This window comes from Enterococcus sp. AAFC-DPL-6103 (assembly GCF_058216595.1).
The window spans coordinates 57,672-114,424 of sequence record NZ_CM177102.1; the positions used below are offsets into that span (position 1 = coordinate 57,672).

Here is a 56,753-nt window from a genome sequence, read left to right on the forward strand (position 1 = left end):
AATCAGCGGATAAAATTGTAGAAACTGCAAAAAGAACTGGAGCTAGTGTATCTGGTCCAATTCCATTACCAACAGAACGTAGTCTTTACACTGTTATTCGTGCGACTCATAAATACAAAGATTCTCGCGAACAATTCGAAATGCGTACTCACAAACGTCTAATTGACATTGTGAACCCAACACCAAAAACTGTTGATGCTTTGATGAAGCTAGACTTACCATCTGGTGTAAACATCGAAATCAAACTATAAAAAATTAAATTAATGGAGGTGTACTCATGACCAAAGGAATCTTAGGGAAAAAAGTGGGAATGACACAAATCTTCACTGAATCTGGTGAATTAATTCCAGTAACTGTTGTAGAAGCTACTCCAAACGTAGTACTACAAGTGAAAACAATGGAAACTGATGGCTACGAAGCTATTCAAGTTGGTTACCAAGATATGCGTGAAGTTTTATCAAACAAACCTGCGAAAGGTCATGTTGCAAAAGCAAACACGGCTCCTAAGCGCTTCATTCGTGAATTCAAAAATGTTGAGCTAGGAGAATATGAAGTAGGAAAAGAAGTTACAGTAGATGTTTTCCAAGCAGGAGACATTATTGATGTAACAGGTACTACGAAAGGTAAAGGATTCCAAGGGGTTATCAAACGTCACGGCCAAAGCCGCGGACCAATGGCTCACGGTTCTCGTTACCATCGTCGTCCTGGGTCAATGGGTCCAGTTGCACCTAACCGTGTATTCAAAAATAAACGTCTTGCTGGCCGTATGGGTGGCAACCGCGTGACAATCCAAAACTTGGAAGTTGTTCGCGTTGACGCAGAAAGAAACGTAATCTTAATTAAAGGTAACGTTCCTGGAGCTAAGAAATCATTAATCACTATCAAATCAGCTGTGAAAGCTAAATAATAGTAGGAAGAAAGGAGGAACTAAGGAATGCCGAATGTAGCATTATTCAAACAAGATGGTAGCCAAAACGGTGAAATCACACTTAACGAAGAAATTTTCGGAATCGAACCTAATGAAAGTGTTGTTTACGATGCAATCGTTATGCAACGTGCTTCATTAAGACAAGGAACACATGCGGTTAAAAATCGTAGCGCTGTTCGCGGCGGTGGACGTAAACCATGGCGTCAAAAAGGAACAGGTCGTGCTCGTCAAGGATCTATCCGCTCACCACAATGGCGTGGAGGTGGCGTAGTTTTCGGACCAACACCACGTTCTTACAGCTACAAACTTCCTAAAAAAGTTCGTCGTTTAGCAATGAAATCTGTTTTATCAGAAAAAGTTGCTTCAAATAACTTGGTTGTTGTTGATGCATTAAGCTTTGACGCACCAAAAACAAAAGAATTTAAAGAAGTTCTTGCTAACTTATCTGTAGACGCTAAAGTATTAGTAGTTTTAGAAACTGGCAATGAGTTCGCTGCTTTATCTGCACGTAACTTATCAAACGTTTCTGTAGTAACTTCTGATAATGTTAGTGTTCTAGACGTTGTTTCTAACGTGAAAGTGTTAGCAACACAAACTGCTCTTACTCAAATTGAGGAGGTGCTTGCATAATGAACTTACTAGACGTAATCAAACGCCCAGTGATCACTGAAAAATCTATGCTTGCTATGGATGATAAAAAGTATACTTTCGAAGTTGACACTCGCGTAAACAAAACTTTAGTAAAACAAGCGGTAGAAGCTGCTTTTGACGTTAAAGTCAAAAACGTGAACATCGTGAATGTTCGTGCGAAATTCAAGCGTATGGGCAAACATGCGGGATACACTAAAAAACGTCGCAAAGCGATTGTTACATTAACAGAAGATTCAAAAGAAATTCAATTATTCGAAGCTGCTGAATAAGCACTATCTTGAAAACTTATTATAAATAGGAGGGAAAAACGTGGCGATTAAAAAGTACAAACCTACCTCAAATGGTCGTCGTAACATGACAGGTTCTGATTTTGCTGAAATCACAACATCAACACCTGAAAAATCATTGTTACAACCATTGAAAAACCATGCTGGTCGTAATAACAACGGTCGCATCACTGTACGTCATCAAGGCGGCGGACACAAACGTCAATACCGCGTAATCGACTTCAAACGTAACAAAGATAACGTTGTTGCTACTGTTCAAACGATCGAATATGATCCAAACCGTTCAGCAAACATCGCGTTAGTACACTACGAAGATGGAGTGAAAGCTTACATCTTAGCACCAAAAGGACTACAAGTTGGAATGAAACTTGTTTCAGGTCCAGATGCAGATATCAAAGTTGGTAATGCTCTTCCTTTGGAAAACATTCCAGTTGGTACTGTTATCCATAACATCGAAATGAAACCTGGTAAAGGTGGACAATTAATTCGTTCTGCTGGTACAAGTGCTCAAGTACTTGGTAAAGAAGGCAAATATGTATTGATCCGCTTAAACTCTGGTGAAGTTCGTATGATTTTAGCTGCATGCCGTGCAACTATCGGTTCTGTAGGTAATGAACAACATGAACTTATTAACATCGGTAAAGCTGGACGCTCTCGTTGGATGCGCAAACGCCCAACAGTACGTGGTAGCGTAATGAACCCTAACGATCACCCACACGGTGGTGGTGAAGGTAAAGCTCCGATCGGACGTAAAGCACCAGTTTCTCCTTGGGGTCAACCAGCTCTTGGTTACAAAACTCGTAACAAGAAAGCCCAATCAGACAAACTTATCGTACGTCGTCGCAAGACTAAATAATTTCTTTGACCATGTGTCGCACATTTTGAGAGGAGGTTCACCATGGGTCGTAGTTTAAAGAAAGGACCTTTCGTCGATGAGCATTTAATGAAAAAAGTTGAAGCTCAAGCGGGGGTTGAAAAGAAAAAAGTTATCAAAACTTGGTCACGTAGATCAACAGTATTCCCAAGTTTTGTTGGATATACCATCGCAGTTTATGATGGACGTAAACATGTACCAGTTTACATCCAAGAAGACATGGTAGGACACAAATTAGGTGAATTTGCACCAACAAGAACTTATCGTGGCCACGCTGCAGACGATAAGAAAACTAAACGCTAATTTGAGGGGAGGATAAATCCAAATGGCAGAACAAATCACATCAGCTAAAGCAACTGCAAAAACAGTTCGCACTTCACCTCGAAAAGCCCGTTTAGTAATTGACCTTATCAGAGGTAAAAGTGTTGCGGATGCAATTTCAATTTTGAAATTCACACCGAACAAATCTGCTGGAATCATCGAGAAAGTCTTGATGTCAGCAGTTGCAAATGCAGAAAATAATTTTGACTTAGACGTTGAAAATTTAGTAGTATCTGAAGCTTTTATTAACGAAGGACCAACAATGAAACGTTTCCGTCCACGCGCAAAAGGTTCAGCTTCTCCAATCAATAAACGTACAAGTCATATTACAGTAGTCGTATCAGAAAAATAAGGAGGGATAATCAGTGGGTCAAAAAGTACATCCAATTGGAATGCGTGTAGGCATCATCCGCGACTGGGATGCTAAATGGTATGCTGAAAAAGAGTATGCTGAATTCTTACACGAAGATCTAAGAATCCGTAAATTTATTTCAACTAAACTTGCTGATGCCGCTGTGTCAACTGTTGAAATCGAACGTGCTGCAAATCGCGTAAACATTTCAATCCACACAGCTAAACCAGGTATGGTTATTGGTAAAGGCGGTTCTGAAGTTGAAAGCCTAAGAAAAGAATTAAATAAATTAACTGGTAAAAGAATTCACATCAACATCGTGGAAATCAAAAAACCAGATTTAGATGCTAAATTAGTGGGCGAAGGAATTGCACGTCAATTAGAAAACCGTGTAGCTTTCCGTCGTGCGCAAAAACAAGCTATCCAACGTTCAATGCGTGCAGGCGCTAAAGGGATCAAAACTCAAGTATCTGGACGCTTAAATGGTGCTGATATTGCACGTTCAGAAGGATACTCAGAAGGAACTGTTCCTCTTCATACATTACGTGCGGATATCGATTATGCATGGGAAGAAGCAGATACAACATACGGAAAACTAGGAGTTAAAGTGTGGATCTATCGTGGAGAAATTCTTCCAACTAAAAAAAACACTGAGAAAGGAGGGAAATAATCATGTTAGTACCTAAACGTGTAAAACACCGTCGTGAATTCCGCGGAAAAATGCGTGGTGAAGCTAAAGGTGGTAAAGAAATCGCATTTGGTGAATATGGCTTACAAGCTGTTGATTCACACTGGATTACAAACCGACAAATCGAAGCTTCTCGTATCGCAATGACTCGTTACATGAAACGTGGTGGGAAAGTATGGATTAAAATTTTCCCTCACAAATCTTATACTGCCAAAGCAATTGGGGTACGTATGGGTTCTGGTAAAGGGGCACCTGAAGGATGGGTTGCACCAGTAAAACGTGGTAAAATCATGTTTGAAATTGCAGGCGTTCCTGAAGAGGTAGCTCGTGAAGCGTTACGTCTAGCTTCTCACAAATTACCAATGAAAACTAAGATCGTAAAACGTGAGGAAATGGGTGGTGAATCGAATGAAGGTTAAAGAAATCAGAGAATTAACCACTGCCGAAATGCTTGATCAAGAAAAACAATTAAAAGAAGAATTGTTTAATCTTAGATTCCAATTAGCAACAGGTCAATTAGAAAACACTGCACGTATTAAAGAAGTACGTAAATCGATTGCACGCATCAAAACTGTATTGCGTGAACAAGCTAAGTAATTATGGAAGGAGGCCATTAAGCGTATGACTGAAGAAAGAAATCAACGCAAGGTTTATCAAGGTCGTGTAGTTTCAGACAAAATGGATAAAACAATCACCGTTGCTGTCGAAACTAAGAAAAATCACCCTATCTATGGCAAACGCATGAACTATTCTAAGAAATACAAAGTGCATGATGAAAACAACACTGCCAAAGTGGGAGATATCGTGAGAATTATGGAAACTCGTCCATTATCAGCTACAAAACGTTTCCGTTTACTAGAAGTAGTCGAAGAAGCAGTTATTATCTAATAACACGAGATTTTCCTATATAGATTGAATGCAAAATCTGAAAGGAGGATACACAACGTGATCCAAGCAGAAAGTCGTTTAAAAGTCGCTGACAATTCAGGCGCACGTGAAATTTTGACGATCAAAGTCCTTGGTGGATCTGGTCGTAAAACTGCTAATATCGGTGATGTTATCGTTGCTACGGTTAAACAAGCAACGCCAGGTGGGGTTGTCAAAAAAGGTGACGTCGTTAAAGCCGTTATCGTTCGAACAAAATCAGGAGCTCGTCGTACAGACGGTTCATACATTAAGTTTGATGAAAATGCTGCAGTGATTATTCGTGATGATAAAAGCCCTCGTGGAACACGTATCTTTGGGCCAGTTGCACGTGAACTACGTGAAAACAACTTCATGAAGATCGTTTCACTAGCACCAGAAGTTTTATAATCTTGAGACACTTATCAAAGGAGGTGCGAAACAGTTATGTTTGTTAAAAAAGGCGATAAAGTTAAAGTTATCACTGGAAAAGACAAAAATAAAGAAGGCGTTGTATTAGCAGCGTTTCCTAAAAAAGATAAAGTCATTGTCGAAGGTGTGAATATTGTCAAAAAACACCAAAAACCTTCTCAGGCTGCTCCTCAAGGTGGTATTGTTGAGATGGAAGCTCCAGTTCATGTTTCTAACGTGATGGTGATCGACTCTACTGGTGTAGCTGGCCGAGTTGGCTACAAAGAAGTAGATGGCAAAAAAGTCCGTGTTTCTAAAAAAACCGGTGAAGTTCTAGATAAATAATAATTTTAAGGAAGGAGGGTCTTACTGAATGAACCGCCTAAAAGAAAAATATCTTAAAGAAATTACTCCATCATTGATGGAAAAATTCGACTATAGCTCTGTTATGCAAACACCTAAAGTTGAAAAAATCGTCATCAACATGGGTGTTGGTGATGCGGTATCAAACGCTAAAAACTTAGACAAAGCAGTTGAAGAATTAACTTTAATCACTGGACAAAAACCAATGATTACTAAAGCAAAAAAATCAATCGCTGGATTCCGTTTACGTGAAGGAATGCCAATTGGTGCAAAAGTTACTTTGCGCGGAGAAAGAATGTATGAATTCTTAGACAAATTGGTTTCAGTTTCACTACCACGTGTACGTGATTTCCATGGTGTAAGTAAAAAAGCCTTTGACGGTCGTGGAAACTATACTTTAGGTATTAAAGAACAATTGATCTTCCCAGAAGTAGATTATGATTTAGTAGATAAAGTACGCGGTATGGACATCGTTATTGTAACAACAGCTAACTCAGATGAAGAATCTCGTGAGTTGTTAACACAATTAGGTATGCCATTCCAAAAATAATTAAAGGAGGCGAACTACGTGGCTAAAAAATCAATGATTGCTAAAAACAAACGTCCTGCAAAACATTCAACACAAGCTTATACTCGTTGCGAACGTTGCGGACGTCCACATTCAGTTTATCGTAAGTTCCATCTTTGCCGTATTTGCTTCCGCGAACTTGCCTATAAAGGTCAAATTCCCGGCGTGAAGAAAGCTAGCTGGTAAAAAGTAAATTCGCATAAGAAGGAGGTAATTAGTTCAATGGTCATGACAGATCCAATTGCAGATTTTCTAACTCGTATCCGTAATGCAAACATGGTTAAACATGAGTCTTTAGAAGTACCTGCATCAAAAATCAAACGTGACATCGCTGAAATCTTGAAACGTGAAGGTTTCGTCCGTGATGTTGAATATATCGAAGATGACAAACAAGGCGTAATCCGTGTTTTCCTAAAATTTGGTAAAAACGGTGAACGTGTTATCACAAACTTAAAACGTATTTCTAAACCAGGATTGCGTGCTTATGTCAAAGCTGACGAAGTACCAAAAGTATTAAATGGTTTAGGTATCGCAATTATTTCGACTTCTGACGGTGTTATCACTGACAAAGAAGCTCGTGAAAAAAATGTCGGCGGCGAAGTTATCGCTTACGTATGGTAATTAAGTAGAATCTACAAGGAGGTGTCTTTAAGTGAGCCGTATCGGAAATAAAATCGTAGTCATTCCTGCAGGAGTAACTGTTACTCAAGATGGAAATGATATTACAGTTAAAGGACCTAAAGGTGAATTAACACGTACTTTTTCTTCAGATATTACTATGAATATTGAAGGAAATGAAGTTACTTTCACTCGTCCAAACGACAGTAAAGAAATGAAAACAATCCATGGAACAACTCGTGCTAACTTCAACAACATGGTTGTCGGTGTTAGTGAAGGTTTCCAAAAAGCATTAGAACTTATTGGGGTTGGATACCGTGCACAATTACAAGGTTCAAAACTTGTATTGAACGTTGGTTATTCTCATCCAGTAGAAATTACACCACCAGCTGGTGTTACAGTTGAAGTTCCTGCCAATACACAAGTAATTGTTAAAGGTGCGAACAAAGAAGCAGTTGGCGAATTAGCTGCGAACATTCGTGGTACTCGTCCTCCAGAACCTTATAAAGGTAAAGGTATTCGCTATGTTGGTGAATATGTACGCCGTAAAGAAGGTAAAACTGGTAAATAATCGTAATTTGTTCAAATTACGATTCGCGGCCTAACGGCTAGCATTATTAAAGAGGTGACAATTGTGATTACAAAACCAGATAAGAATAAAACACGTCAAAAGAGACATCGTCGTGTACGTAATAATATCTCTGGTACTGCTGAGCGCCCACGCTTGAACGTTTTCCGTTCTAATAAAAACATCTACGCGCAATTAATTGATGACGTAGCGGGTGTAACGCTAGCAAGTGCCTCTACCTTGGATAAAGAAATTTCAGGTGGAACAAAAACAGAAACAGCTACTGCTGTGGGTAAATTAGTTGCTGAACGCGCAGCTGAAAAAGGCATTAAAGTAGTAGTCTTTGACCGTGGTGGATACCTTTACCATGGCCGTGTGCAAGCTTTAGCTGAAGCTGCTCGCGAAAATGGACTAGAATTTTAGAAGAAGGAGGAATACCATTCATGGTTTACATTGATCCAAAACATTTGGAATTAGAAGACCGCGTTGTTGCAATCAACCGTGTAACAAAAGTTGTTAAAGGTGGACGTCGTCTACGCTTTGCTGCTTTAGTTGTTGTCGGTGATAAAAACGGACACGTAGGTTTCGGTACTGGTAAAGCTCAAGAAGTACCAGAAGCAATCCGTAAAGCAATTGAAGATGCGAAGAAAAACTTAGTTGAAGTACCAATGGTCGGTTCAACAATCCCACACGAAGTTATCGGTACTTTTAGTGGTGGTAGAATCCTAATGAAACCTGCTGTAGAAGGTTCTGGGGTTGCTGCTGGTGGACCAGTTCGTGCCGTATTAGAATTAGCAGGGGTAGCTGATATCACTTCTAAATCATTAGGCTCAAATACACCAATCAACGTTGTTCGTGCAACTGTTGAAGGTTTGAAACAATTGAAACGTGCTGAAGAAGTTGCAGAACTTCGTGGCAAATCAGTTGAAGAAATTATCGGATAAGGAGGACAAAAATAATGGCTGAATTAAAAGTTACTTTAAAACGCAGTATTATCGGACGTCCTCAAAACCAACGTGACACTGTTAAAGCGTTGGGTCTTACAAAGATTAACAGTTCAGTGGTTAAGCCTTCTAATGAAGCTATTAAAGGTATGATCAATACTGTTTCTCACCTAGTGGACGTTGAAGAAGTCTAATAATTAAGAACTAGATTATTTAAGGAGGTGCCAAACCTATGAAACTTCATGAATTAAAACCTGCAGAGGGTTCACGCCAAGTACGCAATCGCGTTGGTCGTGGTACTTCATCTGGTAACGGAAAAACTTCTGGACGCGGTCAAAAAGGTCAAAAAGCTCGTTCAGGCGGTGGTGTACGTTTAGGATTCGAAGGTGGACAAACTCCATTATTCCGTCGTTTACCAAAACGCGGATTTACTAACGTAAATCGTAAAGAATATGCTGTCATCAACTTAGATATTTTGAACCGTTTTGAAGATGGTGCAGAAGTAACACCTGTTGCTTTAGTTGAAGCTGGAATCGTTAAAAACGAAAAAGCTGGGATTAAAGTATTAGCTAACGGTGAATTAACTAAAAAATTAACTGTTAAAGCAGCTAAATTCTCGAAAGCAGCTCAAGACGCTATTGAAGCGGCTGGTGGTTCAATCGAGGTGATCTAATGTTTAAACTATTAAAAGATGCTTTTAAAGTAAGAGACATTCGATCTAAAATTTTCTTTACTGTATTTGTACTATTTGTTTTCCGTCTGGGTGCCCATATTACGGTACCAGGCGTGAATGCTAGTACATTACAAAATCTTTCTTCTTTACCATTTTTCAACATGTTGAACTTGGTAAGTGGTAGTGCAATGCAAAACTTTTCTATTTTCTCAATGGGGGTCTCGCCATACATTACTGCTTCAATCGTCATTCAATTATTACAAATGGACATTGTTCCTCGTTTTGTTGAATGGTCGAAGCAAGGAGAAGTTGGACGTAAGAAATTAAATCAAGCTACTCGCTATTTAACATTAGTTTTGGCTTTTGTTCAATCAGTAGGGATTACTGCTGGATTTAATCAATACGCTCAATTAGGCTTTGTAAGCAATCCAAACGTGTCTACATATGTAACGATAGGTTTAATTTTAACTGCCGGTACAATGTTTGTTACATGGTTAGGAGAGCAAATTACAGAAAAGGGAATCGGAAACGGTGTATCAATGATTATTTTCGCAGGTATCATTTCTCGATTACCTGATAGTATCAAAGAAATTTACGAAGATTACTTTGTAAATATTGATTCTTCTGATATTTGGAAATCTGCAATTTTTATTGCCGTTTTACTTATCGCGGTTTTATTGATCGTGACATTTGTAACATTTTTCCAACAAGCTGAACGCAAGATTCCAATTCAATATACGAAGCGTGTAGCAGGTGCACCAACAAGTAGTTATTTACCATTAAAAGTAAATGCTGCTGGTGTTATTCCGGTTATTTTCGCTAGTTCGTTTATTGCTACTCCTAATGCTGTTTTACAAGCATTAAGTGGTAGATTTGGGTCTGAAAATTGGTATAAAATCATGATGCAAATTTTCAATTATAATACGGTGCCTGGTGCAACGATTTATACTGTTTTGATTATTGCATTTACATTTTTCTACGCTTTTGTCCAAGTTAACCCTGAGAAATTAGCGGAGAACTTACAAAAACAAGGAAGTTATATACCTAGCGTGCGCCCTGGTAAGGGGACTGAGGAGTATGTCTCAAGCTTATTAATGAGATTGAGTACAGTTGGTGCAATCTTCCTTGGACTTGTGGCTTTATTACCAATTATCGCTCAGATGATTTGGGATTTACCACAATCGATTGGGTTAGGTGGTACAAGCTTACTGATTGTTATTGGTGTAGCTTTAGAAACTGCAAAACAGTTAGAAGGCTTAATGCTGAAACGCAAGTATGTTGGCTTTATCGAATAAGTAAGAAAGCGTGTTGAGGTTCTTTCCTCAACACACGTTCTCACATTTATTAGGAGGGAAAGCAATGAACCTCATTTTAATGGGGCTGCCAGGTGCGGGAAAAGGAACACAAGCTGAAAAAATCATTGATGCTTATGGTATTCCTCATATCTCAACTGGAGACATGTTTCGTGCGGCTATCCAAAATGAAACAGCTCTAGGCTTGGAAGCAAAGTCTTATATGGATAAAGGTGCATTAGTTCCTGATGAAGTAACAAATGGAATCGTGAAAGAGCGCCTAGTAGAACCTGATACAGAGAAAGGCTTTTTATTAGATGGCTTTCCTCGTACAATCGAGCAGGCTGAAGCTCTAGACGTAATGCTAAAAGATTTAAATAAAAAAATTGATGCTGTCATTGATATCCATGTTGGTGAAGAAGTTTTGGTTGAGCGATTAGCTGGCCGTTTCATCTGCAGCAATTGTGGAGCAACTTATCACAAAATTTTCAATCCTACAAAAATTGAAGATACATGTGATCGTTGTGGGGGGCATGAATTCTATCAAAGAGAAGATGATAAACCTGAGACGGTTAAAAATCGTCTGGCTATCAACATCAAAAATAGTGAACCAATCCTTGCTTTTTATAAAGATCACGGTTTGCTTCATACTATTGATGGTGATCGTGAAATCGATGCTGTGTTTACTGATGTACAAAAAATCATTGAAAAATAGCATGATTGCCCGTAGCCAACTTGCTTTATGCAGTTACTCTTGTAAAGTTCAATAAATTATGATAGAATATGTCAGTCCGACTTCTAGAGATTCCTCTAGATGATCCATTTTGAGAATTTTGAGGTGGGAACTGCAGTTTCCGCCATTTTATCGTGTGAAAATGCGAAACAAGTACAAGGAGGTACTGTGCGTGGCAAAAGAAGATATGATTGAAGTCGAAGGTACAGTCGTCGAAACTTTGCCGAATGCAATGTTTAAAGTTGAACTAGAAAACGGACACCAAGTTCTTGCTACTGTTTCAGGTAAAATTCGTATGCATTATATCCGTATCTTACCTGGTGACAAAGTAACGGTTGAATTGTCTCCATACGATTTAAGCCGTGGCCGTATCACTTATCGCTTTAAATAATTGTACTCCGTAAAACTACAGGAGGTATTATCATGAAAGTAAGACCATCAGTAAAACCAATGTGTGAACATTGTAAAGTAATTCGTCGTAAAGGACGCGTTATGGTGATTTGCCCAGCAAATCCAAAACATAAACAACGTCAAGGATAATTGGAGGTGTAACAAGTATGGCTCGTATTGCAGGAGTAGATATTCCTCGTGATAAACGTGTAGTAGTTTCACTTACTTATATCTATGGTATTGGTAACACTACTGCTCAAAAAATCTTGGCTGATGCTGGTGTATCTGAAGATGTTCGTGTTCGTGATTTAACGAATGAACAAACAGATGCTATCCGTGCTGAAGTTGACAAATTAAAAGTTGAAGGTGACCTTCGTCGTGAAGTGAACTTAAACATCAAACGTTTGATGGAAATCGGTTCATACCGTGGTATCCGTCACCGTCGTGGTTTGCCAGTTCGTGGACAAAACACAAAAAACAATGCACGTACTCGTAAAGGTCCAGCTCGTTCTATCGCTGGCAAGAAAAAATAATTCTTAAGTGAAGGAGGTTAGAACTTCATGGCAGCAAAAAAAGTGAATCGTAAACGCCGTGTGAAAAAGAATGTAGAAGCAGGGATTGCACATATCCACTCTACTTTCAACAACACAATCATCATGATCACTGATACTCACGGAAATGCATTAGCGTGGTCATCAGCTGGTTCATTAGGTTTCAAAGGAAGCAAAAAATCAACTCCTTTTGCCGCTCAAATGGCAGCAGAAACTGCTACTAAAGCAGCAATGGAACACGGATTAAAAACTGTTGAAGTAACAGTTAAAGGACCTGGTTCTGGACGTGAAGCAGCAATTCGTTCATTACAAGCAACAGGTTTAGAAGTGACTGCAATTCGTGACGTGACTCCAGTTCCTCATAATGGTGCCCGCCCTCCAAAACGCCGTCGTGTTTAATGAGTGCCGCTCATTTTGAGTTTCTATAGTAACGTCATTGAACAAGACACTTTTCGTTTTGAAAGGGGTAAAGATAAGAATGATTGAGTTCGAAAAACCAAGAATCGCAAAAATTGATGAAGAAAAAGATTATGGCAAGTTCATCGTTGAACCTCTTGAAAGAGGGTATGGGACTACTTTAGGGAATTCCCTACGTCGTATTTTATTATCTTCTTTGCCAGGTGCTGCCATCACTAATATTCAAATCGATGGTGTACTGCATGAATTCTCTACTATTAAAGGTGTTAGAGAAGACGTCACTCAAATCATCTTGAACATTAAAGGCTTAGCGCTTAAAATGTATGGCCAAGAAGAAAAAACCCTTGAAATCGATATTACCGGACCTGCTACAGTAACTGCTGGCGATATTATCGTTGATAGTGATGTAGAGATTCTGAACAAAGATATGTATATCTGTAGTGTCTCTGAAGGAGCTACGTTCCATGCTCGCTTAACTGTGAAACCTGGACGTGGTTATGTTCAAGCAGATGAAAATAAAAAAGAAGATATGCCAATCGGTGTTCTTCCAGTCGATTCAATCTACACACCAGTTCGTCGTGTAAACTACCAAGTAGAAAACACACGTGTTGGTCACCGTGAAGATTTTGATAAATTGACGATGGAGATTTGGACAGATGGTTCGATTGAACCATTGGAAGCAATGAGTTTATCTGCGAAAATCATGACGGAACATTTAGATATTTTTGTGAACTTAACTGATGAAGCAAAAAATGCTGAAATCATGGTCGAAAAAGAAGAAACACAAAAAGAAAAAATGTTAGAAATGACAATTGAAGAATTAGACTTATCTGTTCGCTCTTATAATTGTTTGAAACGTGCAGGAATTAATACTGTACAAGAACTTACGAATAAATCTGAGCCAGAAATGATTAAAGTCCGTAACTTAGGTCGTAAATCATTGGAAGAAGTTAAGGCAAAATTGCATGACTTAGGTTTAGGTTTACGTAAAGAAGATTAAAACCTTTTACGAAGGAGGGAAACCAACGTGAGTTATCGTAAACTAGGACGCACATCTAGCCAACGTAAAGCGATGTTGCGTGATTTAACAACTGATTTATTAATCAACGAACGTATTGTGACAACTGAAGCTCGTGCGAAAGAAGTTCGCTCAACTGCAGAAAAAATGATCACTTTAGGTAAGCGTGGAGATTTGCATGCTCGTCGTCAAGCGGCTACTTTTGTACGTAATGAAGTTGCTAGCGTGCGCGAAGAAAACGAAGACATCGTTATTGAATCAGCTTTACAAAAATTATTCAATGACATTGCACCTCGTTATGCAGAACGTCAAGGTGGCTACACTCGTATCTTGAAAACAGAACCAAGACGCGGTGATGGTGCACCAATGGTTATCTTAGAACTTGTCTAAAATCACACTAATAACATCACTTTATAGATGATTCTTTTAGAGTGTTATGATGTTGGAGCTTTGCTCCGAGTCTAGCTCAGCGCTACTCCCCAAGTTTTTAGCTTGGGGAGTATGCACTCATCATAAAGTGTTTTTTTGTACCTTCAATTAACTGTCTTGACATGTTTTATTGAAGGTACAAAAAAACATTTTATTCAAACAATAAATAATTGAAAATTTAGTTTTTTTTTGATAGTGTTAGAAAGAACTTTAGGATGAAGAAGGAGTAAGCATGGAGCCAATTATTGATTTGAAACATATAAATTACACATATCAGCCTGATGACCTTCGACCAGCATTAAAAGATGTCTCATTTACAATTAACAAAGGAGAATGGGTTGCAATTATTGGGCACAATGGTTCTGGAAAATCGACTCTTGCTAAAACGATTAATGGTTTGATTTTACCAGAATCTGGTACAGTAGCAGTAGAACAACAAACACTTAACGAAGAAAATATTTGGACGATTCGGCAAATGGTTGGAATGGTGTTTCAAAATCCAGATAATCAATTTGTTGGTTCAACTGTGGAAGATGATGTTGCTTTTGGCTTGGAAAATCAAGGTATTCCTCGCGAAGAAATGCTCGTACGTGTAAAAGATGCGTTAGAAAAAGTTCGTATGAGCGAATTTGCAACTCGAGAACCCGCTCGCTTATCTGGTGGACAAAAACAACGTGTAGCAATTGCTGGTGTAGTTGCTTTACGGCCAGATATTATTATTTTAGATGAAGCAACTAGCATGCTTGATCCTGAAGGTCGAGAAGAAGTTATTTCAACTATCAAAAAAATTAAAGAAGAAAGTCAATTAACTGTCATTTCTATTACACATGATATTGACGAAGCTGCAAATGCAAATCGTATTTTAGTCATGCGTGAAGGAGAACTAGTTGGCGAAGGGACACCGGAAGAAATATTTTCTGCTGGTCCAGATTTGATTCGTCTGGGATTAGACTTACCATTTCCAGAAAAGTTAAAAAGCGCGTTAAAAGAGCGTGGGATAGATGTTCCTGATAAATATATGACAGAAGAAAGGATGGTGAATTGGTTATGGACATCCATTTTGAGAAAGTAAACTTTACTTATCAACCAAATACACCATTTGAACAAAGAGCATTATTTGACATTGATCTGTTAATCAAAGAAGGAAGTTATACTGCTTTGGTCGGGCACACAGGAAGTGGAAAGTCAACATTATTACAACACTTGAATGCTTTGGTTAAACCAACGAGTGGTTTTGTACAAATTGGTGATCGAAAAATAACTCCGGAAACTGATAACAAGAATCTAAAACCAATTCGTAAAAAAGTGGGCATTGTGTTCCAGTTTCCAGAAGCGCAATTATTTGAAGAAACAGTTGCTAGAGATATCGCATTTGGACCAAAAAACTTTGGTGTAGGGGAAGAAGAAGCTTTAGAAATTGCTAAGGCAGCATTGATTCAAGTTGGCTTAGATGAAACATATTTGAATCGATCACCTTTTGAACTATCTGGTGGACAAATGCGTCGGGTTGCTATTGCAGGAGTTCTTGCAATGAAACCTGAAGTGTTAGTTTTAGATGAACCAACTGCAGGGTTGGATCCTCAAGGAAGAAAAGAAATGATGGAGATGTTTTGGCGGCTTCATAAAGAACAAAATATTACTATTGTATTGGTTACTCACTTAATGGATGATGTGGCTAACTATGCTGACTTTGTTTATGTTTTAGAAAAAGGGAAAATCGTTAAGAATGGTGAACCGAGAGAAGTCTTTCAAGATTTAAATTGGTTAAAAGAAAAACAATTAGGTGTGCCTACTGCAACGGAATTTGCTGAATTATTGAGTGAAAAAGGAATTAGAATGTCTGAAATACCTTTAACAGCTGAGGAATTAGCAGACGAAATTGTACGTTTGTCTGGGGGAATTGCTCATGATGAATAAATTGATTTTCGGACGGTACATGCCAGGGGATTCATTCATTCACAGATTAGACCCTCGAGCAAAGTTATTAGCTAGTTTTTATTTTATTGGGATTATTTTTTTAGCAAATAATTGGCAAACATATCTTCTTCTAGCGGTGTTTACTTTATTCGCTGTTTCATTATCAAAAGTGGACATGAAATTTTTCATTCGTGGCATTCGCCCATTGATTTGGTTAATTTTATTTACTGTAGCACTACAAGTTTTATTTACAAGTGGTGGCGAAGTTTATTGGCATTGGGGAATTTTTAATATCACCCAATATGGTGTATTGAATGGCATTTTCATTTTTTGTCGATTTGTTTTGATTATTTTTATGTCAACATTACTTACTTTGACAACCCCACCTTTAGAATTATCTGATGCAATTGAATATTTATTGCGTCCGCTAAAAGTTGTTCGTTTTCCCGTCCATGAAATCTCACTGATGTTGTCTATTGCATTACGTTTTGTGCCAACATTGATGGATGAGACAGAAAAAATTATGAATGCGCAACGTGCACGTGGTGTTGATTTCGGTGAAGGTAACTTAGTTCAAAAAATGAAGGCCATTATTCCTTTATTGATTCCTTTATTTGTAAGTAGCTTTAATCGAGCGGAAGATTTAGCAACTGCTATGGAGGCACGAGGTTATCGAGGCGGTGAAGGGCGTACGAAGTATCGGATGCTTCATTGGCACAACCAAGATACGATGGTTATGGGCGCTTTTGCTCTATTAACAGTCATTTTAGTGGTATTACGTGGTTGATAAAAATTAGTAAATTGATTATTATATGAAAAAAGAGAGGCGCCGTGACGATGTCACAGCCTCTTTTTTATGGGAAGATAAGGAGAGAAAAAATGGTACGTTACAAAGCAATCATTGCGTACGATGGTACAAATTTTCATGGTTTTCAAAAGCAACCAAATGGTCGAACTGTTCAAGATGAGTTGGAAAAAACATTAAAAAAAATGGCGAATGGACAAACTATTACTGTTTTTGGTTCTGGTCGAACAGATTCTGGTGTTCATGCAGTTGGACAAGTTATTCACTTTGATTATCCGCAAGAACGGCCTTTAGAACGTATGCGATTTGCTTTGGATACTCAATCGCCAGAAGATATTGCAGTTAAAGAAGTGGAACTTGTTGCGGAAGATTTTCATGCGCGCTATATGGTTCATGAAAAAACGTATCAATTTCGAGTAGATATCGGCAAGCCGAGAAGTCCGTTCCGTCGACATTACGCGAGTTATTACCCTTATCCATTAGATTTGAAGAAGATTGAACGAGCTTTGCCAGACTTGCTTGGTACGCATGACTTTACTTCGTTTTGTGCTGCAGGTAGTTCAATTGAAGATAAAACACGGACAATTTATGAAGCAACAATGCAAGTAAATGATGCAGGAGATGAATTGTTGTTTACATTTAGAGGAAACGGGTTTCTGTACAAAATGATTCGTATTTTGGTGGGTACTTTATTGAAAATCGGGAATGGTCGTATACCGGAAGATGCAATTCCAGAAATTATCGAAAAAAAAGATCGTAATTTAGCAGGTCCAACGGCACATCCAGAGGGTTTATACTTGTATGAAGTGAAATATAAATAAATAGTATGATACTTCGTTAAATAGCCATTAGAGGGCAAAAAAGCACACCAACTACTTTAGTTGGTGTGCTTTTTTCGTCTAAACATTTAATTGAGGGAATCTGTGCCGTCTAAAATTCTTTTTCGACCTAAAAGATAAGAATACAGAGCAAAAAGTAAGATGCAAATGACGAATAGCATACTGCCAAGCTTAAATCCTTTTGGTAAGTAACTAAAAGTAATTGTGTGTTTGCCTTTTGGAACTTTGATCATTACAAAAGCATCTTGGAAGCTTTCAATAGGTACAGCTTTTCCGTCAACTTTTGCTTGCCAACCTTCATCATAAGGAATGGTTGTCACAAGCATGCTGTCTTGGTTTGAATTGACTGTGCCAGTTGCTTTGTGACCTGAAGTGGTCAGATCAACACCTTTATTTTTAATCTGATTCATAGCAGCTTGATAGGCAATAAGATTTAGTCCAAGAACTTCTGGTTCCATGAAGCTCACTTCTTTTGTTCCATAAAAACTAGTTGTAAAAGTTACTGTAGTATCAGTAGGATAGTAGCCTAAATCATAATATTGACCAGAGATATTAATTTGAGTTTGTCTTGAAGTTCCATTTACTGTAATAGTTGCACTAGAGCTTTCCAACTGGGCATAATTTGTTGGGAATAAGCTTAAATAAGCCTGTGTATTTGCAGGAACTTGGACTTCCCAAGTCAATTCTTTTGCTTGATTGTCGGTTATTTCAGAATAAGTGACACCAGTTGTTGTATTAGTGATTTTCGTATTTGTTTGTTTTTTCAATGTAGGTTTGTAGAAAGAGTAATACTCTTCTTGTAAACCGGAAAGTTCATTGATTAAGTTTGTCTGACTCGTTAAATTATCAGTTGCTGGTTGTTCGATATCATCAACTGTCAATGGAGCAGTGAAAGCAAGAGGTAGAGCATTGATATTTTCATATAGTGTGTAATCACCGCTTTGTCCAACTTGATTGAAGCCGTATTTGCTGAAAGTATTTCCATTTTTGCTGATGTTATATTTAATACCAGTAAATCCATCCATTAGCAATGTATTATTTGCATAACGGATATTTAAATTGGTACCGCGAGAACGAAAGCCAAGTCGGTCAAGATAAGAAGAAGAGTTACGATTACGGATTGAAGAAAACATACTGATGCCACTATAACCATAGTTTAATGAATCATTGGCAGAAACAGGATCTAAATTTTCTAACCGATAAAATGTGTCAGATTCTTTCTTAGTTTTTTGGACTAACTCTTGAATATTTGGATAAGGATCTGTAAATAAACTGCGTGAAGCATAGTTCCAATCATCTAAAATGCCGTGAATCATGCTATTCGTATTGACTACTGCCTCAGAAGACATTAGAAGCAATAATAAAATACTTAAATGTTTCATAGGAATCTTTTTGAGTTGGAAAAATCCAACAGCAATCGCATAAAGAATCAAAAAGACGATTGTTAAAATAAAGGATGTTGACGTTACATATGTGTAGCTTTCAGCTGGTTTAAGCGCCCAAGAAATGGAGAAGATGGCAGCTAATATGAGTGTGATACCAACAAAAAGTCCGTGATCGTTCAGTTCTAACTTTTCCCAACCATAACCGGCAAGCAAAATGACCAGAAAAGAAAACAAGTAGGCATAGCGGAATAAGAACATATTAGGTGCGTGCATCCCGTGCCAGAATAAATTTAAGGGGACAAGATAGAAACTTGCAATTAAAATTATGAACAAACTTCCAAACAAAAGTTTATTTTTTAATTTGATTTTTCGACTAACAAAGTAAAAAATACAAAGAACTAGTGGAAACAATCCCGCGTAGACAAATGGAATCGATCCGTATTTCGTTGTGTCATAGACACCGATCATGTTTTTCATCGCTAAATCCAAGAAGGAAGTTGCTTCCGTTTTTAAGGTAGTTATTTGGCTCAGTTCCTCACCATTAGATCGTAAATCAAGTATAGCGGGTAAGATGATAATCATTGATGCACCACCAGCTAATAACGAAGTAATCCCGTAAGGTAGAATAGTTTTTTTGTATTTGGACCAATTGGTAAAAAGTCTCGCTAAGAAATAAAGAAAAGAGAAAACGCCAATCATGAAGCCCATATAAAAGCTAGATAAAAATAATAATAAGTAGCTAACAAATAAAACAAGAGGCTTTTTCAAATCCATCACGCGATGAATACCTAAAATGACTAGCGGTAGATAAACGAAAGCATCTAACCACATAATGATTTCTGAGTGTGCTGTGATAAAAGAAATCAACGCATAACTGATACTAAGTGCCACTTGGCCCCAGTGTGGGATTTTAAATGTTCTTCCTAAAAACCAAAAAGCTAAACCCGCACTAGCTACTTTGATCAAGGTTAAAAAGTAAAGTGCATCAGGCATGTACTGATTTGGAAAAAGGAAGACTAAGGGTGTAAAAATTCCTCCAAGATAGTAGGAGATTAGGGATAAATAGTTTAATCCCAATGAAGCATTCCATGTATAGAAAATACTTTGTTTTCCTAAAAGCATATTTCGGAAGCTGGCATGGAAATTCGAAAATTGTGAGAATGCATCACTTGCTAAAATACTTCTGCTACTACCAGGATAAATTCCGATGCTTAAATAAATAAGTGCCAGAATAATTAGTGGAATGAAAAAGCTAGCAACCATGTATGGCCAATTTTCTTTGAAGAATAGTTTGTAATTTTTTTTCATTTTATTTTTCACCAAATTTCTATTAAGTTGTTTTAAGTTTATCATACTCAGGTTTTTCTCCACCAAAAAAGAGCACAATTTTCATGAAAAAATAAAAAAATGAAATAAATAACACTGGTAAGTTTAAAAAACCTAGGAATTTATGATCTGATAAAAAATAAACCAATCGAATTTTTGTTAATTTTACAAGGTTTAACCTATTGACAGCATTTGAATATAAGCGTATATTTTAGATGTAAAAAAAACATATATTACTCATTTGCGTTTAGAAGCAAGTGGCACATAAAAAAGAACTTAGAACAGCTATCTCAATGGATAATTGCTCTAAGTTCTTTTTCTTTCCTAGATGTTTTTAGTTGATATCATAGTATGTAAGAACGGTTTAAGAAGTTGTGCTCCAAGCACAACTTCTTTTTTTGAAGAATCAATAACGATCCTGAAAATAAATCCAAGAAAAAAACCGTTCATACGATGAACGGTTCGCAGTCCTGATTCAATTAAACGCGTTCAACTTTTCCTGATTTCAAAGCACGAGTTGACACCCAAACTTTTTTAGGTTTTCCGTCGATCATAACGCGAACTTTTTGTAAGTTAGGTTTAACAGTACGTTTTGTTGAGTTCATAGCGTGTGAACGGTTGTTTCCACTTGAAGTCTTGCGACCTGTAAAGTAACAAACTTTAGCCATGTAAATTTCCTCCTTTGCCTTGATATTGGAGCAATAGAATAATTAAGCTCATACCAAACTAACTTATCATATAAGGAGGTAATTTGCAAGCACATTTATCGAGTTATAATTGACATTTCTGCATAATAATTGTAAATTATACAGGGTTGCTAATAAACATTTTGAGGGTTTTAAGGTACTTTGAAAGTAACTGCCTTTTATTTCACGTTATGCTATGATAAAATATTATAGAAGAAAAATGGGCTATTTTTGCCCGTTAAGGAGGCTTATTCATGGCTGTAAAAATTCAAACTTCAGCTGGAACCATTGAAATTACCAATGATGTGATTGCAACAGTTGTTGGTGGCGCTGCAACGGACGTTTTTGGTGTTGTTGGTATGGCCAGCAAGAATCAAATTAAAGATAATATTACTGAGATTTTGCGCAAAGAAAACTATTCTCGTGGAGTAGTTGTTCGTCAAGAAGAAAATGGTATTGCAGTTGATGTATATACAATTATTAGTTATGGAACAAAAATTTCTGAAGTTTCACGTAATGTTCAGGAAAAAGTAAAATACAACTTAGAGGCATTATTAGGTGTAACAGCCAATTCAGTTAATGTCTTTGTACAAGGTGTTCGTGTACTGCCAGACTAGGCAGGAGACTTGCTAGTAACTCAGCAGTCGATCTGAAGGAGGATTATCCAGGTGAGTGTAACAGAAATCAGTGCAAGCCAGTTCCAAGAAATGGTTCAGGCCGGTGCGAATCGTCTGCAGGCAAATGCAGAGTATGTCAATTCATTAAATGTCTTTCCAGTACCAGATGGGGATACTGGAACAAATATGAACTTATCAATGACTAGTGGCGCAAAAGCCGTAGTCGACTCAACTTCTGAAAAAGTTGGCGAATTAGCCGCTGTGCTTTCTAAAGGACTTCTTATGGGAGCTCGAGGAAACTCAGGAGTTATTTTGTCTCAACTATTTCGCGGATTTTCAAAACAAATTCCAGAAGTAGAAACATTGAATGCAATAAACTTAGCAGCAGCTTTCACACATGGGGTTGAAACTGCGTATAAAGCAGTGATGAAACCAGTTGAAGGAACGATTTTAACTGTTGCTAGAGAAGCAGCCAAAGCAGGTGAAAAGAAAGCGAAGTCTACGGATGACGTAGTCGAAGTAATGACTGCTGTTGTTAAAGGTGGAAAACGCGCATTAGCGAAAACACCTGATTTATTACCTGTACTAAAAGAGGTTGGGGTAGTAGATAGTGGCGGTCAAGGGTTATTGTTTGTATACGAAGGTTTCTTGAGTGCATTAAATGGTGAATTCCAAGTTGATGACGTCTATGAACCATCTCCTGCAGAAATGGATGAGATGGTAAATGCAGAGCATCACCGTAGTGTACAAGGACAATTAGCAACGGAAGATATCCATTTTGGCTATTGTACAGAAATCATGGTTAAAATTGGCGAAGGTCCGACTGTTGACAGTCAATTTGATTATGAAGGCTTCCGTAATTACTTAGATGGACTTGGTGATTCATTATTAGTCGTAAATGATGATGAGATTATCAAAGTACATGTTCATACAGAACATCCCGGTGAAGTAATGAATTATGGTCAAAAATTTGGTTCATTGATTAAAGTAAAAGTTGACAACATGCGCTTACAACATGAAACGATTTTAGAACATGATGAAGACGTCCAAGAATTTACAGAAGAAAAAGCACGTGTTCCTTATGGCGTGGTAGCTATCGCGGCAGGACAAGGAATCCAAGAACTTTTTGAAAGTCTAGGTGCTAACTATGTGATTAGCGGTGGACAAACAATGAATCCAAGTACAGAAGATATTTTGAAAGCAATTAAGGATGTTAATGCTGACCAAGTAATTGTTTTACCAAATAACAAAAATATTTTCATGGCTGCAGATCAAGCAGCTGAAGTTGCTGAAGTTCCTGTTGCAGTTGTTCCGTCTCGAACGATTTCTCAAGGCTTGACAGCGATGTTATCATTCAACGATCAAGCTTCATTAGAGGAAAACAAAGCAACGATGACTGATGTATTAAGCAGTGTCATAAGTGGTCAAGTAACCCACGCAATCAGAAATACTTCAATTGATGGGGTAGAGATTGTTGAAGGCGACTTTTTGGGAATGATTGATGGGAAAATCGTTATTTCAAATCCTGATATTTTGGCTACTTCTTTAGCTACTTTAAAACAAATGATTAATGAAGATACTGAAATTGTGACAATCCTTGCTGGTGAAGGCGGTACAGTCGCACAAGCAGAGGAGTTGGCAGCAACGCTAACGGAAAAATATCCTGATTTAGAAATCGAGATTCACCAAGGAGATCAACCAGTCTATCCTTATCTGTTTTCTGCTGAATAGGAGAACTTGTCACTAAACTATCATTTTATGGTGCAGAAAGTATGAAGGACCTCGGTTTTCGATTCACTTTGATCGAAAACCAAAGTCCTTTTTTTGTTAAGAAAGGAGTGAAGTTGATGCGAACGTTAATGGATCCAGTTACTGTGCTAGCTGGTGTAGGAGAAAAAAGAGCAGAAAGTCTGGCTAGTTTGGGCATACATACAATTGAAGATTTGCTAACGTATTATCCTTTTCGTTATGAAGATATACAAGAAAGAAATTTAATCGAGATCCAAGATCAAGAAAAAGTAACGTTAAAAGGATTGGTTGTTTCACCGCCGGTATTGAGTCGTTTTGGATACAAAAAAAGTCGGCTACAGTTTCGGATGATGCAAGACCACGCTGTTTTTAACGTTTCGTTCTTTAATCAGCCTTATCTTAAAGATAAAATTATTTTGTCTGAAGAAATTGCGGTTTACGGTAAATGGGATTCCAAAAGAAAGGCACTGAACGGGATGAAAGTCCTTGGCTCAAAGACGTTAGATGATTTTTCACCAATCTACCATGTCAATAAGTCAATCAGACAAACAACGTTGGTTGATTTGATCAAAAAAGGTTTTGACGAGTACGGTGATTTAGTTGAGGAAAATCTTCCTTATACATTAGTGGACAAATATCGTTTGCTTGATCGTCAAACGGCAGTTAGAAGTATGCACTTTCCCAAGAATCATGAAGAAAGTCATCAAGCCAAACGACGTGTTGTTTTTGAAGAGTTTTTCTTGTTCCAAATGCAGTTACAAGGACTTAAACATGCTGAAAAATCCGAAAAAAATGGAATTGAAGTTTTGTATGACGTTCAAAAGCTCAAAGAATTCACTCAAAGTTTGCCATTTGAATTAACGGAGGCTCAAAAACGAGTAACAAATGAAATTTGCCGTGATTTACGTAGTCCTCAACATATGCAACGTCTCCTGCAAGGGGATGTTGGTAGTGGGAAAACGGTGGTAGCAGCAATTGCTTTGTATGCAACCGTTACAGCAGGATTCCAAGGTGCATTGATGGTGCCCACTGAAATTTTAGCTCAGCAACATATGGAAAGCTTTGTACAATTATTTTCAGATAAACTTTCTGTTGCATTGCTAACGGGTTCGACAAAAGCGAAAGAAAGACGTGAGCTATTAGAACGTTTGGAAAATGGCGAAATAGATGTAGTGATTGGGACTCATGCATTGATTCAAGAAGGCGTGGAATTTAAAAATCTTGGGCTAGTCATAACAGATGAACAGCATCGTTTTGGTGTCAACCAACGCAAGGTTTTACGAGAAAAAGGATGGCAGCCAGATGTTTTATTTATGACAGCGACGCCGATTCCAAGAACACTAGCTATTACTGCCTATGGTGAAATGGATGTATCCATTATTGATGAACTTCCAGCAGGACGGATTCCGATTGAGACTAGATGGATCCGCACGCCGCAATTAGATAGTGTCTTAGAGTGGACAAGAAAAGAGTTACGTAAAGGACATCAGATGTATGTGATCTGTCCATTGATTGAAGAATCAGAAGCACTCGATGTTAAAAATGCTGTAGAAATTTATGAAAAACTCAGTAATTTATTCGCATCAGAGTACGAAGTGGGTTTACTGCATGGAAAAATGAAGAACCAAGAAAAAGAAAATATCATGGAAGACTTTAAAGAAAATCAAACACAAATTTTGGTTTCTACTACAGTAATCGAAGTTGGGGTGAATGTTCCAAACGCAACGGTTATGCTGATAATGGATGCAGATCGATTTGGTTTAGCGCAGTTGCACCAGTTGCGTGGTCGGGTTGGTCGTGGAAGTGACGCTTCATTTTGTATTTTGGTTGCTAATCCAAAAAACGAAATGGGTGTAGAACGGATGAAAATCATGACGGAAACGAATAATGGTTTTGTTTTAAGTGAAAAAGATTTAGAATTACGAGGGCCAGGAGAAGTTTTTGGTTTCCGACAATCTGGGTTACCGCAATTTGCGATTGCAGACTTAGTAGCAGACGGAAATATTTTAGAAGTAGCTCGTGAGGAAGCGACAACCATTTGGCAGAAAGTTAATTGGCAAGTCTTGCCGGAATACCGAGTGTTAGTCCAAAGCTTACAATTAGAAAGTCAAGACAATCGTTATTTTGATTAGCAGATGTGCTATACTTTGAAATGATGAACGAAAGAGGAGTGAAGACAATGAGAATTGCGGTAGATGCAATGGGCGGCGATCATGCACCACAAGCAATTGTGGAAGGTGTTGCTTTAGCTCAACAAGATTTTCCAGAGATTGAATTTTTATTGTATGGGAAAGAGTCAGAAATCAAAAAGTATTTAACAAATGAAAAAAATATTACGATTATTCATACAGATGAAAAAATTAGTAGTGATGACGAACCAGTGAAAGCAATCCGTCGTAAAAAAACAGCCTCAATGGTTCTTGCTGCACAAGCTGTTAAAAATGGGGAAGCAGATGCAATTTTTTCAGCAGGAAATACAGGTGCGTTACTTGCTGCCGGTTTATTTATCGTTGGCCGAATTAAAAATATTGAACGTCCTGGTTTGATGTCAACCTTACCAGTCATTGGAAAAGAAAATGCTGGTTTTGACATGTTAGATTTAGGTGCGAATGCTGAAAATAAACCAGAGCACTTACTTCAATATGGAATTTTAGGTTCGTTCTACGCACGAAAAGTTCGTGGAATTGGGCGTCCTCGTGTAGCCTTGTTGAATAATGGAACAGAAGCGACAAAAGGTAGCGAATTAACGAAACGTGCATACGAGTTATTACAAAATGAAACAAGCTTGAACTTCATTGGAAATGTAGAAGCACGCGAATTGTTGAATGGTGTGGCTGATGTGGTTGTGACAGACGGCTTTACTGGAAATGCTGTTTTGAAATCAATTGAAGGAACAGCGCTAAATATGATGGATTTATTGAAATCTGCAATTTTGAATGAAGGAATCAAAGGGAAGATGGGCGCTTTATTATTAAAAGATGGATTACGTTCATTAAAATCTGAGATGGATTATTCTAAACATGGCGGTGCGGTTTTATTTGGATTAAAAGCTCCTGTGATCAAAACACATGGCGCAACTGGTCCTGATGCCGTTCGTTATACGATTCGTCAAATCCATACAATGTTAGAAACAAATGTTGTGGGACAGTTAGTTGAGCAATTTGAAAGCTCTGCAGATTAATTATCATTTAATGTAAACGATGTGAAATATGAGATAATGAAAAAAAGGTAGACATTTTCAAGAAATGTCAGTAAAATTAGCCTTGGTTAAGGCAGTTGTCTCGATTGTTGGAGGTGAAAACATTGACTCGTGAAGAAATATTTAATAAAGTAGCAAAAATTATTTCAAACCATTTTGAAATGGATACAGATAAAGTTACAGATGACTTGAATATCAAGGATGATTTGAAAGCTGACTCAATTAGTATCATGGAATTTGTTTTGGAGCTTGAAGACGAATTTGGAACAGAAATTTCGGATGAAGACGCAGAACAAATTGAAACTGTGGGCGGCGCAGTAAATTATATCTCAGAACATCTAAAATAATTTAAACCCACGTATAACCAAAAGACCTAAAAATCTTCGTTGATTTTTAGGTCTTTTTCTTTTTCTTTAAAAGCACCTTTTTTAATCTAATGCAAATGGTAGCGGTTGTAGTAGATTCAGTTTTCAGACAATTCAGGCAACAATTTCAATTGTGCTTGCAAAGTAAAACGGTTTTCTATATAATTATTAAGAAAATATTATACTTCGTTAAGAATAGGATTGGTTTAAATGATTTTATTCTGTGTGAGTATTATTTTATTAACGAAAAACTTCCATCTAGGGAGCAGAGAGGGGTATTCGATTGTCGGATAATCAATTATTAGATGTTCAGAACCTACACACAGGCTTCCGTATCAAAGATGAATTTTACGATGCAGTAGACGACGTTTCTTTTACTTTAGATAAAAACGAAATCTTAGCAATCGTTGGAGAATCTGGTTGCGGAAAAAGTACATTAGCTACCACTATTATGGGGCTACTGGATCCTAACAATACCAAGATTACAGGAGAAATTTTATATAATGATTTAAATCTAATTGATTTAAATGAAACACTTTATAACAAGATTCGTGGAAATGATATTGGAATGATTTTTCAAGATCCATTGTCAGCATTGAATCCTTTAATGAGAATTGAAGACCAAATTAAAGAGGGTCTTTCTTATCACACAAAAATGAATGCAGAAGAACGCCAAGCAAGAGCACTAGAATTATTAGATCAAGTAGGGATTCCTAATCCGACTCGAGTGGGACGTCAATATCCGCACGAATTATCTGGTGGGATGCGCCAACGTGTCATTATTGCGATTGCAATTGCATGTAAACCGCCAATTGTCATTGCTGATGAACCAACAACAGCGTTAGATGTGACAATTCAAGCACAGATTCTTGATTTATTAAAAGACTTACAGGAAGAGACAAAAACAGGAATTATTTTGATTACTCATGACTTAGGTGTCGTGGCTGAGATGGCAGATCGCGTAGCCGTTATGTATGGTGGACAATTCGTTGAGGTTGCTGAAGTTGAAGAATTGTTTGAAAATCCAAAACATCCATATACACGTTCATTATTGAACTCCATTCCTCAAGAAGGTCAACATGAAGAAGAGTTACATGTAATTGAAGGTGTTGTTCCTTCACTGAAAAATATGCCACGCAGGGGTTGTCGTTTCGCTCCACGAATTCCATGGATTCCAGAAAGTGATCATGAGAAAGACCCAATTCTTCATGAAGTAGCACCGAACCATCTTGTTCGTTGTTCATGCTATAAACATTTTCATTTTAGAGACGAAAAAGGAGAGGTGTAGATGACAGAATTAATCACAATTAATGATTTAAAAGTTCACTATCCGATTCGCAGCGGTTTTTTCAATCGAGTAAATGATTATGTTTATGCTGTAGATGGCGTCGACTTCGTTATTGAAAAAGGAAAGACGTATGGTTTAGTTGGAGAATCTGGTTCAGGAAAATCAACGACGGGTAAGGCGATTGTTGGGCTAGAAAAAGTGACGGATGGTCAAATCATTTATCAAGGAACAGATGTAACAAAGCGTAGTAATCGTAAGAAAATCGAGTACAACAAAGATGTTCAAATGATTTTCCAAGATTCAATGTCTAGTTTAAATCCTAAAAAGCGAGTATTAGATATCATTGCGGAACCAATTCGCAATTTCGAGCGGTTAAGTGACCAAGAAGAGAAGAAAAAAGTAAAAAGTTTACTTGATATTGTTGGGATGCCAGAGGATGCACTGTACAAATATCCACATGAGTTTTCTGGTGGTCAGCGTCAACGTTTAGGTGTTGCTCGTGCTGTAGCAACAAATCCAAAATTGATTGTAGCAGATGAACCAGTTTCAGCGCTTGATTTATCTGTACAGGCGCAAGTTTTGAACTTTATGAAACGAATCCAACAGGAATTTGGACTTAGTTATCTATTTATTTCCCATGACTTAGGTGTTGTTAAACACATGTGTGACAATATCGCTATCATGTATAAAGGTCGTTTCGTTGAAATCGGAACAAGGGAAGATATTTACAATGACCCACGTCACATCTATACAAAACGTTTACTGTCTGCAATTCCTCGAATCGATGTTGAGAATCGCGAATTGCATAAAGAGAATCGCCGAAGAGTTGAACAAGAATACATCAATAGTCAAAAGGATTATTACGATTCAACTGGTCGGGTGTACGATTTACGTACGTTATCAACTACTCATAAAGTAGCGTTAAAAGATGGAGGTGCTAGCTAATGTGGAAAACAATCCTACGTCGTGTGTTATTGATGATTCCTCAAGTTATTATTCTTAGTGTTTTAATTTTCATGTTGGCAAAAGCCATGCCTGGTGATCCATTTACTGGATTGATCAATCCAAACCAAGATCCAGCTGTAATTGAGCAAATGCGACAAGCTGCTGGGCTAAATGATCCGTGGTATGAACAATATTTCCGTTGGATTGGAAATGCGTTACATGGAGATTTTGGACAAAGTTTCTTATACAAACGTTCAGTTGCTGACTTGATTGGTGAACGGATCGTCAATACGTTGTACTTATCTATTTTGACAGTTATTCTAACGTATTTGATTGCTGTACCGTTAGGAATGTTAGCAGGGCGTTACCAAAATTCGATTCTGGACAAAGCTGTAGTTATCTATAACTTCTTCAGTTTTGCTGTACCATTGTTCATTTTCGGTTTAATCATGTTATTCATTTTTGGTTACCGTTTAGGTTGGTTCCCAACAAGTGGTTCACAGACTTTAGGTTTAAGTGGTGGATTTTTTGCTCAATTTGCCGATCGAATGAAATATATTTTATTACCGTCAATCACGCAAGCATTCTTGGCTACGGCGGTTACGATTCAATATCTTCGAAGTGAAGTAATTGATTCAAAATCATTAGACTTTGTAAGAACAGCACGTTCAAAAGGTGTACCAACTAAGAAAGTTTTTAGTCGTCATATCTTTAGAAATGCTGCTTTACCAATGGCTTCACAGATGGGGTACGAAATTACTTCATTGATTGCCGGTTCAGTGGTTATCGAGAAGATTTTTGGTTATCCGGGTGTTGGTAAATTATTTATTGATGCGATTGGTCAACGTGATTATGCTGTTATTACTTCTTTAGTATTGATTTTAGGGATTGCAACATTAGTGGGAACCTTGCTTTCAGATATTATCATGAGTATTGTTGATCCACGTATTAGAATCCAATAAAAATCAATCAAAAAAGGAGGATGAGTCAAATGAGTGAAAAGAAAGATGTCGTAGCGCAAGAAAGTGTCCCACCAATGGGCTTGCGTATGATTGCACGTGAATTTAAAAAAGACAAAATAGCCATGTTTTCATTGGGCTTATTAGTTCTTTTATTGTTGTTTGTCTTTATTGGTGCTATTTTAACAGACCAAGATAAAGTAATGTATGTAAGTATTTTTGATAAATACGCTGAACCTGGAGCAATTTCTACACAAGGTCATAAATTTTTGCTTGGTGCAGATGAAGGCGGACGAGATGTTTTTGGTCAATTAGTGATTGGTGCTAGAAACTCTGTGTTGATTGGTTTTGCGATTACGATCATTACTTCGATCATCGGGGTTGGACTAGGAATCATTTCTGGTTATTACGGTGGAATGATTGATAATATTTTGATGCGAATTGTTGATTTCGTCATGATTTTGCCAATTATGCTGATTATTATCGTATTTGTTTCAATTATTCCTAAATACAATGTTTGGTCATTCATTTTTATCATGAGTGCATTCTACTGGGTAGCGAAAGCACGACTCTTTAGAAGTAAAACATTGTCAGAAGCAAGACGTGATTACGTTAGTGCATCGAAAACAATGGGGACAAGTGATTTTAAAATCATGTTCCGTGAAATTATGCCCAATTTAAGTTCATTGATTATTACCAACTTAACAATGAACTTTGCAGCAAATATTGGAATTGAAACTACTTTGACTTTCTTAGGTTTTGGATTACCTACGAATGTACCAAGTTTGGGAACGTTAATTGGTTACGCAAGTAGTGGTGAAGTGTTAGTTAATCGTCAATGGATCTGGTTACCCGCGTCAATGCTAATTTTAGTTTTGATGTTGTGTATAAACTATGTTGGTCAAGCATTCAAGCGTTCTGCTGATGCGCGTCAACGTTTAGGATAGAACGAATAAGGGGGATATAGGAATGAAGAAAACGATTTTTGGAGTAGTAACATTGTTATCTGTCGTAACGCTCGCAGCTTGTGGCGGCGGCAGCGGTACGGATTCTTCTGGAAATGCTTCAGGAGATAAAGGGGATAGCCAAGCTTTATCATTCCCACTTGCAACAAAAAATGATAAAGAGGCAATTAAAGATGGTGAATTAGAAGCCGCAGTTGCAACAGATAGTCAATTCGCTGGGTTGTTCCAATGGGAATTCTATCAAGATGCGTTTGATGCAGCATTCATGGCACCATCACATGAAGCATTGTTTTCAAATGATACAGATTTCAAAATCACTGATGATGGAGCAGCTACTTTAGACTTAGACCAAGATAAAAAAATTGCAACAATCAAACTGAAAGACAATGTGAAATGGTCTGACGGAGTGGATGTTACGGCAGACGACGTGATCTTCTCTTACGAAATCATCGGTCACAAAGACTATACAGGTATTCGTTATGATGATACTTTCCGTAATGTAATTGGTATGGAAGAATATCATGATGGCAAAGCAGATACAATTTCTGGAATTAAAAAAGTAGATGACAAAACAGTTGAGATTGAATATAAAAAAGTTGAGCCAAGTATGTTACAAGCTGGCGGTGGCGTTTACTCATATGCTGCTCCAAAACATACACTTGAAGGCGTAGCAATCAAAGACATGGAATCAAGCGATCAAGTTCGTAAACACCCCGTAACTTTTGGTCCTTATTACATGAGTAATATTGTCGCTGGTGAATCAGTAGAATATTTACCAAACGAGTACTACTGGAACGGCACACCAAAACTGAAAAAAATTACTATGAAATCAGTACAAACAGCAAGTGCGACAGAAGCATTGAACTCTAAGTTGTATGACATGATTTTCCAAATGCCAACAGATACTTATGAAACATATAAAGATATCGAAGGCTATACAAACTTAGGTCGTGAACAAACTTCATACACTTACCTTGGATTTAAATTGGGTAAATGGAATAATGAAGAAAGCACAGTGGAATATGATCCTAATTCAAAAATGGCTGACAAATCATTACGTCAAGCAATGGGTTATGCTTTAGACAATGACTCTGTAGGTAGCAAATTCTACGCTGGCTTAAGAAGCAACGCAACTTCATTGATTCCTCCAGTATTCGAGTCTTACCATGATTCTAAACTAAAAGGTTATACACAAGATATCGATAAAGCAAACAAATTATTAGATGACGCAGGATTTAAAGATGTTGATGGTGATGGCATTCGTGAAGACAAAGACGGCAAAGAGTTAACAATTAAATTTGCGTCAATGTCAGGTGGCGAAACAGCACAACCATTAGCTGATTACTATGTACAACAATGGAAACAAATTGGTTTAAATGTTGAATACACAACTGGACGTTTAATTGAGTTTAACTCATTCTATGACAAACTAAAAAATGATGATCCTGAAATTGACGTTTACCAAGCAGCTTGGAATACAGGAACTGATCCAAATCCAAGTGGACTATGGGGACCAAATGCAGCATTTAACTACACACGTTACGAATCTGAAGAAAACACAAAATTAATTGATGCAATCAATTCAAGTGATGCGTTTGATGCAGATTTCCAAAAAGAAGCATATCAAAAATGGCAAGAATATGCGTTTAAAGAAGCCTTTGCAATTCCAACATTATTCCGTAATGAAGTTTTACCTGTAAATAATCGCGTAAAAGACTGGAACTGGGCATACGACGAACGTAATCCTTGGGCAGAAGTTTCTGTGACAGATGCTTCACGTTAATCAAAATTTTTAACAGGAACTATTTTCGCTAATGATTTTACGATGAATAAGGTCAACCACTTGTTGGTTGGCCTTATTTTTTAGTTAGATATAAAAAATGAGGAAGAGTAAGATAGGCGACCACAAGTTTTCGAAAATTTGAGAACTTTTTTCTAGAAACAAATCTAATTGTTCAAAGCAAACTATGTTGAACCACAACGTTTTTCTTAAAGCTTTCTTACTTTTTAGCCAAACATTTCAAAATTATCAAAAAACCAGTATAATAAGGAAGTATGAAAAATATCCTATAAAAGGAATGTGGAAAATGGACAATCAGCTGACAAAAGAACTCAAAGAAAAATATACAATCGTTTTTCACGATCTAAATTTACTTGAACAAGCTTTTACTCATTCATCCTATGTGAATGAGCATCGCAATTTACACCTATCAGACAATGAACGTTTGGAATTTTTGGGAGACGCAGTATTAGAATTGATGGTTTCTCAGTATTTGTATCGCTTGTATCCAGATTTACCAGAAGGAAAATTGACAAAAATGCGTGCAGCAATCGTTCGTGAAGACAGTTTATCAAAATTTGCAAAAGAATGTCATTTTGATCAACATGTCTTGTTAGGTAAAGGTGAAGAAAACTCTGGTGGACGAACACGCCCTGCGTTACTATGCGACCTATTTGAAGCTTTTCTAGGTGCTTTGTATCTGGACCAAGGCTTCAAAACAGCACACGCATTTATCGAGCAAGTTATCTTCCCAAAAGTCAAAGCAGGTGCTTTTTCACATGAGATGGATCACAAAACCAAATTGCAAGAAGTCTTGCAAAAATCAGGAGATGTTTTTATTGAATATCGCTTGATTAAAGAGGAAGGCCCCGCCCATGAACGTATCTTTTGGATTGAAGTCTATGTTGATGATCAATTAATAGGTACGGGTCAAGGAAAATCAAAAAAATTAGCAGAACAAGCTGCCGCTGAAAATGCATTAGCAGCCTTGGAAGAGTAAGTGAGGGAAAGCTTTCGTGTATTTGAAACGAATTGAAATCGCTGGGTTCAAGTCATTCGCTGATAAAACAGTGATTGACTTCGAAAACAGTGTTACAGCAGTTGTCGGCCCAAATGGTAGCGGAAAAAGTAATATCACGGAAGCCATTCGTTGGGTCTTAGGTGAACAATCGGCGAAAAGTCTGCGTGGTGGAAAGATGCCAGATATTATTTTTGCAGGTTCAGATTCCCGTAAGCAACTAAATGTAGCAGAAGTAACAGTTATTTTAGATAATGAAGACCATTATCTACCATTGGAATACAATGAAGTCAGTGTGACACGTCGTTATCGTCGAACAGGGGAAAGCGATTTTTTTATCAATAAACAATCTTGTCGTTTGAAAGACATCCAAGAATTGTTTTTAGATTCTGGGTTGGGAAAAGAATCTTTTTCAATCATCTCACAAGGGAAAGTTGAAGCGATTTTTAGTAGTAAACCAGAAGACCGTCGTGGAATCTTTGAAGAAGCGGCGGGTGTTTTAAAGTATAAACAACGTAAGAAAAAAGCTGAACAAAAGCTTTTTGAAACAGAAGATAACCTTAGCCGAGTTCAAGATATCATCTATGAATTAGAAGAACAGCTAACTCCTTTAGCTACTCAAAGTAAGGCAGCAAAGGAGTTTTTACGCTTAAAAGAAGAGTTAACTGAAACAGATATTGCTCTAATGATTGCTGAAATCGAAACGGCGAGAACTGAGTGGACACAACGAGAAGCTGAATTAAAACAATTTAACCAAGAATTAGCGAACGTAACTGAACAAATCCAAGAGCATGAATCAATACTTGCAACTTGGCGTAAACAAAATGCTCAAGCAGATCGTGTGATTGAAAAGAATCAGCAAAAATTACTTGCTTTGTCAGAAAGTCTAAAGCAAACAGAAGGACAAAAAGATGTCTTACTGGAACGCTCAAAACATACGAAACAAAGTACACAAGAATACCAAGCATCTTTAGCGGAAGCGCAGAAAAAAGTTCAACACTTTGAAAAACAACAAGCTAGTTTAACAAAAGATGTCGACAAGAAAGAAGCGGAAATCCAGCAAGCAGAAGCACAATTGATGGTGACCCAACAGGAACTTGAAAAATATCAAAAATCGACAAAAGAATTATTAGCTGAATTACGTGATCAATATGTCGATTTAATGCAAGAACAAGCTGCTGTCGGAAATGAATTGAAATATTTAGAACGTCAGTATCAGCAAGAGACAGCAAAGAGCCAACAAACACTGGCAAAACAAACAGAAGTTCAAGCAACTGTCGCAGAATTGTCGACAAAAAAAGCAGAATTAGTGGAGCAACAAACGAAACTGGCTCAATCATCAGAAGAAACAAAAGCAAAAGTGGCAGCTATTCAGACTGAAGGAAAGAAATTCCAAGAACGGTTGAATACTGAGCACCCCAAAATGTATCAACTGATGAATCAGGTGCAACAGTTACGTGCACGACAAAAGAGTTTGCAAGAAATCCAAGAAAATTACTTTGGTTTTTATCAAGGTGTACGTTTAGTATTACAACACAAACAACAATTATCTGGCGTTGTAGGTGCAGTTGCTGAATTAATCGATGTTCCAGCGGATTTCACCTTAGCGATCGAAACCGCACTAGGCGGGGCTGCACAACATATTATTGTTGAAAATGAAGTGGATGCAAGACAAGCAATTACTTATTTGAAACAACAAAAAGGTGGGCGTGCAACTTTCTTGCCATTGACAACGATTAAACCACGTCAATTACCTGCTCATGTTGCAGCACAAGCAGCGACTATCGAGGGTTTTTTAGGCGTAGCAAGTGAACGAGTGACTTACTCAGATGCAATCCAATCAGTAGTGAATAATTTATTGGGAACGATTCTTTTAGCAAAAGATCTAGCCAGTGCGAATGCAATTGCACAAACGATTCATTATCAATATCGCGTGGTTTCCTTAGAGGGAGACGTGATGAACGCAGGTGGTTCGATGACTGGTGGAGCCAATAAACGTGGAAATCAAGGAAGTTTATTCGCTCAAAATCAAGAATTGAAACAATTGACTAGTGAGTTTGACCAAGCAAATCAAGAACTACAAGTTCAAGAAAAGAAAGTGCAAGTTTTACAAGAAAAAGTGACGACACTTAGTGAAGAATACGAAGCAGCACGAAGTGTGATGGAACAGTTACGTTTTGAAGAGCAAGAAGTTGCAAATAAACTTCAAAATATCTCAAATGATTTAACACGATTTGAAAAAGAACAACAGATTTCTAATTTTGAGACCCGTGAGTTAAATCAATTTATCGAAACTTATGAAAAACAACGTACAGAATTAGCAACGAAGCAACAAGAATTGGAAGAACAACGCACGAAAATTGACGAAGAAATCAAATCTTTAAGTCAAGAAAGCGATCAAATGGAAGCCCGTCGTGCGCAAATCCAAGGACAAAAAGCGCAACAGCAAGCGGATCTTGCTGTATTAAAAGAGCAATTTAACCACTTGCAGATCCAGTTACGTGGTGCGCGTGTCCAAAAAACAGAGGCAATGGAGCGCCAGACAAGTTTAGAGAAACAGTTAGCAGCGTTAACTGCAAACTTTTCTGATCATGAGTTGACAGAAGAAAGTTTAGACGAAAAAATTCACGAATTATCTACCCAACGTGAACAGCTCCAGATTGAGCTTCAAGAAGTGAAAACGTCTCGCGACGCAACCCAAGTTGAAATCGATCAATTAGCTGAAGTATTGGCACAACAAAATCAAGAACACAAAGTTCGTTTAACTGAGCAATCAAAACTTGAAGTGAATAAAGACCGCGCAGAAATGCTGTTAGACCAGCATGTTACGTACTTAGAAACAGAATACCAAATGACCTTTGAAAAAGCTGTGGTCGATTATCAACCAACAACAGATGTTTCAGGTAGCAAAGAAAAAGTAGCGGCATTGAAACGAAGTATTGAAGCACTGGGACCAGTTAACTTGAATGCAATCGAACAATACGAACAGGTGAATGAGCGTTATACGTTTTTATCTACTCAACGAGATGATTTGCTTTCTGCGAAAAATCAGTTGTTTGAAACAATGGATGAAATGGATGACGAAGTTCGCACACGTTTTAAAGAAGTTTTTGAAGCAATCCGCAAAGAATTCAAAGTCGTCTTTCCGAATATGTTTGGTGGTGGTCGAGCAGAACTTGTCTTGACTGATCCAACTGATTTATTGAAAACAGGAATTGAAATCGAAGTTCAACCTCCAGGTAAAAAATTACAAAGTCTAAGCTTACTTTCGGGTGGGGAGCGCGCATTAACGGCAATTGCTTTGCTGTTCTCAATCATTCGTGTTCGTCCAGTACCATTTTGTATTCTTGATGAAGTAGAAGCAGCTTTGGATGAGGCAAATGTGACACGTTTTGGTAACTATTTACGTAATTTCCAAAATGATACCCAATTTATTGTTGTCACACACCGTAAAGGAACAATGGAAGCTGCAAATGTTTTGTATGGCGTAACGATGCAAGAATCTGGTGTTTCAAAAATCGTTTCTGTCCGTATGGAAGATCTTAAAGAAGACGAGAATCTTGTTGTGAAAGAGTAGGAAGTAAATATGATTAAATTAGTAGCCATTGATTTAGATGGAACATTACTAAATGAAGAAAAACAAATTTCTGCTAGAAATAAAGAAATTTTAGCGCGAGCAAAAAATCAAGGAGTCAAAATCGTTTTGTGCACAGGTCGTCCACTGGCGGCTATGGCACATTATTTAACGGAATTGGATCTGCTTGATGCAGGTGATTACAGCATTACGTTTAATGGTGGGCTTGTTCAAAAAAATGACACAGGCGAGATCATGGCGAAAAAAGTAATGACTATTGCAGATATTGAGCAATTGGCCCAGTTAGCACAAGAGTTGTCTTTGCCGCTAGATGTGTTATCTGATGGTATTGTTTATCAATTGCCAACAGCTCCTGAAAAACAATCACTTTATAATGTGTTGAATAAAGTTTTGGATTTCCGTCCAGGAACTTTGATGGACGTTAAAAAGGCAAATGTTTTGAATAAAGCAGTTATTGCTTATGCACAAGAAGAACTAGATCCAAAGATTAAAGAAATTCCAAGTGTGTTCCATGAGCAATTTGAAATCATCAAGACTCGTAGTATGTTGCTAGAATTTATGCCAAAAGGTGTTACTAAAGCGTATGGAATTTCTTTACTAGCAGAAGAGTTAGGGATCACCCAAGCAGAAGTCATGGCAATTGGTGATGAAGAAAATGATTTACCAATGATCGAATACGCTGGAATGGGTGTTGCAATGGCAAATGCTGTTCCTTTAGTTAAAGAAAGTGCAGACTATTTGACTGCAAGCAATATTGAAGATGGTGTTGCACAAGCAATTGAGAAATTTGTTTTAGCATAGGGGGGAATCAAATGGGATTTTTTGACAAAATCAAACGAGCATTTACTGGTGAAGAACAACCAGAAGAAGTCGTTGAAGTCCAAGAAAAGTATGACAAAGGATTAGAAAAAACGAGAAAAACTTTTGGCGAGCGAATGAATGAATTGTTTGCCAATTTTCGAACAGTTGATGAAGATTTCTTTGAAGAGTTAGAAGAAACATTGATTGGTGCAGATGTTGGTTTTGAAACAGCAATTCAAATTACAGAATCTTTGCGTCAAGAAGTGAAACTGCGCAACGCGAAGAAACCAGCAGAAGTTCAAAATGCCATCATTGAAAAACTAGTTGATTTATATGAACAAGAAGGGCTTAATGAAGTGAATGAGTTGAATATTCAACCAGAAGGTCTGACGGTCATGCTTTTTGTTGGTGTGAATGGCGTGGGTAAAACGACAAGTATTGGGAAACTTGCGCATCAATACAAAAATGAAGGCAAAAAAGTTTTGATGGCGGCAGCTGATACGTTCCGTGCGGGAGCGATTGACCAATTAGTAGTCTGGGGCGAACGCGCAGGTGTGGAAGTCGTTCACGGAAATGCTGGTGGCGATCCAGCCGCAGTTGTTTATGATGCGTTGGAACGTGCAAAAGCAGAGGAAGCAGATGTTTTGCTTGTCGATACAGCGGGGCGCTTGCAAAATAAAGTTAATTTGATGAAAGAATTAGAAAAAATCAAACGTGTGATTCAACGTGAGTTACCAGATGCACCACATGAAACATTATTGGTATTAGATGCAACAACGGGGCAAAATGCAATGGTCCAAGCAAAGCAATTTAAAGAAACAACAGATGTAACTGGCTTAGTTTTGACTAAACTAGACGGGACTGCTAAAGGTGGAATTGTTTTAGCTATCAGAAATGAATTGCATTTACCAGTAAAATTAGTTGGATTGGGTGAAGGAATCGATGACCTAGAACCATTTGATCCCAATGATTTTGTTATTGGGTTGTTCAAAGGACTACTTAAAGAAGAATAATCAATTAAACTGTGAACATGGTGTTTTGAAATGTATGAAGTATGCTGGGAAAAGACTGGCATACTTCTTTTTTTGTGCAGTTTTTCATAATCTCCTCATTTTAAAGCAAGATCGTTCTTTTTCTGGTTGTTTTTTACTATAATGTCAATGTATGAAGTGGAGGACATGTAATGATGAACTTTAAAAAATTATTAGAACATTCAAGTGTCATACCGTTTATCGATCAAGCTCGATTTGGAATTGAACGCGAAGGACAACGGGTAACACACGATGGAAAGTTAGCAAAAACAGATCATCCAGCTATTTTTGGAGATCGCACGTATCATCCATATATTCAAACTGATTTTAGTGAAACTCAGGTGGAAATGATTACACCAGTAACAGATTCCATTGAAGAACTTTTTCAATATTTAGATGCTATTTATGATGTGACTTCTCGATCAATGTCAGATGAGGAAATGATTTGGCCATTAAGTATGCCACCTGCTTTGCCACAAAAAGATGAGGAAATCATGATTGCCAAGCTAGCAACGTTTGAAGATGTTTTGTATCGTCGCTATTTAGCAAAAGAATATGGTAAACGAAAACAAATGGTTAGTGGTATTCATTTTAATTTTGAATTTGGTGAGGAATTAATTCGTACTTTGTTTGTTCAACAAACAGAGATTCAAGAATTTGCAACTTTTAAAACAGAAGTGTATTTAAAAGTTGCAAGAAACTTTTTGCGCTATCGTTGGTTGATTACGTATTTATACGGGGCTTCCCCATTAAGCGAGGCAAATTATTTCGTTGATGAGTTACATCCTCATGAACCTGTTCGTAGTATTCGAAACAGTGAATATGGCTACACTAACCATTCAAACGTAAAAGTTTCTTATGCTTCAATGAATCAGTACTTAGCAGATATTGAACAAATGATTGAAGAAGGAAAGTTATCTGAAGAAAAAGAATTCTATGCACCTGTTCGTTTCCGTGGAGGTAAAAGAGTTGCGGACGTTGCGAAGATGGGTGTACGTTATATCGAGCTGCGAAATATTGATTTGAACCCTTACCACCATTTAGGAATTAGTAAAGAACAAGTGCAATTTTTACAATTATTTTTAGTGTTTATGTTATGGACACCTGAAGGATCATCTGTCGACGAATGGGTAGAAGAAGGAACGCTTTACAACAATCGGGTTGCTTTAGAAGGGCCTTTGGATCAAACGGCCATGTATGAAGAAGGTCTGACGCTCTTTGCACAAATGAAAGAGATGGTTCAAGCTTTACAACATGAAGAATTATTGCCTATAATCGACAAGTTAACTGAACGCTTAAATAACCCCTCTCAGACGATTGCTGCCCAATTATATACAGAAGCACAAAGTGATAGCCAAAAGGCTGTTGCCGTTGCCTTAGGCAGAAAATACGATGCTGAAAGTCATGAGCGCCCTTATCAATTGGCTGGTTTTCGTGAGATGGAGCTATCCACACAGATTTTCCTTTTTGATGCAATTCAAAAAGGAATTCAAGTGAAAGTGATTGATGAAGCAGATCAGTTTTTACGCTTGCAATTTGAAAAGCATGTCGAATACGTTAAAAATGCAAATATGACAAGTAAAGATAGTTACATTGTGCCTTTGATCATGGAAAATAAAACAGTGACCAAAAAAATTCTGGCAGAAGCAGGCTTTCGCGTCCCTGCTGGTGCAGAGTTTACTTCAATGGCTGACGCCAAACGTGCCTATTCCCGTTTTGCCAATGAAGCATTTGTCATTAAACCAAAATCAACGAATTACGGATTGGGTATCACCATTTTTAAAGAAGGGGCGAGTGAAGAAGACTATCAAAAAGGATTAGAAATTGCTTTTCGGGAAGACACATCTGTTTTAGTTGAGGAATTTTTACCTGGAACGGAGTATCGCTTTTTTGTGATTGATGGACAAGTTCAAGCAATCTTACTTCGGATACCTGCAAATGTTATTGGCAATGGGGAACAAACTGTGGCGGAATTAGTTGCTCAAAAAAATCAAGATCCTTTACGTGGGACGAACCATCGCGCACCATTAGAATTAATTCAGTTAGGGGATCTTGAACAATTGATGCTGAAAGAACAAGGATTAACAATTGATTCTATTCCTGCGAAAGATCAAATCGTTTATTTACGGGAAAATTCTAATATCAGTACTGGTGGAGATTCAATTGATGTAACAGCTGAGTTTTCTAATGCGTACAAAGAAATTGCCGTTGCAGCTGTTACGGCGTTGGGAGCAAAAGTCAGTGGAATCGATTTGATTATTCCAGATAAAGAAATGGATCCGGCAACAGATGAGAAAGCTTATGGGATCATTGAAGCTAATTTTAATCCTGCCATGCACATGCACGTCTATCCATTTTCTGGGACGGGACAACGACTAACATTAGCGGTGTTGAAACTTTTATATCCGGAAGTCTGGGCATTGAACCATTGGAACGAAGAAGAAAAATAAGTTGAATTAAATAAAAAAGCTCGTGTAAAATTCTTCAATGAATTTACACGAGCTTTTTGCTATCTTAGTGGAATAATTTGTCCCAAAGACTTTTTTTCGGTTTTTCTGATTGTTCAGATTCTTGTTCTTTTGGGTATTTTTTTTCAATATCAATGACGGGCTCATTGACCGCTTCTTTAGCAGTTAAAATCAGACCAAGACTATCGTCATCATTTTTGACAAAGTCATTGATTACTGTGAAACGAACTTTTTGTTTTGTTGCCAATTGGATATAGCGTGCTTGAAGGTCTTCAGGCATGCTGCCATTTAATAAGATTTGTTCATCTGGATGTTTTTCAAGTTCTTTGATGAAGTTTGCTTGATTCTCAGCTTTTTCCATTTCGCCAATGGTCATACTGACATAGCAACGCTCACGAAAAGTTCCTAGATATTTATGTTGTTCATCTGGGTTGACCAAAGGTGTTCCGTAACGACCTTTGTCCAAGTGACTTTGCAATTCATCTTGTGGCAAAAGAAGCCCTCCTTTATAGCGTTTGATACAGCGATTATAACACAAATTATTTGAAATAAGACAAATGACAAAAAAGCGGTTGCTTTTGCTCAGTTTCTCACTTAGAATAAGAATGAAAATCATTCTCAATTAGAAAAGAGGGATTTTATGCGTTATCGCTGGTTGATTACCAGCTTAGTGGGATTCAGTTTACTTTCATTATTGATTGGAGTGTCATCGGTACAAGTAACAGAATTTTTTCAAGCGGATACCCAAAGTGCACAATTGTTCCTTATTAGTCGATTACCTCGCACTATTTGTATTGTTCTAGTAGGAGCCACAAGTAGTATTTGTGGGCTGATTATGCAGCACTTGACACAGAACAAATTTGTTTCACCAACGACTGCTGGAACGATGGACAGTGCACGTTTAGGAATTTTGGTTGTGATGCTTTTTCTGCCAAATGCGTCAATTGTCACGCGTTCAGTAACGGCTTTTGCATTTGCTTTTTTAGGGACAGGATTGTTTCTTCTTTTTGCACGAATGATTCCACAAAAAAATCAATTGATGTTGCCACTGATCGGTGTGATGTGGGGAAATATTATTGGTTCCGTCGCAACTTTTTTTGCTTACCAAAATCAGCTAGTCCAAAATATGTCGTCGTGGTTACAAGGCAACTTTTCCACTATTCTGCGTGGCAACTATGAATTGCTTTATCTAACGATCCCCTTACTAGGAATTATTTATTATTTTGCATATCAATTTACGATTGTGGGATTGGGTGAATCATTTGCGGTGAACCTTGGTATGAATTATCACCAAATGCAGTTATTAGGAGTAGGATTAGTTTCTTTAGCTAGTGCAGTCGTATTGATTATGGTTGGAACGATGCCATTTTTAGGTGTTATTGTTCCCAATTTAGTGGCGAGAATGTATGGAGATCAGGTCCATCAAACTTTAGGAATAACTGCATTGTTTGGAAGTATTTTTTTATTAATTTGCGATATTTTGGCTCGCATTCTAATTTATCCTTATGAAATTCCAGTGAGTGTCATTGTTGGAATAATTGGTGGAATTATTTTCCTCTTTTTATTAGTGAAGGGGGAGAAACGATGAAAAAAAATATATGCTGGCGCTTATTGTTATTAGTTAGTGTAGTGTGCTTGGTTACGATAAGTTATTTAATCATCAATACTTATGGGAATTGGTCGTTTGCTTGGGCATTGAGAAGTAAAAAAATTGGTGCTTTTTTCTTAGTTTCATTAGCAGTGAGTGGGGCAACAATCAGTTTTCAAACTATCAGTCAGAATCAATTTCTAACTCCGTCCGTTTTAGGACTAGATTCGTTGTATGTGCTTGTTCAAACAATTTTATTTTTCTTATTGGGCGGTGTGACGATGCTACAGCAAACAGGCCTTGTCTTTTTTTTGCTGACAATTAGTCTAATGGTTGGCTTGAGTTTGATTTTATTCTATTTTTTATTAAAAAAAATGCAAGCTAGCTTGTTTTTATTATTGATGACTGGGATGGTCCTAGGAACGTTGTTTGGGAGTATGAGTACGTTTTTACAAGTCATAATGGACCCTAATGAATATGATTTGTTACAAGGTCGGTTGTTCGCGAGTTTTGGGAATATCCAGAGTCAATATCTCTTGCCGGCTGCTTGTTTGATTGTTACTGGCTGGTGTCTACTGTTTTATTTACATCGTTTTCTAGATGTTATTCACTTGGGAAGAGAACAAGCAACGAACTTAGGTGTAGATGTTGCGCGATTACAATTCCTTGTGCTGTTTGTGGTTAGTTTACTGACGGGAACAGCGACAGCCTTAGTAGGTCCTATGACCTTCTTAGGGTTTATCGTAGCAAATGTTAGTTACCGGTTATTTGCAACGTATCGACATAAAGTTTTATTTGTGGGTAGTTTTTTAGTGGCGATGTTGTTATTGACTGGAGGCCAGCTACTTGTTGAACAACTTTTTGGTTGGAATACAACAATTAGTGTGGTGATTGAATTTCTGGGTGGTAGTTACTTTTTACTAAAATTAATTCGTGAAAGGAAGCAAGCGGGATGATTGATTTAGCTGATGTGAATAAAGCTTATCAAGGAAAAGCAGTGGTAGATAATATAAACTTGACGATCCAAGAAAAACAATTAACAGCTTTTATTGGACCAAATGGCGCGGGAAAATCAACTTTGCTTTCCTTGGTTAGTCGTTTAGTCCCAAAAGATACAGGGGAAATTTATTTAGATCATAATGAAGTACGAACATGGAAGTCAAATGACTTAGCGAAAAAATTAGCTATTTTACGTCAATCTAATGAATTGAATTTACAAATTACAGTTAGAGAATTGGTTGAATTTGGTCGGTTTCCTTATACAAAAGGACGTTTGACACAAGAAGATCATCAGCTTGTGGAAGAAGCGCTCAAACATTTGGGACTAACTAAGTTGGCAGATCAATTCGTCCATACCTTGTCTGGCGGACAACTCCAACGTGCATATATTGCGATGGTTTTAGCACAAGATACCGATTATATCTTGCTAGATGAACCTTTGAATAACTTAGATATGAATTTTGCAGTTCAAATCATGCAGATTTTAAAAAAATTGGTGACTGAACTTGGAAAAACAGTAATAATTGTTCTTCACGATATTAATTTTGCCGCTAGTTATGCTGATGAAATTGTGGCAATGAAAGAAGGAAAATTGTTTACGCAAGGGAAAACCAATGAGATTATCCAAAAAGCCGTACTCGACGAATTATATGAAATGGACATACGAATTTGCGAAATTGAAGGTCGCAGATTCTGTCTTTATTTCTAAAAATAAATGTTAGGAGAATAAAGAATGAAAAAATGGATGTTTAGTTTCGTGGTTGTTGCATCATTGTTAACAGCTTGTGGAACAGGGAATAAATCAAAAGATACAACAGCAACAAAAACTGCCAGCAGTGAAGAAACGACGTTGACAGTCAAAGACAGCAATGGTGAAGTAAAAGTAACGAAGAATCCTCAGAAAGTTGTCGTTTTTGACAATGGATCATTAGATACACTTGATGCATTGGGCGTAGGAGATCAAGTTATTGGTGCCGCAACGCAAAATTTACCTGGTTATTTATCAAGTTACAAAGAAGTGGAATCTGCTGGGGGAATCAAAGAACCAGATTTAGAAAAAATCAATCAAATGAAACCAGACTTAATCATTATTTCTGGTCGTCAAAGTGATTTTCAAGAAGAACTAAGTAAAATCGCACCGACTTTATTTTTATCAGTTGATACGAAAAAACCATGGGAATCAATCCAACAAAATGTCTTAACTTTAGGTGAAATCTTTGATAAAGAATCTGAAGCAAAGAAACAAATCAAAGAATTAGCTACTGAAATCGAAAAAACAGCCGATAAAGCAAGGGAACTTGATCAAAAGGCTTTAGTTGTTTTAGTGAATGAAGGTCAACTATCTGCTTATGGTTCTGGCTCACGTTTCGGATTTGTACACGACGTTTTTGGCTTCCCACAAGCAGATGATACAATTGAACCTTCAACACATGGTCAAAGTGTTTCATTTGAATATGTTTTAGAAACAAATCCAGACTTACTATTTGTGATTGATCGTACCAAAGCAATTGGTGGAGATGACAGCCAAAATAATCTGGCAGAAAACGAATTGATTGCGCAAACGAATGCAGGAAAAAATGGGAAGATCATTTCACTACAACCAGATGTATGGTATTTGAGTGGTGGCGGATTAGAGTCAATGAAATTAATGTTAGATGATGTGAATCAAGCATTTAAATAAGAGCTAGAGAAAAAGCCAAGACAAAACGACTAATGGTTTTGTCTTGGCTTTTTGCTATTTTGCACTCAGTTCGGAAAATCAGTTGGCAACAGGCATTCGCTGTCAATCTCATAAGGACTGATTCGCGGCGTTTCATCGGTTAAAAAAGTTGCGATCCAGTGTAAGAACATCGTTCATCGCCTCCTTTAGGATAAATCGATTGTAAGTGATTCACCTTAAAGAAAGCTTAACTTTACCTCATGCATAGTATTCTGCAAGAGGTTGGTATTGAACGATATTCATTTTACGATAAAAATCGGCAGGTAAATGGCTCCAGCGTTTTAATAGTTGATAGAAATAACTTGCTTCGGCCTTGATTTTATATTCACTGAGCGTCAAACCAAAGGACTTTTGTTGTTTCTTTGTCTGTGTTTCGTAAAATTGAAGAGCCGTTTCTTTGTCTTCATTGACAAAAAGAGTTTTGACTTCAATATATGAACCTTCTATGTTTTGTGTTTCTTCAATAAAATAAATATTTTTGATTTGCTCGCTCATAATGATTCCTCCAAATACTTGATTTGTTTTGATAAGAAAACTATAGCTAAGAGATATTAACAAACTGTGAACAAAACATTATTCTTTTTCAACTAGTTATTAAAACTTTCTTGTTTTGTTTTTTATTCTTTTTCTTTTAAGAAAAGGCTAAGGAAAGTCAGGTAAATACTTGCTTCTTCTGTTAAATTTCGCTACAGTAATTAGAAAACTAGCGATTGGTGCGTGATGCAGATGGAATTAAAAGTAAACCGAAACTTGATTTTTGCTGAGCATCAACAAATAGAGACAGCTCGACTATGGTTGCGCCCTATTTCGATCATGGATGCGGAAGATATGTTTGAATACGCGAACGATGAAGAAACGACTCGTTTTGTTTTTATTCGCCATCAAACATTAGAAGAAACAAAAATTTCAATCGCCAATTATTTTATGAATGCTCCTTTGGGAAAGTATGCCATTGAAGTCAAAGAAACGGGTAAGATGATTGGTACGATTGATTTGAGAATTGAAGATGTTGCAGCAGTTGCTGAGCTAGGGTATGTGCTGAACAAAAACTATTGGGGAAATGGATACATCGCAGAAGCAGCGGAAGCTTTACTTACTTTGGGATTTACTAAGTTGGATCTCGTACGCATTTTTGCTTACCATGATGTTGAAAATCCAAACTCTGGTCGCGTGATGGAAAAACTCGGAATGAAACAAGAAGGAATGATTCCTGATGCACGACGTTGGAAAGAAAAAATGATTTCGGTTATATTAAGAGGCATTACAAAAAGTGAATGGGCGAAGGCTCATCAATAAATGTTAGGAGAGAATCGACTATGGAATTAATAGTGACAAAGGAAGCACAAAGCTGGTTAGAAAGCCATCGAGAAGAAGATGAACAAATTTTGCTGGATCTAGAAAATGGCGACGGGCCGTTTGCTGATAGTCGGATCACTTGTCAATTAGATACGGCTTTTCGCTTGATTTTGATCAAAAAACAGTCAACGGTTGATCTTAGTTTGTACTCCATTTTGGTAGATACGCCATTAGGACCAATCCGTATCAAAAAAAGTGCTGAAATGTATTTAGATAATCCGACAACTTTAGCTTTAGAACCAACGTATCAAAGTTTGCAATTGAAAGGTCCAAGCGGGTTATTAAAGGGCAATCTACCTGTTGTTAGAAAAGATTAAAAAATTTCAATTAAGAAGGTAACAATAAATGGGAAAACTGGCAGTAATTAGTGATTTACACGTAGATATCAATAAATTTGGCGAATCACAATTGAATGATTTATGGCAAGTGTTACAAAAAAGGGATATTACGCGCCTACATTTGGCAGGTGACATCGCCAATAAGGTCAGTCAGGCTTTGGCAGTTGTTGATTTTTTTGCGATGAGAGGATTGCCCACGACGTTTAATTTTGGCAATCATGAACTCGCAGATGTGACAGGTGAGCCAATGATGAATCATTTTCCAGATAACCATTTTTTGAATGAACGTTATCTTGCATTAAATGACCATACTGTTCTACTTGGAATGAATGGTTGGTATGATTACCAGTTTTCTGAACTAACTGATGAGGAACAAATTTTACGGATGAAGCGTTTATATTGGTATGACCGAATGATTGAACGAGAGGGGACAGATTTGGAAGTCAATGAGCAAGTGCTAGTGGCAACTAACCAACTTCTTGAAACACTTGCGCAAAAAAATTTAGCTGTCATAATGGCTACGCATTTTGTCCCAAAAAAAGAATTTATTGTCTATCAATCTGCGCCTTATGAACGTTGGAATAAATTGAATGCCTTTTTGGGTTCTGCTTCAATGGGGGAGCTTTTAGATCAGTATGACAATGTAAAACAAGTCGTTTTTGGGCATACCCATCGTCGATTTGAAGATCAGGTCATTCATGGAACGAAATATAGCTGTCGCCCATTTGGCTATTATTATGAATGGCAACTGACAAGAAAATTTGTACTGCAAGAAAAGTTGGTAGAAAAATATAATCCAATGAAATTACGTGGTGTTTTACGTGACCATTATCCAGCATTTTTGACCTATCAAAAAAAGCATTTGCAAGAAGAGTTCGAGCAAGCACTTACGATAATTGACTATTGAATAACGAATTGAAAAGGGGGCGACAAGTGGTGTCTTTGTCCTATCTTTTTTATCAAGTTTTCTCGTTTCTGTGTCAATGATTCTGTTATTGAGAAAAGTGAAGCAAACTTAGCAGGATAAGTAAGAAGTTGCTTAAATTGAAAGGACCATACATTAACAAAAAAAAGCGCACAATGAAATTTTTCATTGTGCGCTTTTTATCGATAAGATTAAGCCATGAATAGTGCTTTGTATAAGAAGACTGCAACGATCCCAGCGCAGATAGGTGCAATAACTGGTACCCAAGCGTAGCTCCATTGTGATGAACCTTTGTGCTTCAATGGTAAGATTGCATGTAACAAACGAGGACCAAGGTCACGAGCTGGATTTAATCCAGGACCAGTAGGACCACCTAGTGAAGCTACCAGTGTCCAAACAAGGAAACCAAGTGCTAAGTGAGCAGTTCCAAGATTGTCTTGGAAGAAAGGTGCTTTGGTAATTCCTAAAGCGCCAAAGAATAAAACGAATGAACCAAAGAATTCGTTAACGAAGCCGTTGAACTTAGAACCAACACTATTGATCGTTGAGAAAGTTCCTAACACGTGGTTTACGTCTTCTGTTTGATCGTAGTAAGGTTTGTAACAAGCAACAACGACTAATTGTCCAATGATTGCTCCAAGGAATTGTGCGCCAATGTAAGGTGCAACTTCTGCCCAAGGGAATAATCCGTTCATTGCTAGAGAAATAGTAAATGCAGGGTTGATGTGGTTTCCACTAATCCCACCAAAGATCATTGCTGGAATCATAACCCCACAACCGTAACCAACAGCAATCAGCATCCAGTCGCTACCATAACCTTTTGTACCTTTTAAATCTACATTGGCTACAGCACCGTTACCTAAAATAATCAATAAAGCTGTACCCAACACTTCCGCCGCAAGACGAGTCATTAATGAGTAATCCATATATACCTCCAAAAATTTATAAAAGTGCAAAAAAAAAGAAACATCAACACAAAAGCAGGTGCGGTGTCTCGTGCTAGCCATTCTTCGAGGTCGTAATAAGTGCAATCAATCAAAAGAAAAAATGATTTAGACCAACTGGAACAAGCTAACCCTTTTTTTAGAAAAAAAGTCCCCTACAACTCACCAACTTCACCTTTAAATATACCAAATAAAACTTATTTATTTTTTCAAAAGATGCTTCTTAGAAACAGCACGTTTTGAAACTTTCAGAAAAAGATTGTTAGTAAAATGAAAATCAGACGTAAGGAGTGTATTACATGAAATTTTTTCAAGAGTTTTTCATTATTCTTTTTTTCTCTGTCTTAGGCGAGGGAATACGAGTGTTTGCCCATTTACCAATTCCAGGAAGTATTTTAGGTATTATCTTTTTATTTCTAGCATTTGAAATGAAATTAGTAGATCCTGAAAAAATTGGAGCAACTGGTGATTTTTTATTGAACAATCTGACCATTTTATTTGTGCCTGCTGGCGTGGGGTTATTGGAATATTATGACGACATCGCAACTATCTGGCCTGTCTTATTGGGGGCAGTAGTCGTTTGTGCAATTTTTACGATGGTGGCTGCTGGGAAAACAGCAGAAGGTGTCGAAGCAGCAATCAATTATTTGCAAGAGCGAAAAAACCAAAAAAATGAAGTGGAGGATAACCAAGTTGAGTGAGTTTCTTAAAAACCCATTGTTTGGTCTTAGCCTGACTTTAGGTGTGTATGTATTATCAGATAAATTTTTGCGGAAATATAAATTACCAATCATCAATCCTTTAGTGTTGTCAATTGTTGTTATTATTTTCTTTTTGCATTTTACGGGGATTAGTTATGCTGACTATAATGTTGGTGGAAATTTTTTAACGATGCTAATTACCCCTGCAACGGTTGCTTTAGCGATTCCTTTATATAAGAATCTACATTTACTGAAAGAAAATTTTCTTCCGGTCATTTCGGCTATTCTTGCTGGAATTGTGGTGAATTGTTTGGTTAGTGTCGGAATTGGTTATCTTTTTTTGTTGAAGAAGGAGATGGTGATTTCTTTGCTACCAAAATCTGTGACGACAGCAATTTCCGTTGATCTTTCTCATACAATGGGCGGCGTTAATGCAGTCACTTTAGCAATTGTTGTATCAACGGGTATTTTTGGATCATTGATTGCCACACACATCTTTCGTTTATTTAAAATCAAAAGTCCAGTTGCACGAGGAGTTGCTTTAGGTAGTACGTCACATGCTATAGGAACTGCAAAAGCGATTGAGATTGGCGAAGTGGAAGGAATCATTTCTGGACTTGCTATTTGTGTGAATGGAATGCTCACAGTTTTCTTATTACCGTTGATTTTCCAACCTTTTGCTAGCTGGTTTTAATGCGAGAAATGGCGTTTTGTGCTACAATAACCAAAAAGTTCTAGCACAAAGGAGCCGAGCAAATGTATTTGTCATCAGATTACCTCAAGACGTTTGATAAAGACTTATATTATCAGATTCTCCTGCTGGAAAGCTTTGAGGATCATGAGTGGCACACTGCGGCTCAGCTTGCACAAAGTGTACAGCTTGACGCGCGGAGTGTCACAAAATATTTGAGTGAATTAACGAAAAGTTATCAGCACTTCAGCGGGAAGGCACAAGCGCTTTTTAGCAAAAATCGCCGATCAGGCTATAACTTTTCAACGACGTTAGATCCGATAGAACATGAACGATTTTTAATCTATCTCGTGCAAAGTACGCTGAAGTTTCAGTTGTTGCACGACATTTTTTTTGAAGAGTTTCGGACGATGTACCAGTTTGCTCAGAAAAATTATATCAGTGAGTCAACTGCGCATCGAAAAATCAATGAATGGAAACAAGAGTTGCATTCATATGGAATTACATTACAACGAAGAAGTTATGTCGCAAAAGGGGAAGAAGAAATCATTCGCTTATATTTACATATGACTTTTTGGCAATTGTTCCGTGGAAAAATTTGGCCATTCGAAACAATTTCGCAAACAGATGTCAAAAAAATCGCCGATCAAATTATTGATTTTTTCCACGTTCAACTGAATGAAATCAAGAAAAGACGACTAGAGTACATGCTAGGTGCGTTCTTTTTGCGAAAATCACAAAAACATTTTGTTATTTTAAATCGCAGAAAACGAGAGTTGATTTCTAATAACTTGTTATTTAAACGTTTTTGCCAAGCAATGGCACCAGTGTTTCCCAATTATTTTCAAGTTGAGGATGAATTAGGAGCATTGTTTTTAGTATTGATGACTAGAGAAGAATATTATTCTAATTCTCAAATCAGAGAAATGATCTACTCATTCCATCATTCAGCAGAGACGCCGCCATTTAAAGCTCTGCGAGAAGCAGAACGTGCCTTGCTTCTTTATCAAAAAGAACAGCATCTACCTGAGGAACCTTTGTCGATGGAAGCAGAAAATTATTTATTTAGTAGCCACATCTTTACTTTTTTATTTCCAGATGCAAAGGCAACGATTGATGGAAACAGTAGCGACTTTCATAATCACCTGATTGTGAGAAATCCTAAGTTGAACCAATGGTTACTATCTTTTTTTGAAGAGGCAAAAGAAACCGAAGCTAGCTTAGCGTTTCAAAATCAAAGTTTTTTGATGGCTCGTTATTTGACGGTTATGAAAACCTTGGGCGCATTTATGACGCAATTACCAGAAATTACTGTTTTGCTAATGACTGATTTTCCGGTCTTTGAAGAAGAATTATTGATGGCAAGTCTCCGTAATTTTTTCCGCAATGATTATCGACTAGTTTTTTTGCCGGCGAATTATCGCGGACGAGCAGTTGATTTATTGATCTCCACAAGTAAGGTACACAAAAAACCTTGGGCCGACTTAGATTATTTTATTGTTGCTCAGGAATTACAGCTGACAGATTATATTCAGTTGACTCAAAAATTACAGGCAATTCAAAAAGAAAAAAATGAGAAGGGGTACAACAATGACATTTGAAGAAATTTTACCAAAAGTGAAACAAGGAGCAAAAATGATTCGTAAGGGCTGGAGTGGCTTTGAGTTATATGTTGTTTTAGTCACAGATGATGAGTTTGATGGTTGTCCAGTAACACCTTATTTTTTAATCAAGACGAGTGATGAAGGATTCTCAAGTTTTGCGCCAACTGTGTGTGATATTTTAGCAGATGACTGGGAAGTAGTTGAATGAATAACCAGTATCCAGACTTAGACAGACAAGTCGTTTTTGTAACTGGTGCAGCTTCGGGCATTGGTGAAGCACAAGTACACGCTTTTTTAGCGCAGGGTGCTTTTGTATTTGGGTTTGATCGACAAGTCGGAAAAATGGGAACAGTTGCGCAACATTTCTCTGAGCAATTTTCTTTTTTTGTAGGTGATATAAGAGATCAATCCTCATTGGAACAAGCAATTAGACAATGTCATGAGCATTTTGGTACTGTGACTATTTTGTTAAATACTGCTGGCATTTTGGACGACTATAAACCGCTACTTGAAACAAGTGAAGAATTGTGGGAAAGCATCTATGAAACAAATGTAAAAAGTATGTTTCGCGTAACAAGATTACTTTTACCTGAAATGATTGCCCAACAAGCAGGTGTGATCATCAACATGGCTTCTATTGCCGGCTTAGTAGCTGGTGGTGGCGGAATTGCCTACACGAGTGCCAAACATGCAATTGTTGGTTTTACGAAACAACTTGCTTTGGATTATGCTGCAAAAGGGATTCGGGTAAAAGCGATTGCGCCAGGTGCAATCGAGACACCGATGAACGCAGCTGATTTCGCAGGAACAGGAGAAATGGCTCAGTGGGTAGCAGATGAAACACCAGTTAAGCGTTGGGCAAAACCAGAAGAAGTGGCAGAACTGACTTTGTTCTTGGCAACGCCTCAAGCGAGTTACATCCACGGAGCAATCGTGCCAATCGATGGTGGCTGGTTGCTAAAATAATCTTGAGTTTTTTCTTGATTCCTGTATGATAAATGTAGCGGAATTTCCGCACTACGGCACTTCAGTTGGAAGAAGATTCCCATCCTTTGGTCGTAGTTATTACCAAGATGTTGATCTTGCAAAGGAGAACAATTATGGAACAGAAAAATAGCCAGGCTGCTAGTCGCTGGACGACGACGGAAATGGCAAGAATGGCGTTAGTTACTGGACTTTACGTAGCAGTGACCGTCTTTTTAGCTGTCATTAGCTTTGGCGCAATCCAAATTCGTCTATCAGAAATGTTTAATTATTTATCATTGTACAATAAGAAATATATTATCTCAGTAACTCTTGGTGTCGCTTTGGCCAATCTGTTTTCTCCGTTAGGCCTCGTTGATGTTGTCATTGGGAGTGTCAGTACCTTGTTCGTTTTATTGATCAATTATCAAGTAACCAAACGAGTCAAGAAGATGAAAATGAAAATGATTATTACTGCATTGATTTTTGCTTTTTCAATGTTTACGGTGGCAGGTCAGTTGACCTTTTTCTATCAAGCACCCTTTTTCTTTAACTGGGCGATCATTGCCTTAGGAGAATTGGTGTCGATGGGCGTTGGCGGTGTGATTATCTATTGGATGAGTAAAAAAATTGATTTAACAAAATAAATGATTCGTCTGTTGCAGGTTTGATGGGAACTTGCAAGCGGACGATTACGTGAAGAGCTTAGGGATTGCCCGAAGCTCTTTTTTTATTTTAAAGTTAAAGTTATACTAAATATAATGATAGGATAAAAATGAAAGAAGTTTTGTGCATGGAAAAAAATCAAGCGAAAGATAATTTTAATGAATACATAGAGAAAAGGATCAAGCAACCAATTACTCATTTACGCAAAAAAAGAAAACGATTAAAGAATATCATCTTTGTTAGCAATGCATCAAAATTGATTTTGTCTTCCTGTATACCCGTTCTGGCATCAATGGTACCTGAGCACATGTATTTATTAAGGGTGATCTCAATTATCAGTGCAATCGTGGCTGTGCTTCAGGGATTGCAAACGTGGAAAAATTTTGAGGAACAAACGTTAGCTATTTCCAAGTTTATCAATGAATTGGAAAAAGAATATTTTCTCTTTTATGTAAAGTGGGAAGAGGGAACAAGTACGAAAGCTGAAGTTGAAAAATTTGTCGAAAGCGTTGAAAACTTATACGATGAACAAATCAATGAAATGCTTGATTCTAGTTCAAATTAAAGATAATAAGAAAGAGTGGAACAAACAAAAAGTTGTTTTGTTTGTTCCACTCTTTTTTATGCTGAAAGTTGGCCGTGTTTCAATTTTTTAAATCAGCAACAAAAATCAAAATGGCTAAGACTTTCCATTTTATGATTGTTGCTGTTCAAAGGCAAAATATTTTGGTAAACGATGGCGAATGAGCGTTCCTAGATAACCAGCAGCGATCGCTTTGATGATTCCCGGGAAAATGAATGGAACGAAGCCACTAACCATGGCTGTATGCCACGACAGGTCACCACTGACTTTTAGCCAAATGACACCGAAAATGAGTGTAACAAATGAACCAATCACGTTAGCAATGATAACCCAAATATAGCTAGAAACATTTTTTTCCACGAGGTAACCAGTCAGCCAGGCTTGGAAAATAAAACCAAGCAAATAGCCACCAGTAGGACCAAAAACAATACTCAACCCACCTGATAATCCTGCAAAAACAGGAAGCCCAATAATTCCTAATAATAAATAAATCAAGACAGACAGTGTTCCGTTACGTCGACCCAATAAAGTAGCTGTTAATCCAATCGCGAAAGTTTGTCCAGTTAATGGCACAATCCCTAATGGAATCGTAAATTGAGACAAAATAGCGATGATAGCTGCAAATTCTGCAGCAATAATAAGTGGCTTCAATGACGTTTTCATAATTTCCTCTTTTCGTTAACTTTAATTTTTATTTTGGTTAACGATAGTTTAGAAGAAAAAAGTTAGTTTGTAAAGTATTTTTGCAAAAAAAAAAAACCAAAGCCAACCATCCGAAAATGGTTGCTTTGGTTTTGAAGCCATGAATTATAGGCTTTGGTTGTAGTATTCAACGACAAGAGCTTCGTCGATTTCTGGATAAAGTTCGTCACGTTCTGGTAAACGAGTTAATGAACCTTCCAATTTTTCAGCGTCAAAGCTTACAAATGCTGGACGTCCAACAGTAGCTTCTACAGCTTCTTTAACAGTTACGATGTTTTGTGATTTTTCACGAACACCGATTACTTGACCGATTTCTACGTGGTATGATGGAATATCAACACGTTTGCCATCAACAGTGATGTGGCCATGGTTAACTAATTGACGTGCTTGACGACGAGTAGTTGCAAGACCTAGACGGTAAACAACATTGTCTAAACGTTGTTCTAGTAAGATCATGAAGTTAACACCGTGTTTACCTTCTTTGATTTTGCTAGCTTTAACGAACAAGTTACGGAATTGACGTTCGTTCATTCCGTACATGTGACGAAGTTTTTGTTTTTCAGTTAATTGCATGCCGTATTCAGATTGTTTGCCACGGCTGTTAGGTCCGTGTTGACCTGGTGCGTAAGGGCGACGTGCTAATTCTTTACCTGTGCCTGATAATGAAATACCTAGGCGACGAGAAATTTTCCATGATGGTCCAGTATAACGAGACATTGAGATTTCCTCCAATAAATTAAGTTTAGTTTTTGGAGTAAAATAATCCGTTAAAAAATTCATATTCGTATAGTTTGTTCTTCAATCTTCACCTTTGCAGCCGCGGTTACACAATTGAACCCGAAACGGGGCAACAAACTAGGGACGAGCTATTATTTTCCTGCTGCATTATTTTACACAAATTACAGTATAGTTGATGTAAAGGGCAAGTGTCAAGTAGAGAAACGCGTAAAAACGCTTTACAAACGATCGTATGCTCTATAAAATGAGAAGGTATCTGTCCAATCGATTTAACTGACAATAAAGGGGCACTTTTAAAATAAAAATAAATCGTGAAATGGTAAGGAAACTGTAAAAGTGAATTGCTTATTATTTTGAGCGGAGGAGCTAACTTGGACGAACTTATTTTTCCTAAAAATGAAGAACAGGCTGTAACCATGGAAAAGTACATGAAAAATCATTTCATTTTTGCAGGTGTGCCAAAACCAGAACGCGCGCGTTTACAAAAAATGTTTCTGGCGCAAAGCAAACAACTAGAA

69 protein-coding genes and 1 pseudogene (2 of these 70 cut by a window edge) are annotated in these 56,753 nt (G+C 37.5%); 63 read left to right on the plus strand and 7 right to left on the minus strand.

The window, feature by feature from the left end; all coding sequences use genetic code 11:
* The 33 genes from rpsJ to truA form a co-directional block, all read left to right on the plus strand.
* A protein-coding gene (gene rpsJ / locus AC4BC3_RS00265) for a 30S ribosomal protein S10 (protein ID WP_005880808.1) crosses the window boundary here: on the plus strand, positions 1-251 show its 3' portion. 58 nt of this gene lie to the left of the window's left edge; the window shows 251 of its 309 coding nt (coding positions 59-309); its start codon lies off the left edge, out of view; the stop codon is at positions 249-251.
* A 26-nt stretch (positions 252-277) separates the two neighbouring features.
* On the plus strand, positions 278-907 hold the full coding sequence (rplC, locus tag AC4BC3_RS00270; protein ID WP_067483548.1) for a 50S ribosomal protein L3: 630 nt from the start codon (positions 278-280) through the stop codon (positions 905-907).
* A gap of 27 nt (positions 908-934) precedes the next feature.
* A complete protein-coding gene (gene rplD, locus AC4BC3_RS00275; RefSeq protein WP_067483547.1) occupies positions 935-1,558 on the plus strand; it encodes a 50S ribosomal protein L4 in 624 nt (207 codons plus the stop codon).
* On the plus strand, positions 1,558-1,848 hold the full coding sequence (gene rplW / locus AC4BC3_RS00280; protein WP_067483546.1) for a 50S ribosomal protein L23: 291 nt from the start codon (positions 1,558-1,560) through the stop codon (positions 1,846-1,848). Before rplD ends, rplW begins: the two co-directional genes overlap by 1 nt.
* A gap of 40 nt (positions 1,849-1,888) precedes the next feature.
* Positions 1,889-2,722 (plus strand): 50S ribosomal protein L2, encoded by an 834-nt coding sequence (rplB, locus tag AC4BC3_RS00285; protein WP_206898898.1) that lies wholly within the window; start codon positions 1,889-1,891, stop codon positions 2,720-2,722.
* 42 nt (positions 2,723-2,764) lie between these two features.
* Positions 2,765-3,043, plus strand: a complete 279-nt coding sequence (rpsS, locus tag AC4BC3_RS00290) for a 30S ribosomal protein S19 (protein WP_002288655.1) — start codon at positions 2,765-2,767, stop codon at positions 3,041-3,043.
* A 22-nt stretch (positions 3,044-3,065) separates the two neighbouring features.
* Positions 3,066-3,413, plus strand: a complete 348-nt coding sequence (gene rplV / locus AC4BC3_RS00295) for a 50S ribosomal protein L22 (RefSeq protein ID WP_067483544.1) — start codon at positions 3,066-3,068, stop codon at positions 3,411-3,413.
* Between the two features lie 13 nt (positions 3,414-3,426).
* A complete protein-coding gene (rpsC, locus tag AC4BC3_RS00300; RefSeq protein ID WP_067483543.1) occupies positions 3,427-4,083 on the plus strand; it encodes a 30S ribosomal protein S3 in 657 nt (218 codons plus the stop codon).
* A gap of 2 nt (positions 4,084-4,085) precedes the next feature.
* Positions 4,086-4,520 (plus strand): 50S ribosomal protein L16, encoded by a 435-nt coding sequence (gene rplP / locus AC4BC3_RS00305; RefSeq protein ID WP_067483541.1) that lies wholly within the window; start codon positions 4,086-4,088, stop codon positions 4,518-4,520.
* Entirely contained in the window at positions 4,510-4,698 is a 189-nt protein-coding gene (rpmC, locus tag AC4BC3_RS00310) for a 50S ribosomal protein L29 (RefSeq protein ID WP_002288664.1), read from the plus strand. The genes rplP and rpmC overlap by 11 nt, the downstream gene beginning before the upstream one ends.
* Positions 4,699-4,722: 24 nt before the next feature.
* The gene (rpsQ, locus tag AC4BC3_RS00315; protein WP_067483538.1) at positions 4,723-4,989 is read left to right on the plus strand and encodes a 30S ribosomal protein S17; all 267 of its coding nucleotides are present in this window, start codon (positions 4,723-4,725) and stop codon (positions 4,987-4,989) included.
* 57 nt (positions 4,990-5,046) lie between these two features.
* Complete coding sequence (gene rplN, locus AC4BC3_RS00320; RefSeq protein WP_002288669.1) at positions 5,047-5,415, plus strand: 50S ribosomal protein L14; 369 nt, start codon at positions 5,047-5,049, stop codon at positions 5,413-5,415.
* Positions 5,416-5,451: 36 nt separating this feature from the next.
* Positions 5,452-5,760, plus strand: coding sequence for a 50S ribosomal protein L24 (gene rplX / locus AC4BC3_RS00325; protein WP_067483536.1), 309 nt, complete (start codon positions 5,452-5,454; stop codon positions 5,758-5,760).
* Between the two features lie 28 nt (positions 5,761-5,788).
* A complete protein-coding gene (gene rplE, locus AC4BC3_RS00330; protein ID WP_067483534.1) occupies positions 5,789-6,328 on the plus strand; it encodes a 50S ribosomal protein L5 in 540 nt (179 codons plus the stop codon).
* Positions 6,329-6,346: 18 nt separating this feature from the next.
* Positions 6,347-6,532, plus strand: coding sequence for a type Z 30S ribosomal protein S14 (locus AC4BC3_RS00335; protein ID WP_002356214.1), 186 nt, complete (start codon positions 6,347-6,349; stop codon positions 6,530-6,532).
* Between the two features lie 36 nt (positions 6,533-6,568).
* Positions 6,569-6,967 (plus strand): 30S ribosomal protein S8, encoded by a 399-nt coding sequence (gene rpsH, locus AC4BC3_RS00340; RefSeq protein ID WP_067483532.1) that lies wholly within the window; start codon positions 6,569-6,571, stop codon positions 6,965-6,967.
* Between the two features lie 31 nt (positions 6,968-6,998).
* Positions 6,999-7,535, plus strand: coding sequence for a 50S ribosomal protein L6 (rplF, locus tag AC4BC3_RS00345; protein WP_067483530.1), 537 nt, complete (start codon positions 6,999-7,001; stop codon positions 7,533-7,535).
* Positions 7,536-7,598: 63 nt separating this feature from the next.
* Entirely contained in the window at positions 7,599-7,955 is a 357-nt protein-coding gene (gene rplR / locus AC4BC3_RS00350; protein WP_075491300.1) for a 50S ribosomal protein L18, read from the plus strand.
* A gap of 20 nt (positions 7,956-7,975) precedes the next feature.
* A complete protein-coding gene (gene rpsE, locus AC4BC3_RS00355; RefSeq protein WP_067483528.1) occupies positions 7,976-8,476 on the plus strand; it encodes a 30S ribosomal protein S5 in 501 nt (166 codons plus the stop codon).
* Positions 8,477-8,490: 14 nt separating this feature from the next.
* Positions 8,491-8,670 carry a 50S ribosomal protein L30 gene (gene rpmD, locus AC4BC3_RS00360; protein WP_002290455.1) on the plus strand — a complete coding sequence of 60 codons (180 nt, stop codon included), beginning with the start codon at positions 8,491-8,493 and terminating at the stop codon, positions 8,668-8,670.
* Between the two features lie 38 nt (positions 8,671-8,708).
* Positions 8,709-9,149 carry a 50S ribosomal protein L15 gene (gene rplO, locus AC4BC3_RS00365; protein ID WP_206907752.1) on the plus strand — a complete coding sequence of 147 codons (441 nt, stop codon included), beginning with the start codon at positions 8,709-8,711 and terminating at the stop codon, positions 9,147-9,149.
* Positions 9,149-10,444 (plus strand): preprotein translocase subunit SecY, encoded by a 1,296-nt coding sequence (secY, locus tag AC4BC3_RS00370; RefSeq protein WP_206907751.1) that lies wholly within the window; start codon positions 9,149-9,151, stop codon positions 10,442-10,444. Before rplO ends, secY begins: the two co-directional genes overlap by 1 nt.
* Before the next feature lie 64 nt (positions 10,445-10,508).
* A complete protein-coding gene (locus AC4BC3_RS00375; protein WP_490466677.1) occupies positions 10,509-11,156 on the plus strand; it encodes an adenylate kinase in 648 nt (215 codons plus the stop codon).
* Positions 11,157-11,346: 190 nt separating this feature from the next.
* Positions 11,347-11,565, plus strand: coding sequence for a translation initiation factor IF-1 (gene infA / locus AC4BC3_RS00380; protein WP_010767960.1), 219 nt, complete (start codon positions 11,347-11,349; stop codon positions 11,563-11,565).
* A gap of 32 nt (positions 11,566-11,597) precedes the next feature.
* Positions 11,598-11,714 (plus strand): 50S ribosomal protein L36, encoded by a 117-nt coding sequence (rpmJ, locus tag AC4BC3_RS00385; RefSeq protein ID WP_002288710.1) that lies wholly within the window; start codon positions 11,598-11,600, stop codon positions 11,712-11,714.
* A gap of 17 nt (positions 11,715-11,731) precedes the next feature.
* Entirely contained in the window at positions 11,732-12,097 is a 366-nt protein-coding gene (gene rpsM, locus AC4BC3_RS00390) for a 30S ribosomal protein S13 (protein WP_067483520.1), read from the plus strand.
* Positions 12,098-12,124: 27 nt separating this feature from the next.
* Entirely contained in the window at positions 12,125-12,514 is a 390-nt protein-coding gene (gene rpsK / locus AC4BC3_RS00395; protein ID WP_067483518.1) for a 30S ribosomal protein S11, read from the plus strand.
* Between the two features lie 79 nt (positions 12,515-12,593).
* On the plus strand, positions 12,594-13,532 hold the full coding sequence (locus AC4BC3_RS00400; protein ID WP_002288715.1) for a DNA-directed RNA polymerase subunit alpha: 939 nt from the start codon (positions 12,594-12,596) through the stop codon (positions 13,530-13,532).
* A gap of 27 nt (positions 13,533-13,559) precedes the next feature.
* Complete coding sequence (gene rplQ / locus AC4BC3_RS00405; RefSeq protein ID WP_067483516.1) at positions 13,560-13,940, plus strand: 50S ribosomal protein L17; 381 nt, start codon at positions 13,560-13,562, stop codon at positions 13,938-13,940.
* Between the two features lie 271 nt (positions 13,941-14,211).
* Positions 14,212-15,051, plus strand: coding sequence for an energy-coupling factor ABC transporter ATP-binding protein (locus AC4BC3_RS00410; RefSeq protein WP_490466678.1), 840 nt, complete (start codon positions 14,212-14,214; stop codon positions 15,049-15,051).
* Entirely contained in the window at positions 15,027-15,896 is an 870-nt protein-coding gene (locus AC4BC3_RS00415; protein ID WP_206907747.1) for an energy-coupling factor ABC transporter ATP-binding protein, read from the plus strand. The genes AC4BC3_RS00410 and AC4BC3_RS00415 overlap by 25 nt, the downstream gene beginning before the upstream one ends.
* Positions 15,886-16,683, plus strand: coding sequence for an energy-coupling factor transporter transmembrane component T family protein (locus tag AC4BC3_RS00420; protein ID WP_206907745.1), 798 nt, complete (start codon positions 15,886-15,888; stop codon positions 16,681-16,683). Before AC4BC3_RS00415 ends, AC4BC3_RS00420 begins: the two co-directional genes overlap by 11 nt.
* Positions 16,684-16,775: 92 nt before the next feature.
* Positions 16,776-17,522: a tRNA pseudouridine(38-40) synthase TruA gene (gene truA / locus AC4BC3_RS00425; RefSeq protein WP_490466679.1), complete on the plus strand. Its 747-nt coding sequence runs from the start codon at positions 16,776-16,778 to the stop codon at positions 17,520-17,522.
* 86 nt (positions 17,523-17,608) lie between these two features.
* Here the strand turns inward: truA and AC4BC3_RS00430 are convergent, their stop codons facing one another.
* Together AC4BC3_RS00430 and rpmB are read right to left on the minus strand one after the other, a co-directional pair.
* The gene (locus AC4BC3_RS00430; RefSeq protein ID WP_490466680.1) at positions 17,609-20,233 is read right to left on the minus strand and encodes a YfhO family protein; all 2,625 of its coding nucleotides are present in this window, start codon (positions 20,231-20,233) and stop codon (positions 17,609-17,611) included.
* Between the two features lie 497 nt (positions 20,234-20,730).
* Entirely contained in the window at positions 20,731-20,919 is a 189-nt protein-coding gene (gene rpmB / locus AC4BC3_RS00435; RefSeq protein WP_067483507.1) for a 50S ribosomal protein L28, read from the minus strand.
* Between the two features lie 272 nt (positions 20,920-21,191).
* On the opposite strand from rpmB, the gene AC4BC3_RS00440 reads away from it, so the two are divergent.
* The 15 genes from AC4BC3_RS00440 (at position 21,192) to gshAB (ending at position 41,699) form a co-directional block, all read left to right on the plus strand.
* Entirely contained in the window at positions 21,192-21,554 is a 363-nt protein-coding gene (locus AC4BC3_RS00440) for an Asp23/Gls24 family envelope stress response protein (protein ID WP_067483505.1), read from the plus strand.
* 51 nt (positions 21,555-21,605) lie between these two features.
* A complete protein-coding gene (locus AC4BC3_RS00445) occupies positions 21,606-23,285 on the plus strand; it encodes a DAK2 domain-containing protein (protein ID WP_490466681.1) in 1,680 nt (559 codons plus the stop codon).
* Between the two features lie 116 nt (positions 23,286-23,401).
* Positions 23,402-25,435 carry an ATP-dependent DNA helicase RecG gene (gene recG / locus AC4BC3_RS00450; RefSeq protein ID WP_490466682.1) on the plus strand — a complete coding sequence of 678 codons (2,034 nt, stop codon included), beginning with the start codon at positions 23,402-23,404 and terminating at the stop codon, positions 25,433-25,435.
* 47 nt (positions 25,436-25,482) lie between these two features.
* Positions 25,483-26,484 carry a phosphate acyltransferase PlsX gene (gene plsX / locus AC4BC3_RS00455; RefSeq protein ID WP_206898888.1) on the plus strand — a complete coding sequence of 334 codons (1,002 nt, stop codon included), beginning with the start codon at positions 25,483-25,485 and terminating at the stop codon, positions 26,482-26,484.
* Positions 26,485-26,606: 122 nt separating this feature from the next.
* Entirely contained in the window at positions 26,607-26,849 is a 243-nt protein-coding gene (gene acpP / locus AC4BC3_RS00460; RefSeq protein WP_067483497.1) for an acyl carrier protein, read from the plus strand.
* A gap of 301 nt (positions 26,850-27,150) precedes the next feature.
* Positions 27,151-28,155 carry an ABC transporter ATP-binding protein gene (locus AC4BC3_RS00465; protein WP_067483495.1) on the plus strand — a complete coding sequence of 335 codons (1,005 nt, stop codon included), beginning with the start codon at positions 27,151-27,153 and terminating at the stop codon, positions 28,153-28,155.
* On the plus strand, positions 28,156-29,100 hold the full coding sequence (locus tag AC4BC3_RS00470) for an ABC transporter ATP-binding protein (protein WP_206898887.1): 945 nt from the start codon (positions 28,156-28,158) through the stop codon (positions 29,098-29,100).
* Positions 29,100-30,062, plus strand: coding sequence for an oligopeptide ABC transporter permease (gene opp4B, locus AC4BC3_RS00475; RefSeq protein ID WP_206898886.1), 963 nt, complete (start codon positions 29,100-29,102; stop codon positions 30,060-30,062). Before AC4BC3_RS00470 ends, opp4B begins: the two co-directional genes overlap by 1 nt.
* A 29-nt stretch (positions 30,063-30,091) precedes the next feature.
* Entirely contained in the window at positions 30,092-31,006 is a 915-nt protein-coding gene (locus AC4BC3_RS00480) for an ABC transporter permease (RefSeq protein ID WP_067483489.1), read from the plus strand.
* 22 nt (positions 31,007-31,028) lie between these two features.
* Positions 31,029-32,807 carry an oligopeptide ABC transporter substrate-binding protein gene (locus AC4BC3_RS00485; RefSeq protein WP_206907733.1) on the plus strand — a complete coding sequence of 593 codons (1,779 nt, stop codon included), beginning with the start codon at positions 31,029-31,031 and terminating at the stop codon, positions 32,805-32,807.
* Positions 32,808-33,111: 304 nt separating this feature from the next.
* The gene (gene rnc / locus AC4BC3_RS00490; RefSeq protein WP_206907731.1) at positions 33,112-33,804 is read left to right on the plus strand and encodes a ribonuclease III; all 693 of its coding nucleotides are present in this window, start codon (positions 33,112-33,114) and stop codon (positions 33,802-33,804) included.
* 16 nt (positions 33,805-33,820) lie between these two features.
* Complete coding sequence (gene smc / locus AC4BC3_RS00495; protein ID WP_490466683.1) at positions 33,821-37,399, plus strand: chromosome segregation protein SMC; 3,579 nt, start codon at positions 33,821-33,823, stop codon at positions 37,397-37,399.
* Positions 37,400-37,408: 9 nt separating this feature from the next.
* Entirely contained in the window at positions 37,409-38,218 is an 810-nt protein-coding gene (locus AC4BC3_RS00500) for a Cof-type HAD-IIB family hydrolase (protein WP_490466684.1), read from the plus strand.
* Between the two features lie 11 nt (positions 38,219-38,229).
* Entirely contained in the window at positions 38,230-39,231 is a 1,002-nt protein-coding gene (ftsY, locus tag AC4BC3_RS00505; protein WP_206898881.1) for a signal recognition particle-docking protein FtsY, read from the plus strand.
* Between the two features lie 170 nt (positions 39,232-39,401).
* Positions 39,402-41,699, plus strand: coding sequence for a bifunctional glutamate--cysteine ligase GshA/glutathione synthetase GshB (gene gshAB / locus AC4BC3_RS00510; RefSeq protein ID WP_206907718.1), 2,298 nt, complete (start codon positions 39,402-39,404; stop codon positions 41,697-41,699).
* Positions 41,700-41,763: 64 nt separating this feature from the next.
* Here gshAB and AC4BC3_RS00515 read toward each other — a convergent pair whose 3' ends face one another.
* On the minus strand, positions 41,764-42,210 hold the full coding sequence (locus tag AC4BC3_RS00515; protein ID WP_206907715.1) for a YueI family protein: 447 nt from the start codon (positions 42,208-42,210) through the stop codon (positions 41,764-41,766).
* Positions 42,211-42,357: 147 nt separating this feature from the next.
* Here AC4BC3_RS00515 and AC4BC3_RS00520 point away from each other — a divergent pair, with 147 nt between their 5' ends.
* Genes AC4BC3_RS00520 through AC4BC3_RS00535 form a run of 4 tightly spaced genes read left to right on the plus strand, consistent with a single transcriptional unit; the run spans position 42,358 to position 45,985 of the window.
* Positions 42,358-43,305, plus strand: coding sequence for an ABC transporter permease (locus AC4BC3_RS00520; RefSeq protein WP_206907714.1), 948 nt, complete (start codon positions 42,358-42,360; stop codon positions 43,303-43,305).
* Positions 43,302-44,261 carry an iron chelate uptake ABC transporter family permease subunit gene (locus AC4BC3_RS00525; RefSeq protein WP_206907712.1) on the plus strand — a complete coding sequence of 320 codons (960 nt, stop codon included), beginning with the start codon at positions 43,302-43,304 and terminating at the stop codon, positions 44,259-44,261. Before AC4BC3_RS00520 ends, AC4BC3_RS00525 begins: the two co-directional genes overlap by 4 nt.
* The gene (locus tag AC4BC3_RS00530) at positions 44,258-45,013 is read left to right on the plus strand and encodes an iron ABC transporter ATP-binding protein (protein WP_490466685.1); all 756 of its coding nucleotides are present in this window, start codon (positions 44,258-44,260) and stop codon (positions 45,011-45,013) included. The genes AC4BC3_RS00525 and AC4BC3_RS00530 overlap by 4 nt, the downstream gene beginning before the upstream one ends.
* Positions 45,014-45,037: 24 nt before the next feature.
* Positions 45,038-45,985, plus strand: a complete 948-nt coding sequence (locus tag AC4BC3_RS00535; protein WP_490466686.1) for a siderophore ABC transporter substrate-binding protein — start codon at positions 45,038-45,040, stop codon at positions 45,983-45,985.
* Positions 45,986-46,222: 237 nt separating this feature from the next.
* Here the strand turns inward: AC4BC3_RS00535 and AC4BC3_RS00540 are convergent, their stop codons facing one another.
* On the minus strand, positions 46,223-46,519 hold the full coding sequence (locus tag AC4BC3_RS00540) for a hypothetical protein (protein ID WP_206907702.1): 297 nt from the start codon (positions 46,517-46,519) through the stop codon (positions 46,223-46,225).
* Positions 46,520-46,750: 231 nt separating this feature from the next.
* Here AC4BC3_RS00540 and AC4BC3_RS00545 point away from each other — a divergent pair, with 231 nt between their 5' ends.
* From AC4BC3_RS00545 to AC4BC3_RS00555, 3 genes are read left to right on the plus strand one after another with little or no spacing between them, the layout of a single operon-like run.
* Positions 46,751-47,320, plus strand: coding sequence for a GNAT family N-acetyltransferase (locus AC4BC3_RS00545; protein WP_490466687.1), 570 nt, complete (start codon positions 46,751-46,753; stop codon positions 47,318-47,320).
* A gap of 20 nt (positions 47,321-47,340) precedes the next feature.
* Positions 47,341-47,697, plus strand: coding sequence for an iron-sulfur cluster biosynthesis family protein (locus AC4BC3_RS00550; protein WP_490466688.1), 357 nt, complete (start codon positions 47,341-47,343; stop codon positions 47,695-47,697).
* 28 nt (positions 47,698-47,725) lie between these two features.
* The gene (locus AC4BC3_RS00555) at positions 47,726-48,625 is read left to right on the plus strand and encodes a metallophosphoesterase (RefSeq protein ID WP_206907696.1); all 900 of its coding nucleotides are present in this window, start codon (positions 47,726-47,728) and stop codon (positions 48,623-48,625) included.
* Between the two features lie 209 nt (positions 48,626-48,834).
* Here the strand turns inward: AC4BC3_RS00555 and AC4BC3_RS00560 are convergent, their stop codons facing one another.
* Positions 48,835-49,569, minus strand: a complete 735-nt coding sequence (locus AC4BC3_RS00560; RefSeq protein WP_490466689.1) for an MIP/aquaporin family protein — start codon at positions 49,567-49,569, stop codon at positions 48,835-48,837.
* A 317-nt stretch (positions 49,570-49,886) separates the two neighbouring features.
* Here AC4BC3_RS00560 and AC4BC3_RS00565 point away from each other — a divergent pair, with 317 nt between their 5' ends.
* The 7 genes and pseudogenes from AC4BC3_RS00565 (at position 49,887) to AC4BC3_RS00595 (ending at position 54,777) form a co-directional block, all read left to right on the plus strand.
* Entirely contained in the window at positions 49,887-50,288 is a 402-nt protein-coding gene (locus tag AC4BC3_RS00565) for a CidA/LrgA family protein (RefSeq protein ID WP_490466690.1), read from the plus strand.
* Positions 50,281-50,982, plus strand: a complete 702-nt coding sequence (locus AC4BC3_RS00570) for an LrgB family protein (RefSeq protein WP_206907692.1) — start codon at positions 50,281-50,283, stop codon at positions 50,980-50,982. Before AC4BC3_RS00565 ends, AC4BC3_RS00570 begins: the two co-directional genes overlap by 8 nt.
* Positions 50,982-52,580: pseudogene (locus AC4BC3_RS00575) on the plus strand (helix-turn-helix domain-containing protein). The gene AC4BC3_RS00570 and the pseudogene AC4BC3_RS00575 overlap by 1 nt, the downstream one beginning before the upstream one ends.
* The gene (locus AC4BC3_RS00580) at positions 52,570-52,791 is read left to right on the plus strand and encodes a DUF2829 domain-containing protein (RefSeq protein ID WP_206907688.1); all 222 of its coding nucleotides are present in this window, start codon (positions 52,570-52,572) and stop codon (positions 52,789-52,791) included. Before AC4BC3_RS00575 ends, AC4BC3_RS00580 begins: the two are co-directional and overlap by 11 nt.
* Entirely contained in the window at positions 52,788-53,549 is a 762-nt protein-coding gene (locus AC4BC3_RS00585) for a 3-oxoacyl-ACP reductase (RefSeq protein WP_490466691.1), read from the plus strand. The genes AC4BC3_RS00580 and AC4BC3_RS00585 overlap by 4 nt, the downstream gene beginning before the upstream one ends.
* A 134-nt stretch (positions 53,550-53,683) precedes the next feature.
* On the plus strand, positions 53,684-54,193 hold the full coding sequence (locus AC4BC3_RS00590) for a QueT transporter family protein (RefSeq protein WP_490466692.1): 510 nt from the start codon (positions 53,684-53,686) through the stop codon (positions 54,191-54,193).
* Positions 54,194-54,339: 146 nt separating this feature from the next.
* The gene (locus AC4BC3_RS00595) at positions 54,340-54,777 is read left to right on the plus strand and encodes an SLATT domain-containing protein (protein ID WP_206907682.1); all 438 of its coding nucleotides are present in this window, start codon (positions 54,340-54,342) and stop codon (positions 54,775-54,777) included.
* A gap of 129 nt (positions 54,778-54,906) precedes the next feature.
* Here AC4BC3_RS00595 and AC4BC3_RS00600 read toward each other — a convergent pair whose 3' ends face one another.
* Together AC4BC3_RS00600 and rpsD are read right to left on the minus strand one after the other, a co-directional pair.
* Complete coding sequence (locus AC4BC3_RS00600; protein WP_490466693.1) at positions 54,907-55,458, minus strand: biotin transporter BioY; 552 nt, start codon at positions 55,456-55,458, stop codon at positions 54,907-54,909.
* A gap of 144 nt (positions 55,459-55,602) precedes the next feature.
* Entirely contained in the window at positions 55,603-56,214 is a 612-nt protein-coding gene (gene rpsD, locus AC4BC3_RS00605; protein ID WP_067483447.1) for a 30S ribosomal protein S4, read from the minus strand.
* 392 nt (positions 56,215-56,606) lie between these two features.
* Between rpsD and AC4BC3_RS00610 the strand changes: the two genes are divergently transcribed.
* Positions 56,607-56,753: the beginning of a DNA alkylation repair protein gene (locus AC4BC3_RS00610; RefSeq protein WP_206907678.1), read on the plus strand. Its footprint extends 492 nt past the window's final position; 147 of the gene's 639 nt are visible here — the first part of the coding sequence; its start codon is at positions 56,607-56,609; its stop codon lies off the right edge, out of view.

Coding starts and splice junctions, on each gene's coding strand:
- secY (WP_206907751.1), top strand. CDS start 9,149: ATGTTTAAACTATTAAAAGATGCTTTTAAAGTAAGAGACATTCGATCT.
- AC4BC3_RS00540 (WP_206907702.1), bottom strand. CDS start 46,519: ATGAGCGAGCAAATCAAAAATATTTATTTTATTGAAGAAACACAAAAC.
- plsX (WP_206898888.1), top strand. CDS start 25,483: ATGAGAATTGCGGTAGATGCAATGGGCGGCGATCATGCACCACAAGCA.
- rpsK (WP_067483518.1), top strand. CDS start 12,125: ATGGCAGCAAAAAAAGTGAATCGTAAACGCCGTGTGAAAAAGAATGTA.
- rplX (WP_067483536.1), top strand. CDS start 5,452: ATGTTTGTTAAAAAAGGCGATAAAGTTAAAGTTATCACTGGAAAAGAC.
- AC4BC3_RS00415 (WP_206907747.1), top strand. CDS start 15,027: ATGGACATCCATTTTGAGAAAGTAAACTTTACTTATCAACCAAATACA.
- AC4BC3_RS00485 (WP_206907733.1), top strand. CDS start 31,029: ATGAAGAAAACGATTTTTGGAGTAGTAACATTGTTATCTGTCGTAACG.
- AC4BC3_RS00530 (WP_490466685.1), top strand. CDS start 44,258: ATGATTGATTTAGCTGATGTGAATAAAGCTTATCAAGGAAAAGCAGTG.
- AC4BC3_RS00410 (WP_490466678.1), top strand. CDS start 14,212: ATGGAGCCAATTATTGATTTGAAACATATAAATTACACATATCAGCCT.
- AC4BC3_RS00600 (WP_490466693.1), bottom strand. CDS start 55,458: ATGAAAACGTCATTGAAGCCACTTATTATTGCTGCAGAATTTGCAGCT.
- AC4BC3_RS00375 (WP_490466677.1), top strand. CDS start 10,509: ATGAACCTCATTTTAATGGGGCTGCCAGGTGCGGGAAAAGGAACACAA.
- AC4BC3_RS00480 (WP_067483489.1), top strand. CDS start 30,092: ATGAGTGAAAAGAAAGATGTCGTAGCGCAAGAAAGTGTCCCACCAATG.
- rpmB (WP_067483507.1), bottom strand. CDS start 20,919: ATGGCTAAAGTTTGTTACTTTACAGGTCGCAAGACTTCAAGTGGAAAC.
- AC4BC3_RS00550 (WP_490466688.1), top strand. CDS start 47,341: ATGGAATTAATAGTGACAAAGGAAGCACAAAGCTGGTTAGAAAGCCAT.
- ftsY (WP_206898881.1), top strand. CDS start 38,230: ATGGGATTTTTTGACAAAATCAAACGAGCATTTACTGGTGAAGAACAA.
- AC4BC3_RS00430 (WP_490466680.1), bottom strand. CDS start 20,233: ATGAAAAAAAATTACAAACTATTCTTCAAAGAAAATTGGCCATACATG.
- rplO (WP_206907752.1), top strand. CDS start 8,709: ATGAAACTTCATGAATTAAAACCTGCAGAGGGTTCACGCCAAGTACGC.
- AC4BC3_RS00420 (WP_206907745.1), top strand. CDS start 15,886: ATGATGAATAAATTGATTTTCGGACGGTACATGCCAGGGGATTCATTC.
- rplC (WP_067483548.1), top strand. CDS start 278: ATGACCAAAGGAATCTTAGGGAAAAAAGTGGGAATGACACAAATCTTC.
- AC4BC3_RS00545 (WP_490466687.1), top strand. CDS start 46,751: ATGGAATTAAAAGTAAACCGAAACTTGATTTTTGCTGAGCATCAACAA.
- AC4BC3_RS00565 (WP_490466690.1), top strand. CDS start 49,887: ATGAAATTTTTTCAAGAGTTTTTCATTATTCTTTTTTTCTCTGTCTTA.
- AC4BC3_RS00535 (WP_490466686.1), top strand. CDS start 45,038: ATGAAAAAATGGATGTTTAGTTTCGTGGTTGTTGCATCATTGTTAACA.
- AC4BC3_RS00555 (WP_206907696.1), top strand. CDS start 47,726: ATGGGAAAACTGGCAGTAATTAGTGATTTACACGTAGATATCAATAAA.
- AC4BC3_RS00580 (WP_206907688.1), top strand. CDS start 52,570: ATGACATTTGAAGAAATTTTACCAAAAGTGAAACAAGGAGCAAAAATG.
- AC4BC3_RS00440 (WP_067483505.1), top strand. CDS start 21,192: ATGGCTGTAAAAATTCAAACTTCAGCTGGAACCATTGAAATTACCAAT.
- AC4BC3_RS00500 (WP_490466684.1), top strand. CDS start 37,409: ATGATTAAATTAGTAGCCATTGATTTAGATGGAACATTACTAAATGAA.
- rpmD (WP_002290455.1), top strand. CDS start 8,491: ATGGCTGAATTAAAAGTTACTTTAAAACGCAGTATTATCGGACGTCCT.
- AC4BC3_RS00585 (WP_490466691.1), top strand. CDS start 52,788: ATGAATAACCAGTATCCAGACTTAGACAGACAAGTCGTTTTTGTAACT.
- AC4BC3_RS00400 (WP_002288715.1), top strand. CDS start 12,594: ATGATTGAGTTCGAAAAACCAAGAATCGCAAAAATTGATGAAGAAAAA.
- recG (WP_490466682.1), top strand. CDS start 23,402: ATGCGAACGTTAATGGATCCAGTTACTGTGCTAGCTGGTGTAGGAGAA.
- rpsM (WP_067483520.1), top strand. CDS start 11,732: ATGGCTCGTATTGCAGGAGTAGATATTCCTCGTGATAAACGTGTAGTA.
- gshAB (WP_206907718.1), top strand. CDS start 39,402: ATGATGAACTTTAAAAAATTATTAGAACATTCAAGTGTCATACCGTTT.
- rnc (WP_206907731.1), top strand. CDS start 33,112: ATGGACAATCAGCTGACAAAAGAACTCAAAGAAAAATATACAATCGTT.
- rplD (WP_067483547.1), top strand. CDS start 935: ATGCCGAATGTAGCATTATTCAAACAAGATGGTAGCCAAAACGGTGAA.
- AC4BC3_RS00525 (WP_206907712.1), top strand. CDS start 43,302: ATGAAAAAAAATATATGCTGGCGCTTATTGTTATTAGTTAGTGTAGTG.
- rplP (WP_067483541.1), top strand. CDS start 4,086: ATGTTAGTACCTAAACGTGTAAAACACCGTCGTGAATTCCGCGGAAAA.
- AC4BC3_RS00590 (WP_490466692.1), top strand. CDS start 53,684: ATGGAACAGAAAAATAGCCAGGCTGCTAGTCGCTGGACGACGACGGAA.
- opp4B (WP_206898886.1), top strand. CDS start 29,100: ATGTGGAAAACAATCCTACGTCGTGTGTTATTGATGATTCCTCAAGTT.
- rplW (WP_067483546.1), top strand. CDS start 1,558: ATGAACTTACTAGACGTAATCAAACGCCCAGTGATCACTGAAAAATCT.
- rpmC (WP_002288664.1), top strand. CDS start 4,510: ATGAAGGTTAAAGAAATCAGAGAATTAACCACTGCCGAAATGCTTGAT.
- AC4BC3_RS00520 (WP_206907714.1), top strand. CDS start 42,358: ATGCGTTATCGCTGGTTGATTACCAGCTTAGTGGGATTCAGTTTACTT.
- rplV (WP_067483544.1), top strand. CDS start 3,066: ATGGCAGAACAAATCACATCAGCTAAAGCAACTGCAAAAACAGTTCGC.
- rpsH (WP_067483532.1), top strand. CDS start 6,569: ATGGTCATGACAGATCCAATTGCAGATTTTCTAACTCGTATCCGTAAT.
- truA (WP_490466679.1), top strand. CDS start 16,776: ATGGTACGTTACAAAGCAATCATTGCGTACGATGGTACAAATTTTCAT.
- rpsD (WP_067483447.1), bottom strand. CDS start 56,214: ATGTCTCGTTATACTGGACCATCATGGAAAATTTCTCGTCGCCTAGGT.
- AC4BC3_RS00595 (WP_206907682.1), top strand. CDS start 54,340: ATGGAAAAAAATCAAGCGAAAGATAATTTTAATGAATACATAGAGAAA.
- rpsS (WP_002288655.1), top strand. CDS start 2,765: ATGGGTCGTAGTTTAAAGAAAGGACCTTTCGTCGATGAGCATTTAATG.
- rplE (WP_067483534.1), top strand. CDS start 5,789: ATGAACCGCCTAAAAGAAAAATATCTTAAAGAAATTACTCCATCATTG.
- AC4BC3_RS00470 (WP_206898887.1), top strand. CDS start 28,156: ATGACAGAATTAATCACAATTAATGATTTAAAAGTTCACTATCCGATT.
- AC4BC3_RS00560 (WP_490466689.1), bottom strand. CDS start 49,569: ATGGATTACTCATTAATGACTCGTCTTGCGGCGGAAGTGTTGGGTACA.
- rpsQ (WP_067483538.1), top strand. CDS start 4,723: ATGACTGAAGAAAGAAATCAACGCAAGGTTTATCAAGGTCGTGTAGTT.
- rpmJ (WP_002288710.1), top strand. CDS start 11,598: ATGAAAGTAAGACCATCAGTAAAACCAATGTGTGAACATTGTAAAGTA.
- rpsE (WP_067483528.1), top strand. CDS start 7,976: ATGGTTTACATTGATCCAAAACATTTGGAATTAGAAGACCGCGTTGTT.